The following is a 55,302-nucleotide window of genomic DNA, read 5'->3' on the forward strand; positions in this document are numbered from 1 at the left end:
GGTCACAAGCGAGTGTCAGCGACAAGGGCGGGCCCCTGGCTGGGGACCACGTGGCGTACGTCCCTGACACCGTCGGACTGGGTACAGATAAAGGCGGCCCGGTACGGGTCGTTTCACTAGGTGCCCTCGCGGGCGGAGCTGGAGCGGCGCTTCTTCCTGGAGCGGTACTTCTTCCTGGACGACGCGGACCGGGAGGCGGTGCAGGCCAAGCGCCGGGCCAACAACCGGCTCGGGGCCGAGTATCTGGCCGAGCAGCTGGAAATCGCGGACGCCTCGTGCCTGAAGCTGTACGGCGAGCGGGACAGTACGGCCCGTACCCACGCCGGGGAGATCCAGGAGGCCGGGGGCCGGCGGGACTTCGCCGAGGTCCGCGATGAGCTGGTGGTCTGGCCGGACGCGCGGGCGTGGACGACCGGGGACGGGCCGAAGGCGTTGTTCGATGCGGCGGCGGGCTGGCTGAGGTCTCGGAGCCGGACCGGCTGCGGCGCGGTCCGGTACGGGTGTCGGGTCCGCAGATGAAGTGGTCGCTCCAGCGGGCGGAGGAGATCGCCGCCCTCGGGATGGGGGACCTGGACGTATCGGCGATCCCGCCCCGGCGGCCGGCGGAGCTGTCCCGGTACGGCGTAGATGGCAAGGCGTCGCTGCTGCGTCGCCACGGGGATTCCCGCCGGCCGGCGACGCTGCCGGCCACGACCGTCTACCTGACGACCCGGGCCGTGGACGACGCGCTGGACCTTCTGGAGATGCTGATCGCGACGAAGCTGCCGGCCAAGGCCGAGCGCGAGACGGTCGAGGAGAAGATGAAGACGCTGCCGCGGGTCGAGCGGGCCTCGGCGAAGCTGGCGAGTGCGTTCCCGGTCGTGTCCGACACCACGAACGAGCTGGTCGGCACCGACACCGGCGAGGTCACCGGGCCGGCAGTGGAGTCGTTCGAGGCGATGTGGAGCGGATCAGGGCGTCGTGCCCCGGCACACGATGGTCATGGACGGCGACTGGCGCCAGGAAGTCCGCGCCGAGGTCGTCGAACGCGTCCTGGCCGCGATGGCCGACGCCTGCGGCATGCCGGAGCCGTCGCCGGCCTGGTGGGTGACCTTCCGTGTGATCGACAAAGGCAGCTGGGGTTCACGCGGAGGAGTCCTGTCCGTCCTCTCCCTCCTCGAAAGCGGCGTGTTCACCGAGGAGAAGGCCGAGGCCGTCCGCGCCGCACTCGGCGCGTAAGGACTGCGCGCGGCCGGCGCCCCGTTCTTCGCGCGGGGCGCCGGCCGTTTTGCGGCGAGCCCCCTCGGCGAGGCCCTCAGCGCTTGATCGTGGCGTCGATGAGGGTCTGGAGCTGCGCCGCGGTCCGGTCCAGAGGTTCGGTGCTGCGCTTGGCGCGGCAGAGCGCCACGGTGCCCTCGACGGCCGCGACGATGAGCGTGGCGACCTGCGCCGCCTGCTCGGCGTCGGCTCCGTGTTCGCGCAGGGAGTCGGCGAGCAGGCCCTCCCACTGGTCGAAGACCTCGGCCGCGGCCGCCAGAGCGGGCGGCACCTCGTCGGCCGGGGGTTCCTCAATGGCCACGGCCAGGACGGGGCATCCGGCGTGGAAGCCGGTGTCGACGACGATCCCCCGCCACAGGGCCAGGAAGGCGCGCAGGCCCGCGGCGGGGCCGGCCGCGAGTTCCTTGCGCAGGCTGCGGGCGACCCATTCGCCCGTGTAGCGGACCGCTTCCGTGGCCAGCTGCTGCTTGCCCTCGGGGAAGTAGTGGTACGTCGAGCCGAGCGGCGCCTGGGCGTGCTTGGCCATCTCCCGGATGCTCGTGGCGCTCAGCCCGCGCCGGCTGATCATGTCGGCGGCGCCGGCCACGATCCGCTCGCGGGACGGCGTACCGCTGCTGCTCTTGGCCACCTGTGCATCTCCTCTGGCTATAACGACCGTCATAGTCTAGCGTGACCTCTGATTATGACGACCGTCATAACCAGAGGCTGTCGAAGAACCGAGGAGCTGCCATGCCGATGATCCGGTTGACCGTCCCGACCGGCGCCCTGACCAACCAGGGCCGCGCGACGATCCAGCAAGATCTCGCCGCCGTACTGCTGCGCTGGGAGGGCGCGCCCGACACCGCCTTCTTCCGGGCCCAGGCCTGGAGCTACCTCACCGAGCTGCCCGAGGGCGCGCAGAAGACGGCCGAGGACGACGCGCCCCGCTTCCTGGTGGAGGTGACGGTTCCCCAGGGGGCTCTGTCGGAGCGGCGCAAGGCGGGCCTGGTCGAGGAGGCCACCGGCACCGTGCTCTCGGCCGCCGGCCTGTCCCCGGACCATGCGCTGCGCGTGTGGGTGCTGGTGCACGAGCAGCCCGAGGGCACCTGGGGCGCGGGCGGCTCCGTCGTCCGCTACGCCGACCTGGCCGCCCTGGCGAAGGGGCAGCGGGCCGATGCGTGAACTGACCTACGTCACCCGCCGTACGGCCGAATGGCGCGAGGCACCCGACCCCGAGATCGGGTCCGGCCTGGCGGCGATCGTCGCGCCGGTCGCCGCCACCTCCTGCGACGTGGACTCCTCCATCCTGGCCGGGCACGGCTTCATCGACCCGCCGTTCGCCCTCGGCCACGAATGCGTCGCCCGCGTCACCGACATCGGCGACCAGGTCACCACCGTGGCCCCCGGCGACCTGGTCGTGGTGCCCTGGTCCATCAGCTGCGGCACCTGCGCCCCCTGCCGCGGCGGGCTCACCGCCCACTGCGCATCGGTTCCGCACATGGCGATGTACGGCGCACCGATCGGCGGCAGCTGGGGAGGACTCTTCTCCGACCTGGTCCGCGTTCCCTACGCCGACGCCATGCTGGTCCCGCTGCCGGCCGGCCTCGACCCGATCGCCATGGCCTCGGCCAGCGACAACTGGTCCCTGTCCTGGCGCCTGGTCGCCCCCCACCTCAAGACACGGCCGAGCGCCCGGGTCCTGGTCGTCGCCCGCGGCAGCATCGGCCTGTACGTGTGCGACATCGCCCGCGCCCTCGGCGCCTCCGACGTCCTCTACGTCGACCCAGACGCCGAGCACCGTCGCCTGGCCGAAGGCTTCGGAGCCCGTACCGCCGAGGTGATCGAGCCGATCCAGCACGGCTTCGACCTGGCCGTCGAGGCCACCGGTCGCGTCGATCAGCTCGCGCTCGCCGTCCGGTGCCTCGCCCCGGAAGGCATCTGCGAGTCCGCCGGCAACCACTTCCGGCCCGGCGAACTCCCCCTGCTCGACATGTACCTCACCGGCGTCACCCTGCGCATCGCCCGCGACAACGTCCGCGCACACATCCCCGATGCCCTCGACCTCGCCGCTTCCGGGAAGGTCTCTCCCGACCGCGTCGTCTCCCACGTCCTCGACTGGGAGCAACTGCCCGAAGCGCTGCCGGAAAAGCAGCTGAAGCCCGTCTTCGTACGGGACATCACCCCGGCCCCGGCCCCGAGCTGATCCCCGCCGCCCGGCCGCGGCATGCAGCCCCGCACCCCGGACCGGTGTCTCAGCGGGCCCCGGGGCGTACGAGACCGGTCTCGTACGCGGCGATCGTCGCCTGGACGCGGTCGCGGACGCCGAGTTTGGTGAGGACCACCGCGACATGGTCCTTGACGGTGGCCGGGCTGATGCCGAGTTCGGCGGCGATCTCGGCGTTGGCCAGCCCCCGGGCCACGTACCGCAGGACCTCCGTCTCGCGCGGGGTGAGGCGCCGCAGCCGGGCGGCGTCGGCCGGGACGTCACCGGTGGCATACCGCTCGACCAGCCGCCGCGTCACCACGGGATCGAGCAACGCGCCACCGCGGGCGGCGACGCGCACCGCGTCGACCACCCGCTCCGGCTCCGCGTCCTTGAGCAGGAAACCGACCGCCCCGGCCCGCAGCGCGGCGAACACGTACTCGTCGAGGTCGAAGGTGGTCAGGACGACGACGCGGGTGCCGGGGGCCTCGGCGGTGATCCGGGCGGTGGCGGCCAGTCCCCCGCCGCCCGGCATCCGGATGTCCATCAGGGCGACATCCGGCCGCAGTTCGAGCACACACGCGACAGCCGACTCGCCGTCGGGTGCCTGCCCGATCACGGACAGACCGGGTTCGGCGTCGAGGATCGCCGCGATTCCGGCGCGTACGACCGCCTGGTCGTCGGCGACGGTCACCCTGATCGTGATGGGAACACCTCCGGCAGCCACACACGTACCACGTCGTCGGTCCGGGTGAGCGTACCGCCCACGGCGTCGGCCACCGCCCGAATGTGCCGCCGCGTGCCGGGCGCGGCCGGCACCGGCCCCGACACCTCGACGCCCGCGGCGCCGCGCAGCACGGTCAGAGTGACGCCCTCGGCCAGCAGCACCGCGGCGATCCGGTACGCGGCCACACCCACGACGACGGGCTCCGCGGCGCGCGGTCCCCGGTAGCTGACGGTGGCACCGTAACGGGCGGCGAGCGCGGAGATGCCGGCGAGTGTGGGCGGCGGCGCGGCGACACCGCCGTGACCGTCGGTGTCGTCGTCGCGCAGGTCCGCGAGCAGTTCCCTGAGCGCGGCCAGGCCGGCCCGTGCCTCGGCGAGGACGGTGTCGAGCCGTCCGGCATCGGCGGCGGCGACCACATCGCACGCGTGCCGGTGCGCGGTACGCAGCAGGCCCGCGGCGATCACCCGGCGCTGGTCGCGCACCGCGGCCTCGACGTCCCGTTCGAGCACCTTGCGGCTCCGGGCCGCGACCGCCCTGCGGCGCTCACGCCGCAAAGCGGTGCCAACTCCCAGCCACCACAGCGCGAAAGCGGGAACAGCGAGCAGAACGGCCAGCACCGCCCAGGCCGCCGCCCGGCTGCCGGTGATGCCGCTGCCGCCGGCAAGCGCCAAGGCGCCCGTCGCGGCCACCGCGACAGGGGCCAGGACACCGCGCCGTACCGGCAGATACGCGCCCGCGCTGTACACGAAGGCCAACTCGACCCACCAGTACACGAGGAAGATGTCGCCGACCGGAGGCCGCGTCCAGCCCGCCCGGTCGCAGCCCCACCACAGCACCAGCGCCGACAGCACCACGGCCAGCCCCGCCCCCGGCGCACGCGACCGCCAGCCGAGCGGCACCGCGTGCAGGACAGACAGCACGGCGAAGGGGAGAGCGGACAGCGCACCGTGCAACGAGCCGGGCACATCGTCGGAGAGCAGGCCCGCGCCGAGCGACAGCGCGACGGCGAGCACGACCAGGGACCAGTCGAGAGCGGTAGGCCCCCGCCACAGCGGCCCGGCGGGGCTCACGCCCACCCGCCGACGCGGGCTCACCGGTTCGACAGGACGCGACCGGCTCCAGAAACGGATGAACCCCCCGGCACGGCTCACCCGCGCCCGGCTACGCCAGCCAAAACGGCCGGTGAAGCACGTATCCGCCGAGCTGCGGGTCCCAGCGGGGCGAGCCCCCGGCGTACGGCGCAAGGACGCCATACCGCCCAAGGCCCGCGCACCGCCGGCCACAGGCGCCCCGTCCTTTTCCGGGCCGCACGCCGCACGGCCCCCGCCCGGCACGAAGGGACCCCCGCCCAGCACGGCGGGACCCGCACCCGGCACGGAGGGACCCGCACCCGGCACGGCAAAGGGGCCCGGAGCCGGCCGCCGGGACACGGGCAGCGGGCGTCCGGGCACCACCCAGACACGGGACCACCAGCCCCGGCCCCGGCCGCCCCGCGCCGCCACCCCGCCCGACGCAAGACCCACGCCCCGCCGCCCGCCAGGCACCGGCCCGGACAACGGCTCTTCGGGCAGGGGGAGTTCGGCGTGGACGGTCCAGCCGCCGGACGCCGGCCCGTAGGAGAGCGTGCCGCCCACCGCGCCGACCGTGCCGCGCAGTCCGGTCAGGCCGCGGCCGGTGCCGAGGCCCGGTTCCGCGGTGGTGCCCCCGTCGTCCGTCACGGTGACCGTGAGGAGTCCGGGACGGCTGCCGAGGGCGACGCGTACGGCCGCGCCGCGGGCGTAGCGGGCCGTGTTGGTCAGCGCCTCGCGGACCACCCGGTACGCGACCGCACCCGTCGCGGCGGGAACGGCCGGCCCGGTGCCGGTGGTGTCATGCAGTTCGGCACCGGACTCGGCGGCCAGGGCGGCCACATCGGCGAGCGAGACACCCGCGGCAGGGCCGCCCCCGCCTTCGCCCCGCTCCCCCAGGCGGTCCAGCTCCGCCACGGCCTTGCGGCCCGCGTCCGCCGCATGACGCAGGGCGTCGGCGATCAGGTCCGGGTCGGTGAGATGCCGGGCCGCCGCGGCGGAGACGACGACCGCGGTGAGCCGGTGCGCGGCCACGTCGTGCAGTTCGACAGCCAGCCGGTCCCGCTCGGCGAGCGCGGCGAACCGCGCCATGGCCCCCGCGCCGGCACGGTACGCGGCAAGCGCGGCCCGTTCGGCCCGCCGCCGCCGCTGCGACCTGCCCAGCACCCAGGCCACGGCCGCCACGCCGGCCGCGACCAGCGCCGTACCCACGACATTCCAGGGGCGCAGCCCGGCAGCAGCACCCGCCATGACAGCCGCCGCGACCGCGACAGCCGACCCCGCGACGGCGAGCCCGGCGGTACGCCGCAACGCGAGGACATACAGAACCACGCACACCACCACAGCAGCAGCGGCGACAGCGGCGGTCACGGGCGGGCCCACAGCAGCGCCCCCAGCGCGTACGGACACACACTCCCGCAACGCAGCCGCACCCCGCAGGCGTACACGCACCCGGCGGGTGGCCACACCGCCCACCACGACCCTCCGGGCAGGACCTCCGGCGCCCGATCCCCCACACCCCGCCGCATACCCGCACAATAACCAACCCACCGCCCCGGGTAAGACCGAACACCGGCCCACCCCCGCACGACCCGTAACACACCACAGCCACAGCCACGCGGAACCAGTTGCCGGGGTCCCGCAGGGCGAACCGTCACAGGAGAACGCAAAGACGAGAGGAATGCGATACGCCGTGAAGAGCCAACGGCACCGATACGCTCAGGCCATGCCTGTGCCGATACGCCTCAACTACCCCGCAGCGATACCCGTCGGCCACACGATCGAGGTGACCGAGTTCCTCGACACCCGGCCTGAGAAGAAACGCCGGACCTACACGCGCGGCGAACCGTTCCAGATCCCCGTCATCCACGACCTGGACACCGGGATCCGCTACATGAACCACCGGCACGTCAGCCGCGGAGACAACGGCGGCAACGACTTCGTGCCCAACAACTACCCGTCCGAGCCGCGTTCCGACCTCGTGGTCAGCCGCGTCTACCGGGCCAAGGTGACAGCCTGCACACTGGTGATGGTGGAAGGCCTGGAGAACCAGCACACCACCCTCTTGGTCAACCCCGTCGAGGACGTCACCTCGGGCCCCTGAACCAGGCCACATGGGAGCTGCCGGGTCGGAGAAACCCGGTGCCGTAGCCGCCGGCAGGTGATCACTTTCCTCGCACCGGAAGCAGTCGAGTTCTGGTGTCAGACCGTGCTCCTGCCGGTGGGCCGGGGGGCGGACCGCTGATGGGGCGGCGTGCGGGCGGCGGCTACGGCTGGGCCGCGGGCACCGCTGGCGATTCCCCGAGTCAGCACAGAGGTGCGGCTCGTCCGGTGCGGCACGCGCCGACGCAGGTTCGAGTCAGCCGATGGAGGAGATGCCGCCCTCGCGGGCGTCGCGGGCATCGCGGGCGTCCAGCAGCTCGTCCCAGTGCTCGGTCGCCCATCGGCACGCGGCGGCCAGCGGCTCCAGCAGGCTGCGGCCCAGCGGTGTCAGCGCGTACTCCACCCGCAGTTTCGGGTCGGCGTACACCGTGCGTGACACGAACCCGTTCCGCTCCAAGCCGCGGAGCGACTGGGTGAGCGCCTTCGGGGTGACGCGGCCCAGTGGCACGCGGAGTTCGGAGTATCTGCGCGGGCCGTCGTCCAGGCAGCGGAGGACCATGGGTGCCCATTTGTCACCGAAGCGGAAAGGCAGCAGCGAGGACGGGCACAGCTCGTCGAACAAGTCGAGTGGCAGCGGTGGCCGTTGTGTCATCGAGGATCTCCCGTCTCCGGTCTTGGTATCCAACTGGTGACCGACCTTCTGGATATCTTCCGGAGCATCGACGCAACGGGAGGTATTCCGCCGATGGGCAGGATCGTGGTTTTCGTGGCGGGTGGTCGCCCGCCTGCTCGGCAACACCACCGATCCGCACCCGTCCTCCTGTGGCCGGAAGGCAGCCGGCTCGCCGATGTGCACCTCACCGTCAGCGTCAGGCGACCCATAAAGGTAAGGCAGGACATTATGCGTGCAGCCCGCTTCCATGAATACGGCGCAGCGGAGAGCCTGGTGATCGAGCAGGCCCCAGAACCCCACCCCGGACCTGGTGAGATCCGTGTCCGCGTCGCGGCGGCCAGCGTCAATCCCATCGACTGGAAGCTGCGCGCCGGCGCCCTGCACCAGCTGATTCCCCTGGAGCTACCCGCCATTCCCGGGCGCGACGCCGCCGGCGTGGTCGACGAAATCGGTGACGGAGTGCAGGGGGTGAGCATCGGCGACCGCGTCTTCGGGCTGGGCGGTGTCACCGGCGCAACCGCAGAGCTGGTCATCCTCTCGGCCTGGGCCCACGCCCCCGACACGTGGAACGATGAGCAGGCTGCGGGCGCCGGTCTCGCGTCCGTGACCGCGATGCGTGGCCTGAACGCGCTCGGCTCGCTCGCGGGGCGCACCCTTCTCGTCGAGGGCGCCGCCGGAGGCGTGGGCAGCGCGGCAGTCGAGATCGCTGTGGCACAGGGTGCCACCGTGATCGGGACAGCCGGCGAACGCAACCGCAAGTTCCTCACCTCGCTCGGCGCCGTTCCCACCACCTACGGCCCCGGCCTCGCGCAGCGCCTCTCCGCTCTCGCTCCGCACGGCGCCGACATCGCGCTCGACACCGCGGCCTCCGGATCCCTGGCCGACCTCGTCGCGATCACGGGCGACCCGACGCGCGTCGCTACGGTCGCCGACCACGCAGGCGGGCAGCGCCTGGGCACGCATGTGGTCAACGCGGAGAACGACTCCACCCTCCTGTCCGCGGCCGCGGAACTGGGCCGGCAAGGCCGCTACACACCCCGTATCGAACAGACCTACCCCCTGGAGCGGATCGCCGACGCCCACGCGCACGCCGAGCGCGGACGCACACGCGGAAAGATCGTGATCTGCATCTGAAGCGGGGACATGGCACAGATACGCCGGCCCGCCAAGCGATGATCCGACGCTGACTGCTCAGCGCTGGACGTCTGCCACTGACGGATGCGCGGGTCCGAAGGGAACGCGATACGGGATACCCCGGATCAGCAGTCGAGTCCGGGCCCGAAAGCGTCGGCAAACGACCGCCCGCCGACGCGCTTCTCCACAACGGCGTCGACCGCGACAACATCCACGTCAACGTCGCCGGCGACGCGAAAACCTCCCGCCCCAAGCTCGATCTCGTGTGATCGACCGAGCACCGGATACGGACAGGCCGGCGACAGGGGCTGAAACGATCGGTCCCTCCCCGTGATGTCGGGGAGGGACCGATCGGTCCAACGGAGAGAGGGTGGGTGGTCTGGTTACATGGCGGCCCCGGTGGCGTTACGGCGGCGGCGGATCAGGAGGAAGCCGCCGAGGGCTGCCGCGGCGGCCGCGCCACCGATGGCCGGGTTGATGACCGGGACACCGACGGTGTCGACACAGGAGTCGTTGTTGTCGGGGTTGGGGTCGGGCTCAGCACCCGTGACCTTGGCGCAGTTGGTCAGCACCTCCATCGGCCCGAAGTCGGCGGGCGCGTTGGCCCGGACCGTGATGGTGTGGCTCTCACCGACCGCCAGCGGCCCGCCGGAGCAGGTCAGTTTGCCGGCGGCGATACCGCAGTCCGCGTTGGAGGTGCGGGCGTTGGTGATCCCCTCGGGCAGCGGGTCGGTGACCGTCCAGCGCGTGGCGGTGTTCGGCCCGTTGTTGGTGACGATGATCTGGTACTCCATGTCCCCGCCCGGACCCACCCTGGCCGGACCGACCTTGATCACGGACAGGTCCGCCTGCGGGTTCACGAAGCCGAAGTCGGCGCCGTGGTCGTTCTGTCCTGCGCCCTTCGGGGTGACCTCGACGGCCGGGAAGGGGTTGCCGGACGTCTCACCGCTGGAGTCGATCTGGTCGTTGCCGCCCTGGTTCGGGCGGGTGGGCTTCCAGCCGTCCAGGACGCCACCGGCCTGGTAGTCGCCCGGGTTGTCCATCTTCACGGTGTACGTCTTGCCGTACGGGAAGTCCTCCGGCTTGACGTTCTTGGTCACGGTCGAGTCGAAGTAGTACTCGCCCCGCTCGTTGGTGACCGCCGTACCGATCTTCTTGCCGGCCGCGTCGTACAGGTTCACCGTGGCACCCACCACCGGTTCCTCACCGGGGTCCTGGATACCGTCCTGGTCGATGTCCTTCCAGACCCGGTTGCCGATCTGCAACGGCGCCTGGTCACACAGGATTTCCAGGTCACCCATACCGCGGGCCTTGCCGAAGTCGTCGTTCAGGAAAAGGCCGTCCCCGTTGATGGCGCTGGTGCCGTCGTTGCGGTCCAGCCACCGCACACCGCTGCCCGTCTTCTGGATGGGGTCCATCGCGGTGAGCGGGATCCTGTCCTCCACCGCGGAGAACGCCACACCACCCGAGCTGATCTCCTGGTGGCCACCTGCTTCGGTGCCCATGTAGTCGCCGGGGTAGAACTCCTTGACATTCGGGCCTTCTCCGCCCGAGACGGCGGGGCCGGTGTTGTTGTTCTTGCAGCCGCCGTTGCCGTCCAGGACGAACATGTGGTTCCCGCCACGGCAGGCCCGGTTGATGTCACCGCCGTTGACCGCGGTGGTCGCCGGCCAGGTGGCGGAGGTGTCCGGCAAGCGCCAGCCGCTGCGGTCGGCGAAACGGTCGGCGAAGCCGACGACCATGTCACCGTTGGTCTCGAAGTTGATGTCGGTGAGCTCGGGCTCCGGGTTCTGGATCACGTCACCCGTGCATGCCTTGCCGTCCTGGGTCAGAGGCCGGACATTGGTCCACGGGTACCAGCTCGGGCCACCGCACGCGGATCCTGTCCACCCGCCGCGCGGGAAGTTCAGGGGCTGGTCCATGACCGTGCCGGTGAACTGGCCCGTGACCGGGTCGAAGGCCTGCACGACGGCCCGCATGTCGGCCTTGCTGCCGGTCGACTGCGCCGAGCAGACGCCGCCGACGTACACCTTGCCCTCATGGAGGCCCAGGCCGAAGGGGCGCCAGTCGCCGGGCGCGGCACAGCCCGGGTCCTTGACGGGGTAGGACGCCTTCGGTGCGGCGGCGGTGGGCTGTGTGGCGTCGTAGCGGTAGAGCCTGCGGTCGTGCAGGTTGACGACGTACAGGTCCTTGCCGTCCGCGCTGACGTCCAGGTCGCCCAGCGACTCCCTGCCCACCACAGGACCGAACGCCTCGTCCATCCCGGCATTCATGTTGTGTTGGGTGCTGCCGGGGTTGGGGACCTTGGTGAACACCACGGTCTGCTTGGTGGTCGGGTCGGTCCGGTAGATCGCACCCGCTTGGCCGGGGCCGTACTTGGCCCCTCGCTTGGCGTAGGCGGCGGAGAAGATCTGCTTGGTCACCCGGTTGACGCCGACACCCCAGACCGTGCCCGTCTGCCCGTTGTTCGCCAGGTCAGAGACAAGACCGGGGTTCACCACGGCGTCACCGCGCGTGCCGAAGGCGAACGCCGTCAGCGTGCGCTTGCTGTCCGGGGACGCAGCACCGGGCGGAATAGAGGCGTTCTGACAGGCCGTGACCAGCGTGGCGTTCTTCTGGCAGTAGTCCTCCGGGGACCAGAACGAGGTCGTGACCTCCACGTTCTTGCCACCCGACAGATCCACGAACTCCACGTTCGACGACAGCACCGTCGGATCGATCAGATTGGGCCGCGCCGAGGCGAAGCCAGGGAACAGCACACCCTGGTCGGGGTTCTTCACCTCGATGCGGTACCTGCCGCCGCCCAGGCTGTTGCCCGGCGTCAGCTTCACCGTGCCGTCCGCCTGCGTGGTCCCGGTCACCGACCGCCCCGCGTCATCGGTCAGCACCACCGTGACACCGGCCATACCCGGCTCAAGCGCCTGATCCCACTTGCCGTTCGCGTTCACCTCACGCACGACACGGACGGTCGCGTCGCCATCGCCGGAGTCGGCCGCCGCCGGAGACACCGCCGAGACCACCCCCGTCGCCGCGAGCGAAGCCGATAACGCGGCCGACAAGGCCAAAGACATACCGCCGGACCACCGCCGACGTTCCCGCTGATCCACTACCAGCTCACTTTCGATAGACCGGTGTCTGCCCGTGACGAGCAGCCGCCCAGGGCGTGAAACACCTATAAAGATCACTACCAGCCCTTCACATGACGATCAGATGATCCGGTCGGGTGGATCAGCTGACGGAACGGCTGGGGTTCACCGGCCGGAAGGCCTGAGCGCACGATCCGCCAGGTCGATGGTGTGGCGGGCGGGGGCGATACGGGTGGGCCGGCGGTCTCGCGTATGTCGAGGTGGGCAGCGACGGTTCGGTCCTTCTTCCCGACGAGACATTCGGCCCGTACCTTCCCGAGTGATCGGCTCAAGGTCACCGCAGCCCGAACAACCCTGCTGATCCGCGATGACAATGACTCACAGGAAGGTTCCTCGGCATGGCGACCAAGTACGACGTCAAGCGCGAACTCAAGAGGTGCTATTCGCCCAAGAACACTGACTGGCAGCTCGTCGACATCCCCGAACTCCATTTCCTCGCCATCGACGGGCACGGCGACCCGAACACCACGGTCGCGTACCGCCACGCGGTCGAGGCGCTCTACGCGGTCGCCTACACCGCCAAGTTCGCGAGCAAAGACGGCCTCGGCAAGGACTTTGTCGTGGGCCCGCTTGAGGGACTGTGGTGGGCGGACGACATGGGCGACTTCCTGGCCCGGCTCAAGGACAACTGGCGATGGAGACTGCTCATCAACATCCCCGACTGGATCACTGGCAGCATGATCGAAGACGCCAAGCACACCGCCCTGGCCAAGAAGAACCTTCCGGCCGTTTCGGAGGTTCGACCAGAGACGCTGCACGAGGGCACCAGCGCCCAGGTCCTCCACATCGGTTCTTACGACGACGAGACACCGATCCTGACCAGGCTGCACCACGATTACCTCCCCGCCAACAACTTGCGGGAGGCGGGTTTGCACCACGAGATCTACCTCAGCGACCCACGCAGGACTGACCCCGCCAAGCTCAGGACAATTCTGCGGCAACCCGTAGAAGCGCAGTCCGGTTGAGGAGGTCACGGTGTCAGCGGAGCCCGATGCCCGCGATCGAAGCTGGAGAACAGTACTCGTGGAAAACCAGGCGCAGCGGTCCGCGCCGCATGAGCATGCAACGCCCCGGCCCGACCGGTCTGTGCAGACGGCCGGGCCCGGGCGTCGCGCCCGGGGTTGCGGATCGTGCTGCGCGGGCTCCCGGTCAGTCGACCGGCGAGAGCCTGGGGTCGACCAGCGAGGGCCTGGGCTGACCCAGCCGCCCTCGTGTCGCGATCAGCAGGATCACGGCCGCCGTGGCCGAGACGAGCAGGAAGGCGTGGGACGCGTCGCTGCGCGTCTGGTCGGGGAACATGTCCGACCACGCCATGGAGATGTAGTTGTTGACTCCGCAGTGCAGCAGCATCACGAGCGGCATGCTCTCGCTGGTCTTGTTGAACACCCAGGTCATCACGGCACTGAAAGCGATGGTCGTGGCGATGAACTCCACCGGCTCAATCAGTGCCACATCCGGTCCGCCGCCCCATTCGGTGAGGAACAGCGGCAGGTGCCAGACGCCCCACAGGACACCGACGACGGCGGTGGCAGTCAGGGCGCCGTAGCGGTTCTGCATCCGGGGCATGGCGAACTCACGCCAGCCGGGCTCCTCGGCGAGGCCGGTCGTCAGCAGTTGCATCAGCAGGGCAGGCAGATAGGCGACGAGGATCCCGGCCGACGGCAGTTCGGGCGCGCGGCCGGCCAGTACGGCCGAGCCGAGCATCAGCGCACCCGGCACCGCGAGGACCACCGCCAGATACCAGCGCCAGCCGACCTTGAACTTCGTCATGCGGGTCCGCCAGGTCCGTAGCCCCGCACGGCCTTCGGTGACGGCGATGATGAGGACGGCCGAAGTGATCGGCCCGAGGTAGGCGCCCGGCAGCACACCGAGGAGCTGGGATCCGGCCGCGCCGCCGGGGAAGGTGAAGTCCCAGACGCCGACGCCGTTGTGGGAGAGGATGTAGGGCGTCCACGCCACCCAGCTCAGCCCGTAGGCCAGTGCGAAGAACCAGATCAGCGGGCGGCGGCGGATGCTGCCGCGCAGCCCAGTGAGCTGCTGGGGCGGGGCCGGCGGGGTCGGTGTGATGCCGGGGGTGGCAGGAACGTAGGAGCTCACCGCAGAGCCTTTCGGAGGGGCTGACGTGACGTGCTCAGCTCACCAGTGCGGCACTCGGAGATCACTGCGGTGCATACCCCAACCCCAGGTACAGCAGGCTGTACCTGACAGACTGTCACCGGACGACCCTGCCCTCCCCGACTCGCCGGCGCAGAGTACGAACCCGACAGTCAGGAGATGGCCACAAGCCCGGTCGGTGAGTGCTTGGCGGCCCTCCTTGAGGGTGCGCCAACTGTGCGCTCAGAGTTACTCAGTGAGCGTGAGTACGCGGAGGTCAGCGTCCAGCATGCGGACCAACTCGCCGACCCGTCCGCCGCCGTCCGGCGCCGTCGGAAAGCGTTCGAGCACGTCGACCACGACCGGTGTTGCACGACGTACCGTCCGTTCAAGGTGTTCAGCACCGACACTCCGATCGTCGTCGGCGGCGAGTTCGGCCGCTCTGGCCGCGTAGGCGCCGGCTCCAAGAACGTGCTTGACCTGGGTGGCCTTGGCCAGCGGATGCAGGTAGGCGGCGCCTGCCACAGACATCGCTGCCCACGCTGCCTCGCGCGCAGCCGCAGTGTGCGCGCTCTTGGCTGCCCTGAGGGCCGCCGACGCCGTGTCGCGCAGAGACTTCCCTCGCGCGCCGCCCCGGGCGAATGCCCACGCGGCACCGATGGCATCTCGGGGCCGTGAGTCGTCCGGCTGATCAGCCTCGAATATCTCCAGCACGACCTCCGCGGAAGCCGCGGCGAACGCGGTGACCGCACGAAGACCCTGCTTGCTCAGAACGACCTCGCTCACTTCCCCTGTCATGCCTCCATCCTCGATGATTCAGCGCGGCGGTAAGGCGGTCTCGCCCGCTCATACCGGCTGGCCACCGAAGCAGGGGAGCGTCAAGCCGCGCCAACGGCCGCTGCCGGGAGCCCGGAGTCTTCGGCCGTTGCGTCCAAGAACAGCCGTACCAGTGCGATCGTGGCATCGGGGGCGTCCTCGGGGCTGTAATGGCCGGCGGCCGGAAGCTCGCTGACCAGACCGTGGGAGAAGGCAACGCGGAAGAGCGGCAGGAAGTGCTCGGCGCGCAGTGTTCGGTCCTGTGTTCCCCAGACGGTCAGGGCGGGGAGCTGTGTCACTGCTGCCCGGGACTCGCGTGATGGCGTCTCGAAGCGGTGCTTGCCGAGTGGGAAGCCCTTGGCCCAGCCCAGTGCGCCGAGGGTTTCTTCCCGGGTCGGGAAGGCGGCGGCGTAGGCGCGGATCCAGGCAGGGGTGATCACCGTGTTGTCCTGGAAGCCGTTGAGTTTGAGGGTGCTCAACGCGTTGTAGCCGAGCGAGCCGAGCACATGGTCCAGGGTGCCGTCGGCCTCGGCGCGGGCGATCCAGCGGAACCAGGGCGACTGGGAGGCGTTCGTGGCCAGGATCTGGGCCAGGTCGGATTGACCGAACGGCGTGGGGGCGTTGAGGGCGATGATCCGGGTGACCAGGTCGGGGCGTCGGGCCAGCAGGCCCATCCCGACCGGACCGCCGAAGTCGTGCATGACCAGGGTGATGTCGCGCAGTCCCAGGTCCGTGACGAACGCTTCCAGGTTGTCGACGTGGTCCTGGAGCCAGTACGTCCGGTCTCCGGGCGTCTCGCTCTTGCCGAAGCCCATGTGGTCCGGGACCACGACCCGGTGGGTGCAGGAGAGGCCGGCGATCAGTTTACGGAAGAGGTAGCCCCAGGTGGGCTCGCCATGCAAGCACAGCAGCACCGGGCCGGTGCCTTCGTCGACGAAGTGCATGCGGAAGCCGGGGGCGGAGCTGAAGTGCGGGATGTACGGGAAGGTGCCGTCGAAGGTCTCGTGCGCCGCGATCATCGGAAGGGGAACTCCTCGGAGAGTGGCTGTCGGCGCTCGGGCCGGCGGTTCGTTTGGAGCATAGACATATCTGGTTTTGATTCACAACCAGAGTGGTCCTTATTTGCAACCGAGGTAGTCTTGTGTGGAAACCAGTTGTCAGCCGGAACACGAGTGGAGGGACCGGTGGCCGATCTGGACGGCGAGGGCGGGAACGTCACGGGCGAGACCGTGCCGCCGACCTGCCCGGTGATGCGTACGGCCGACCTGGTCGGCGACCGCTGGACCTTGTTGATCCTGCGTGACGCGTTCACCGGCATCCGACGGTTCAGCCAGTTCCAGCGCAGCCTGGGCATCGCCAAGAACATCCTCAGCGACCGGCTCTCCCGCCTGGTGGCGGCCGGTGTGCTGCGCACCGAGCGCGCCGCGGACGGCACGAGCTATCGCGCCTACGCGCTCACCGACAAAGGTCTGGAGCTCTTCGATCTGATCGTTGCCCTGCGTCAGTGGGGCGAGCGCCACGCCATCGAACCCGGCACCCCCTACCGCCCGCTGATCGACACCCGCACTGGCGAACCGCTGGCCCGCGTCACCTATGTACGCCCCGACGGCGCCCCGCTGCACCACACCGAGACCCGCCTGGGTGACCCGCAGCCGATGGCGGCGGGGGAGCAGCCCGCGGACACCGGGTGAGCGGCTCGATCGCCACCGGGTCTTCCAACGTTCGCCGCATGTGTCCGACCTCGCACTTGCTCGGTTGACCTTCACATCAATGTGAAGGTTCGAGCATGGCTGCCATGCGAACCCGAACCGCGCGGCCGACCAGCGCCGCGGACGAAGCCGGAGATCAGCGGCTCCCCCTGGGGGCCCTGGCTGCGCTGGCCACCGCCGCCTTCATCACCATCATGACCGAGGCACTGCCGGCGGGGGTGCTCCCCTCGATGGGCAGGAGTCTGCGGGTCGGCGAATCTGCGATGGGGCAGTCGGTGACCATCTACGCGATGGGTTCCGCCGTCACGGCGATCCCGCTGTCCGCAGCCACCTCCGGATGGCGGCGCAGGCGGCTGCTGCTGACCGCCGTGGCTGGTTTTGCGCTCGCCAATACCGTCACAGCCGTCTCAGGACACTACGCGCTGACGATGGCCGCTCGGTTCGTCGCCGGAGTGGCCGCCGGTCTGGTCTGGGCGATGCTGACCGGCTACGCGCGGCGCATGGCGTCCGGCCCGCTCCAGGGCAAGGCGACTGCGATCGCGATGGCGGGCGCAACACTCGCCCTCTCGCTGGGCGTGCCCGCAGGAACCCTCCTCGGCCAGGCATTCGGCTGGCGCATCGCGTTCTGGTCCATGACCGTGCTCGCTGTCGTCCTGCTCGCGTGGATCACTCTGGCGGTTCCGGACTATCCCGGGCAGCCCAGACGAGGCCGATCCCCTATCGCACAAACCCTCCGCCTGCCCGGGGTGGCACCAGTTCTGATCGTCACCATGGCCTTCGTCCTGGCCCACAACATCCTGTACACCTACATCGCCACGTTCCTTGACCGGCTCCGTATGGCCGACGCCGTCGACCTCGTGCTGTTCATCTTCGGCCTGGCATCGGTGGTGAGCATCTGGGTGGTGGGCGCCCACATCGACCGTCGCCTACGCGTCCTCACCATCGCCGGCACGGTCCTGTTCGCCCTAGCGGCCACCGTCCTGGCGGTGCTCGCCGACAGCGCTGTCGCGGTCTACGCCGCAGGGACACTGTGGGGACTGGGATTCGGCGGTGCTGCCACCCTGCTGCAAACAGCCGCGGCCGACGCTGCGGGTGCCTCCGCCGACACTGCCCAAGCCGTCCTCGTCACCCTGTGGAACACCGCCATCGCCGCCGGCGGAGTCGCCGGCGGCCTCCTCCTCGACAACCTGGGCCCCGCATCCTTCCCCTGGTCCGTGCTCGTCCTCCTTGCTCCGGCGCTGGTCATCGTGATCACCGGCCGCAGGCACGGCTTCCCCCCAGGCCGCCCGGGCGCAAGCGCATGATCACACACGTCCTGGCCGCCACCTTGGAATCAATGCGGGCCGTCACGGCCGGTTCTTCGTCGTCCTCGCACGCTGATCAAAGGCAGCCGAGGCAGCGATGCCCGGCAGAAGACCTGCAGGTCGGCGTCGTCGAGCACGTCGGCCAGGCCTACTTGGCGTAGGTGACCGCCGCGATCGGCGTGCTCGTGCCGTCCTGACGATCCGTGTCGTCCGGTTCGTACACGGGCTCCTCCGGGTCGTTCGCCAGGAGGACGTTCGCCGCGATGTCGTCGCCGCGTTCCCCGTCGGGCTTCACCGTCACCTGGTACTCGACCGTGTAGGTCTCCCCCGTTTCAGCTGAAGGGAACGGCGTCCGTCGGGGCGGTGTGCCAGTTGGTGACGATCGGGTTCTCGACTGTGATGGTGCCGACCGGCAGGGAAACCGGGTTGGGGTCGCTGTCACCGACGGCGACGATGATGCTGTCCAGTTCCTTGCCACCGTTTCCGTTGATGGTCTTCGGGTTCACCCCGGCGTACGCGGTGGTGCTCCCGCTCAGCTTGATCTGCTGGCCGACGGTCTGCTCCGCGGGCCCCGCCTCGGTGCCGTCGGATCCGAACGCCACGGTCGGCAGCGCGGCCGGCAGGTAGCAGGTGATCCCCGCCTTCGCCTTCGCGATGATCAGGACGTATCCGCCGGCCTGGGTCTCGGACCTGGTGCTCCAGGAGATGTCGTTGGCGCCGCAGCTCTGCTCGACCGGCTCCCGCTCGCCGTTGCCGGTGTCGGCGCCGGAGCCGGCCCCGTCCGCGGTTCCCTTGCCCGTCGCGTGGGAGCCCTTGCCGGTGCCCTGGTCACTGCCCGCGGTCGACGAGCCGGACGGGGTGCCCGCATCGCCGGCCGGAGTGGCGGACGAAGTAGCCTGCCCGGCGCCGGTCTCCGTGGCCGCGTCCGAGTCCTGGCACGCCGTCATCAGCATGGCGCCGCCGACGAGGACCGCGGAGACGAGAAGGGCCTTGCGACGGTTGCCGGACATGAAATCTCCCTGGTGATCAGTGGTTGGGCCGATACGGTTTTCGGCTTCTTGGTGCTTGCTCGATCACTATGAGGGGGCTGTGAGCCGAGGGGATCCCGGCGTCTTCGTTCCAGGACATCGCTGTCGCAGACCGGTGACATGATCACGAAATAGGAGGCCGGGGTCGCTCCAGTGCGCCTCGTTCAGGGGTGTCTACAGGTCGAACTCCACATGTTCGATGTCCGTGAGGCGGACCTCCTCCAGGCTGCCGGCGCGGCGGCCGTTGTCCTGGAAGTAGATTTCCTTGAGCCCTTCGGCGGCGATCTGCCGGAGTTGCTGGTCGCCGGCGCCGGCCTGCTGGGCGTCGAAGAGGCGGGCGGCGTAGCGGGGTGGCAGGGCGACGGTGAGGTGGCGGAGGCGGGCGTCGTCGGTGGTGCCGACCGGGGCGGTGTAGCCGATGCGGGCACGGGTGTCGATGACGATGCCGCCGGTCGTCGCGGCCTGCGCCCGCGCCCTGGCGCGGATCTGCGGCTGCCAGCGCTTCTTCACCTCGCGCTCCATACGGGCGGCGAGGTCCGGGCGGGGCTTCTTGATCTGGTCCTTCACATACCGTTCGACGGTGCGCTGGGAGATCCGCAGGAGTTGGGCGACCGGTCTGGTGCCCTTGAGCTGCTTGACCAGGTACCGCATCTGCGCGCCCGCGCTCTTGGGTGCAGGACGGGTGAACGTCTTCTGCACCGCGGCGTCCAGACCGTCCCCGAACAGGGTCATCGCCCTCTCCTACTCTCCGTTGTCGACGTCGGTGACGGTGCCGTCCTTGATGTAGCGGGCGAGGTTGAGTTCCGGGGCGTCGAACCGCTCGCGGACCTCTTCGCCCCACAGGACGCTCTGGGTGCCCTCGTGCTTGACCAGGCCCGGGTTGATGCCGAGTTTGAAGCCGCCGGGCAGCGGCTTGCCGTCCCGGTAGGGAAGGAAGTCCAGCGGCGTAGTCCCGTCAGCTGCGTACACGACGCAGTCGGACAGGATCGCGACCGGGTACTGGCCGGTGAACGCCGCGTGCTTGACGATTTTGCGGTGCAGGTTGATGCGCGTGCGGGAGATGACCGCTGCGCGGATGTCCGGCCGCCAGGTGGGGCGGGCCAGGGCCCGCCACGGCTCGCCCGGCCGCCAGCCCTCGCCCCGCGGGCGTTCCCGCAGCTTGCCCAGGCCGCCCTTGACCGTCGCCTTGATCGCCGAGACGGTGATCGTCAGCTGAGGATCGCGCTGCTTGTAGCCGTCCATGGCGGCAAGGAAGTCGGCCGGCGGCAGGTCGGCGGTGACGCCGAGGTCGGCCATGGTGGCGAGGTAGGCGTCGCGCAGCCGGTTGTACCAGCCGTCCAGGTAGCGGCCGTTGTCGTAGCGCACCCACGCCTCGGCCGGGCGCACCTCGTAGCCCAGCTCCTGCGCGTAGGCGACGGTGGGCGTCGCGTACCAGGCCGGGCCTTCGGGGCGGTCGCCCTTCGGCGTGAACGGGCTGGGCAGCATCTCGCCGTCCAGGTCCGCCCACCTGTCCTTGGCGATCTTCACCCGGGACAGGTCGACGTGGGACAGGTCCACCAGCCACGAACCGGGCAGTTTCGCGTCGAACACCGGCGCCTTGACGTGCGTCGGCGCGCCGAGGCCGACGACCAGGCCGTTGGCGCCGGCGGCGAAGGCCATGTTGACGTCGATGCCGATCAGGTTGCGGCGCATGCATTCGGCGTCGGTGAGCGGGCGCGCCCAGTCGTACGCCTCCTCGAACAGCTTCTCCGCCGGGCCTCGGACATGGAAGCGCGGCAGATCTTTCAGGAGCGGATGCCCGTCCGGGGCCTCGCACGGCGCGCAGTCCACCGGGTGCGCCCCCAGCGAGCCGGGGTTGTGCTCCGAGTGCCGGCGGCCGTCGGCGTCGGGTTCGGACGCGCGGGTCGGCGGGTGCAGCGCGGTCATCAGCTCAAGGCCGGTGACGGCGGTGGAGCCGCGCGGCGTCATCACCCTGGACGCGTACACGCCCAGCAGGCGGGCGAGTTCGGGCGGCGGCAGCTGGGCGGCCTCGCCCCAGTGCCGGGCGTCGAGCGCATGCCAGGACGGGATGCACAGCTGAATGCAGGCCCGCTCCGAGCCGCGGGCCGGACGGTAGATCCGCGCCCACGGACCGAGCCCGCGCTTGGTCAACTTCCAGTCGGCGCGGGCCAGTTGCTTGACGACCTTGTGGCTCTCCGGGATCCGCCCGGCGAGCCGCTGCTCATCCGTGAGGGCGACGGGCAGGCCGTAGCGCCGCAGCGCGGCCTCGGTGAGCACGAGCAGCGGATCGGCGTCCTTGCCCGGTCCTGACAGCCTCGGCTGCCCGAGCTTCGCCTCGCGCAGTGTCCAGTCCACCAGGGCCGGGAGGGACTTCGCGGGCACGTCCAGGACCAGACCGCCGACACAGTACGCCAGCACCTGGCCGTCGGCGTCGGCGTCGACCACGGCGAGCGGACCGTTCTCGAAGCGCGGGTCCGCGGCCGCGGTGGCGGCGGGCCCGGGGGTGGTCTTGTTCGCCGCCGGCCGCCGGGACGGCGACGACGGTCCGGTGCCGCGCGTCGGCCGCGCTGCGCGGGCCGGGACGGCGGGAGGGCGCTGGATGTCCTGTCCGGTCGGCGTGGGCGCGGCAGCGGGGGCGGTGACAGGGGTGGTGGCGGTGGCGGGGTGTGGGGATACGGTCTGCGGTTCCGGGGCCGGTTCCGGGGCGGGGGCGGTCGCGGACGTCTCGGCCCCTGCCGTGTTCTCGGCGGGCGTCGCGGCATCAGCGTCGGCGTCGGCGTCGGCGTCGGCAGGGTAAAGCTCCGCGAGCTTGTTCAGCAGGCGCGCGTACGCCTCCCGCTCCGGGCCGCGCGGCTCGGTCGGCTTCTTGACGGACTCCCAGCCGGACACCGTGGCCCGGCGCACCTTCAGCGCGGTCGCCACTTCGTCCAGCGTCAGGCCGTGCGCCTGGCGCAGCCGCTTGCGGTCCGCCGGGGACGGCAGCGGGGACCGGGACGCGACCAGCGCGTCGACCCGGTCGAACAGCTCGGACATGCTCACCTCCTGCCTCTCGATCATCCCACGGAACGTACGTTTCACGTACCCATGCCGTACGGATCGCGTACGGCGGCATGACGGGACCGGGCGGAAGAACCTGGTGTTCCGATTCCCGAACCGTCGCGTGGGGTGGCGTCCGATCGGTGGAATGCGGCGCCTCCCCTGTCCCCCGCCCCTCGGGTGAGGGGGAGAAAAGAGACCATGACCGTTACCGCACACATCGACAGCAGCCGCCCGGTAGCAACCCTGATCAATGTCTTCACCGTCCCGCCGGACCGCCAGAGCGAACTCCTCACGCTGCTCGCCCACGCCACCGAGGAGACGATGAAGCACCAGCCCGGCTTCGTCTGCGCCAACTTCCACGCCTCCCAGGACGGCGAGCGTGTCATCAACTACGCCCAGTGGGAGTCCGAGGAGCACTATCGGGCGATGCTCGCCAACCCCGAGGCCCGCGTCCACATGGAGCAGGCGGCGAAGATCGCCACTGATGTGCAGCCTCGGCTGTTCCAGGTGCATTCGACACACGGCAAGTGAGATCCATGTCGGGCCCGCCGCTGGGTGAGGGCGACCGGAGAACCCAGCACCTCACCTCCGGTCGTCTGGTCCAGGGCGGGTCGAGGGAGCCTTCGCCGGGCTGCCGGTAGGCCCGGCCGACGGCATCCGTGGCAGCAGAGCCCGGCCGGGAGGCCAGAGCACTCCCCCGGCGTGTCACGTCCGTCCCCGCACGCCTACCCGACATTCCCCTGGGGGACGGCGCGCCCTGTGCCGCTCACCGGAATCCGATCAGGGCGCGCGGCGGTCACAACGGGAGCGTTATACCGAGCTGCTGCATGGCGCTGGAGGGCGGGCCGCCTTCGGAACGCTCCGTCTTGTAGCCCTTGGTCCGCGGTGCCAGGGTGTGGGGGTCAACCGCTTCAGCGGGGGCGCTCTTCGCGTAGAGCCCGTCCGGCTGGCTGTCGCGGTCGTGCGGCAGGAGCCAGAAGACCCGTCGGCGGAAGGTTCCGGACTGGCGGGACGGCTTCGCGGTCGGGCCGAGGAGGGCGTAGCCGACCATGCGGCCGTCGCGGTGGTAGGACGGCTTGCCCTTGCGGGTGGGCAGCCGGTCCAGGCTCTGACGGACGTAGTCGAGGCTGTCGATGTCCTCCAGCCACACCAGCTCCGTCTCGTGGCTGATCTCGTCCTCGGCGATCAGGGAGCTCATGCCTCGGCGTCCCTTTCCTGGTCGGTGAGCAGGCCGATACCCGGGTAGTGCTTGCGCTGGTTGGACAGGATCATCTCCTTGGGCGAAGCCAGTCCCACGAGTTCGCGCGTGCGGGCGGCGAACGCCCTTGAGGACATGATCGGTGCGCCCTCATTCTGACACCACGTCCTGTAGGCCGCGTAGAGGGCCGTCTGCTCGGCCCGGAGATCGGAGCCCAGCACGCAGCACTCGTCGTAGAAGCGGCCGGTGTGGTCCTCGGTCTCGGCGTAGGCGTTGGTGGCGATGCGTACCCGTTCGGGACCGGTGAGGTCGCGGTCGCTGGCAAGGTAGCGGCGGGCGCCGTCGATGAGCCAGCCGAGGATGCCCGGACCCTCCTCGGTGACGAGGATGTCCGCCAAGTTGTCGATCTTGCGATGGTCGGGAACGACACGCTCGAAAGGGATCAACCGCATACGACGCCAGAACGCGAACCCACCCGTCCCCACCTCCGGCCGATGATTGCCCAGCAACCAGAGCTTGTGAGTCGGCTCAAAACTGAAAAAATCCTGCCGCATCCGACGCGCCTTGATCCGATCCCCACCCGTCAGCAGCTTGACCCGCGCCTCATCGAACTTGTCACCCGGCTTGACCTCCGAACACACGATCACCCGCCGACCATGCAACTCCGCCAGATCCGTCGGATGCCCCTCATAAGGCCGCGCCATCAAAAACCCCGGCGGAGCCGCATCGGCATAATCACCCAGCAGCTTCATCAGGACGTCCAGCAGAACCGACTTGCCATTCTTGCCGGAGCCGAAGAGGAAGGGGAGGATCTGGCCGCCGACGTCGCCGGTGACGGAGTACCCGAGGAGCAGTTGCAGATAGTCGATCATCTCCCGGCCTTCGGAGTCGCCGCCGAAGGTGTCGGTCAGGAACCTCCGCCACCGCGGGGTGGCCACATGCCGCGGCCCGACGGTGGTGGACCGGGAGTGGAAGTCCTTGTTCGGGTCGGGGGTCTTCACCAGTCCCGTGCGCAGATCGACGATGCCGTCGGGCGTGCACAGGGCGTACGGATCGGCGTCCAGCAACGCCGCGTTCAACACCATGCCAGGGGCGGACTTGGCCTGGGCGAGCATGGCGTTGATACCGGTGGTCGACAGCGCGCGGCGGCGGTGCTGCTGCAGCGCTGTGGTCGTGAAGACACCGCGTGAATCATGGCCGGAGATGCTCTCCGCAAGGTCCCCGGCCGCCCACAGCACCGTGTCGTCCTCGTCGATCTGCCAGCGGGTGGTGTCCCACCGGTACCAGCCGATACCGGGGACGTGCCGGTAGTCGTTGGCGTACAGCTGCACGAACAGCTTGGCGTTGCCCCGGTCGGAGAGGGTGTCCGGCAGCAGCCCGTTGGCGGTCACCTCCCCGGCCGGGGCACGGCCGGCTTCGGCCTGCGCGGGACGCGGCACGGCGGTGGCCCCCTGGGCCCTGATCTGGGCGGCGACGGCCTCCGGGTCGAACTCGAAGAGCGTTTCCGGCTTGGGAGACGTCACGGGCGCCTCCCACGGCCGTGCAGAGGCCGCTTCAGACCCGCCGTCAGGCCGCTGTGGACGATCTGCTCGATACGCCGCTCCTGGCCGGGCCGGGCCGCGACCGCCGTGTCCCTGAGGGCCTGCACGGCCTCGTCCTGGAGCAGGCGGCCGGCCGCGACGAGCCCGCCGAGCGTGTAGGCGGCACGGTTGAGGACGTCGGAGAACCCGGCGCCCTCGGCGACCTGCCCGCAGGCCTGCACCGGGGCGAGGACGGCGTCGAGGGTGTCCCTTCCGCGTTCCCGTCCGCCACCGGCGGCGAGAACGGCCTGCCGGGCCCGGGCGGGAACGGGCCGGGGCGCGGGGATGTTCGATGCGGGCAGATGGCCGGTGCGCTCCAGTTCCTGCGCAAGCCAGAAGGGCAGTGCTGCCGGTTCGCGGGCCTCGCCGACAGGCGTGTACGTCCCGTGCTGTGTGGTGGTGCCGGGAGCGATGATGTAGCTGCCGTGAGCGCGGATGTCCACCTGCCAGGCCAGGGCGCGGCCGGGGCTGGAGCCGACGGAGGACTGCCAGCGGCGGCCGTCCGCCCGGTACCAGATGTGCATGCCGCCCGAGGGGGTGCGGACGCGCATCGTGCTCTCGTCGTCCGCAGGGCTTGGCTGGCCTCTCAGGGCGGCCAGGACGGCGAGGGTGTGGAAGCCGTTGGCGAGGCCTGTGAGGTCGATGTGGTCGGCGATGGGGATGCCCGGCAGGATCCGGTCCCGGGTGGGCGGTTCGGCGGGGTGGGCGTCGACGTCGATGACGACCAGGCCTGCCAGGCCGCAGGCGACGCCGATGCCGAACTCCGGGTTCGCTCCCCACCACTGCTGGATGCGGTCCTGGTCGAGGGTGGCTGCGTGGAAGCCGTGGCACCAACGGCCTGCAGGCAGGCAGGGGCAGCCTGCGGGCGGGTGGGGATTCCTGCGGCAGTCGGGGCAGTTCGCGGCCGGGGTCTTACGGCCCTTGGCCAGGGGGTGGACGGGCCAGCCTCGGCGGGCACACCAGCGGGCGGTGGCCAGTGACAGCTCAGCGACTGAAGGGCCGTCGGCGGCGTGCGTTGAGTCGCTCAGAGAAAACCGCAGATCAGCTGGCATCTGCACTCCCTATCAGCGACCGAAGCGACTCAACGACGGACACAGACTAGCGAATGAGGCTGCTGAGGTCGTGGACCACATGCCCCCTCGGAGGGATCCAGCGACTGAAGGAAGAGGGCAGCGACTGAACGCTCTTCGGTAGCTACTCAGCAGCCAAGAGAAAACCGCAGGTCAAGCGATTCTCAACACCAAAACAGCGACTGAAGCGACTGAAGGCGTCTATATATCACGCACACGCGCACACTCTAACTTACTCATATATACGGGCCTTGAGTCGCTTCAGTCGCTGTCTCTGCAACGGCAACGCCCTGACCTGGGCTTTTACCCTCCTCAAGGGCAGCGACTGAACAGTCGCTGAGTCGCTGAGCTTCAGTCGCTGTGCCTTTTCGGGCCTCCTGGAGGGCAGCGACTCAGCGACTCAGCGACTCAAGCGACCGAAGCGACCGAGCACGGAACAAGCCCCCGCCTTCTCCCCCGGCAGGCCCCTACGAACTCTCCTCACCCCGGCCCCTCTCCAAGCCCGCGGTCGCCCTGTCGGACCGCACCCCGGATGCCGCCCGCGCCTGCAGGCGTCTTTTTCCTTGGCTTGGTTGGAGCGGACCGTCCCGCCCCCGGGAAGCAGGCGAACGTGCTCCCGCTCCCCCGGGCCTCCCCTCCGCTGGCTTCTGTGGCCGTAACCACTCCCGGCGTGGTTCGTTGGAGCGTGTGTGCCTGAGCCCACGGAACCTGCCACTGTGTCAGAAGGGCAGGCCCTGAAGGTCCACGCCGGTGGTGGGCTGAGGCAGTTCGGTCAGGTCGTACGTCATGGTGGTCAGCGAGCAGAGTCGGGTGCCGGTTGGCTGCCGGAAGGTGACCGGCGCCGCCAGCTGGCGCCATCCGAGCTGTGTGTAGAGCGGGACCAGTTCGGGGCGGCAGAGCAGCATCACCGTTTCGGCCCCGGCCACCCGCGCGTGCTCGACCGCGACGCTGATCATGGTCCTGGCGATGCCCCCGTCCCGATGAGCCGGGTGTACGAGTACGCTGCTGAGCCCGGCGACACGGCGCGGCGCCCCGTCGAACGCCATCTCCCGCAGCAGCCACCCCAGAGCGGCCACCAGGTTGCCGCCGTACGTCGCTGTGAGCGTGTGCTCGTTGTCGGCGCGGACCAGACCGTCTGGAAGAGCGGTGGTGTCTTCCAGGTCACCGAGGCCGGGCGCATGGTGCAGTCGGAGGGTTGCATCACTGTCATCGCGGTCGTTGAGCGCATGGCTCGTCGCGGCCGGGTCGGCGGCGGGGTCGAACCGGAAACGCAGACAGTGCAGACCGCTGGACTGGACGGTCCCGGTCGGCTGAGCACCCAGGCGGCGCAGCAACGCGATCGAGGCCGTATTGCCGGGCAGGACGAACGCGAAGATGACCGGGAGCGCGAGTCCATGGAACGCCAACTCCAAGCAGGCACGGCCTGCCTCCCCTGCGATGCCGCGGCCCTGCGCCCGTGGATGCAGGGCGAAGCCGAGGTCGACTCCGTACCGGGCGCGGTTGCGCAGTCCCACGCGGCCGAGGAAGGCATGGGTTGTTGCGTCCCTGACCGCGAAGTCGCCGTAGCCATGCCTGGCCCAGTGTGCGACGTGAGCGTCGCACATGGCCTCGGCCGCAGAGCGGCTGTCCGCCCGGCCGGTCGCCAGCCAGCGCATCACGCTGTCCTGACTGACCACGGCATCAAACAGATCGTCACTGTCCGCACGACGGATCGGCTCCAGCACCAGCCTCTGAGTACGCAGCACAGGTCCATGTAACCAAGCCACGCGCAACTCCCCTCAGCCCAAGTGGTTTCGATCCCGTGCATGGCCTGGAGCACCTCGCGTTCGTCCGCCTTGGCCGGTAGAGCTTTACCGCCAGCGTTCCGGCGGCCGGTGCCCTGCGTCCGCTGCGCGACCCGGCCGCGCCGGAGTTGGACGACGACGGCCACGAGGACTGAGTAGACGCCCCCGGCCCGGGACGCACTGTGTCGGGCCGCCTGTTGCTGCGCGCGGAGGTGAGAATCACGCGTCCTGTTCGGCGTCGGTCATCAGGGCGAGCAGGCTGTGGGGCGCATGGTCGTCGATCATGGTCGTGTAGAAGCCGTCGTCGTCTGCTTCCACGGCGGCGGCGCGGGCGAACATGGCTTGTTCGTGCGCGCAGAGGGCGGTCTCCGCATCGCCGGGGTGCGCGGCGAGGGCCCGGCCGAGTTCGGCGCCGTCCAGCATGGCTAGGTTGGCGCCTTCGCCGTTCGGTGCCCGGAGGTGGGCGGCATCGCCGAGCAGGGTCACTCCCGGTACGCGGTCCCAGCGGTGTCCGGCCGGCAGTGTGAAGATGGGGCGCAGGGCCGGCGGGGTGTTGCTGTCGGTGATCAGGGCGGTGAGTGCGGGAGCCCACCCGTCGAACTCCTTCGCCACCCGTGCCGTGAGGGCTGCGGCATCGGTGGCGTCGAAGTCGGTGAACCAGTCCTGGGGCTTCTTCAGCTGCGCGTAGGTATGCAGGGTTCCGCCGCCTTCACGGTGGGCCAGCAGTCCCCTGCCCGGTGCGAGCGCGAACAGCGAGCCGGCTCCGACCGCCTTCGCGGAGGCGGGGTGGAGGGTTTCGGCGTCGAAGAGGAACGTCTCCACGCTGCAGACGCCGAAGTACTCCGGAGTGGCTTGCGAGAGCACCGGTCGTACGCGTGACCAGGCGCCGTCGGCGCCGATGAGCAGGTCCGCGACCACGGTGGTGTTGTCGGCGAAGCTCACCTGGTGGCGGCCGTCGCCGAGGGCCTGCACGGCGGTGACCTTGCGGCCCCAGTGGACGGTTCCGGCGGGCAGGGAGTCGAGCAGCATCTGCCGCAGTGCGCCGCGCGGTACCTCCGGGCGTTGGCCGGTTCCGTCGTCAGGCAGGTCGAGCAGCACGTTCCCCGCCTGGTCCATGACCCGGTACGCCTCGCGGCCCGGCAGGATCAGCTTGTGGAACTCCTCGATCAGGCCGGCCGCTTCCAGTGCGGCCTGCCCGCTGTGGGGGTGGAGGTCGAGCAGTCCGCCCTGGCGGCGGGCGTTCGGCGCGGGCTCCGCCTCGTAGACCGTGGCCGGGATGCCGTGCACGTGCAGCACACGGGCCAGCGTCAGGCCGCCCAGACCTGCTCCGATGATCGTGACAGGTGTCGTCATGGTTTCCTCCCTAGCCCCTTGTGGGGTTGCCGTGACGCCCCCTTTGGATTGCCACTCCAATCACGCTAACACGAGTTTGGAGTGGCGCTCCATTCGTGCGATGCTGAGGTCATGGCGAAGAGAACAGCGAAGGGATCTGCGCGGGCCCCGCGGCGGACGGACAGCCTGTCGAGGGAGCTGATCATCCAGACCGCGATCGAGATGCTGGACAGCGGTGGCGAGCAGGCGCTGACGCTGCGCGCGCTCACCGTGCGCCTGAGCACCGGCTACGGGGCGATCTACCACCACGTCGCTGACAAGAGCGATCTGCTCGCGGCGGCTGCTGACGACGTCATTACCGGCGTGCTGTCCGGCGCGGTCGCCGATGCGGACGCGCGCACCGCTCTGCGCCGCCTCGCCCTCGGCCTGTTCGATGCGATCGATGCCCACCCCTGGGTCGGGGCAGAATTCTCCCGCCAGCCGTGGCGGCCCGCGCTGCTGGACTTCTACGAGAGCATCGGCCGCCTGCTGGACGCCCTCGACGTTCCGGACAACGCGCGCTTCGACGCGGCCGGCACGCTCGTGAACTATGTCCTGGGCGTCGCCGCGCGGAACGCCGCGAACGCACGGCTCCGCACAGGCAGCGACACGGACCGAGAGACCTTCCTGGAGAACGCCGCCACGCAATGGGCGCAGATCGACCCCGGCCGGTACCCGTTCGTGCACGCGGCGGCGACTCAGCTGGGCGAGCACGACGACCGCGAGCAGTTCCTCTTCGGGGTCGACATCTTCCTCACCGGTATCTCAACCCTGCGCTAGGTGTACTCGGTCATGACAGCGGCGGTCAGCAGGGCCGATGTCGAAGAACCGGGCCGCTCGGAACCCCCGCGGCGCGGCCGGGGAGAGCGGCTCCGTCATATCGATCACCAATGTCGGACCGAGACGTGCGTCCCGTCGTAGTTCCGGGTCGGGACCCGCTGCCGGGTGATTACGGCGTAATCACCCGGCGGGGCAGTCTGGTCAGGAACGTGGTCAGCTTCCACAGGCCGTCGACCATGCGTTGTCAGAGGTGCCTGGCACAGCGCCGCTGTGGACATAGAGGCGTTCGGGATTGGGCGATTCACAGAATGTGAATCTTGATTTTCTGGGCACACTGGTTCGCATGGCTCGTCGTGTGCGTAAGTCCCTCTCCCCCACAACGCCGCTGGTCAAGCAGCCACTGCGGATTGGTGCGTTGGACGCGGTGGGCGTCGTCGGGGAGTTGCGTCAGCTGCATGAGGACGCGGAGGATCCCAGCGTTGAGCGTATGCCGGCGGACGACGAGGTCTACGGCGCCCTGCTGTACGCCGAGAAGCACGCCGGGGCGCTGGGCAGGCTGTCGGCCGAGCGGCAGAAGGCGGCTGCCCTGAAGCGCGTTGTGCTCTGGGAGTATCTGCGCGAGCGCGCCGAGGTTCATCAGGCCCGAGCCGTGGCGGATGCGCGCGGCACCGGTGCCGAGTGGGCGGAGCTGGCTCCGGTGCTCGCCGTGAAGGCGCCGAGTGCCGCCTACAACAAGGCCAAGCGGCTGCGGGCGGCGGCCCTCGCCGACGAGGCGCCGCGCGACGCCGAGCCGCTGCGTCGCACACCCGAGGCCGTCATCGCGGCCGAGAACCGGATCGCCCGTCAGAGGCAGGCCGAGCAACGAGCCCAGGAGGCGGTCAGGCGGCGCCATCACCTGCTGGTTCCGGTGGCGCAGCGGCTACTGGCGCAGCGTGCGGGGCTGGTCCTGGATGACGATGCCGAGTACTGGCTCGATGAGATGGCCGAGGTGCTGCCCAGTTGCACCACCGCGACCCAGATGATGAGCCTCAGCCGCTATCTGGGTGCCGCGGTCCGCGCGTTGAGCAGACGGGAGCAGCGCACCACCCTGCCGGTCGCGACGACTGAGGAGGCACGCCTCGCGCTTGCCGCCGCGGTGGCCTGTGTGGCGGAGGAGATGTGATGGCCGGTCAGCCGCCGGTGGCCGACGCAGCCATGGGGCAGGCCCGCGACACGCGGACGGAGTAACGGCGAGGTGATTACGTCGTAATCGCTCCGTCGTTACCTTGGTGGAGCGACTCGTCGGCCATGGACTATCCATAACTAACGCGTCGGCCCTTCTAAGGATCATCGACGTTAGTATGGTGTCTAACATGAGCTCACCAGCAACCAGCGACCGGGAAAAGGTCGTCAGCAAGCTGCCCGGCTGGCTCCGTCAGAATCTGAAGATCAGAGCCGCCCAGCACGGCGTCGAGATCCAGGCTGCGGTCGAGCAGGGCATCAGGGATTGGTGCAATCTGGCCTCCGCCACCACGGCCGTCGACACCTCCGGCGCTGACTCCTTCTCCACCTTCCTGCCTCCGGGACAGTGGGAGGACTTGCGGCAGATCGCCACCGACCGACGGGTGTCCCTGATCCAGGGGCTCGCCCAGTCCGTACAGCTGTGGCTCGACACCAACCCTGCGCCCGACGTCTCCCGCCCCGAGATCACGCGCCGCATCGTCGTGTGCAACCAAAAGGGCGGGGTCGGCAAGACGGCCATCACCGCCGGCCTCGGGGAAGCGCTCGCCGAGGACCCCAATTCACTCCACCCCGTACGAGTCGCCAAGGCCCTGACCCAGGCGCTGCGGCAGAGCGACACACACGCCGACGACTCGGCGCCGGACGAGAATCCGCTCGACATCGAGAACCTGCCGGGCCCCGGCCAGCGTGTGCTCCTCGTGGACTTCGACCCGCAGTGCCACCTCACCAACCAACTGGGCGCCACTCCCCTGCCCATGGATGGCGACAGCCTCACCAATCACATGGCCGGCGACTCCAAGGGCGATATTCGGGACCTCATCGTCCCGATCGACGAGGAGACGTTCAACGGCAGGCTCCACCTTCTCCCGGCCTGTCACGACGCCTTTCTTCTCGACGTACGCCTCTCGGCGGTGCGTGCGCGTGAAGCCGGACTTGAGCGGGCCCTCGCGCCCCTCGAAGCTGATTACGACGTAATCATCGTCGACTGCCCGCCCAGCCTCGGCCTCAGCATGGACGCGGCTGCCTACTACGGTCGCCGGCGCGAGGGCGAACGCCCCGGCAACTCGGGTGCGCTGATCGTCGTCCAGGCCGAGGACAGCTCCGCGGACGCCTACGACCTGCTCACCACACAGATCGACGACCTGCGTGGCGACCTCCAGGTCGACATCGACTATCTCGGCATCGTCGTCAACCTCTATGACTCCCGCCGCGGTTACATCGCGACCTCGTCCCTTCAGGGGTGGGTGGACATAAAGGATCCCCGGGTCGTCGGGCTCATCGGCGACCTCAAGGAACAGAAGGAAGCCGTCCGGGTGAAACAGCCCCTGCTGTCGTACGCTCCCAAGTCGCAGCAGTCGATCGGTATGCGCGCCCTGGCCAGGGAGGTGCTGTGAGCAAGGCCGACCAACTGGGTGCAGGGCGATTCGGCGGGGGAGTGCGCTCCGTCAGCGCGCGCCGCCAGGCCGTGGCCGCGGCCACCGGTGTCCCCACCGAAGGCGTCGCCCCGCCGACGGAACTGCCCCCGAACCGCATCAGCCTCAACCCGGACAACCCGCGTTCCGCGCTCGGAGATCTCACCGACCTCGCGGGCAGCCTGAAGACCCATGGCCAGAAGCAGGCCATCACGATCATGAACCGTGATGCCTATGTGAAGGCCAACCCGGACCGGCAAGCCGACATCGAGCCGGACGCCGCGTATGTCGTCATCGACGGCAGCAGCCGGCTCGCCGCCGCCCGTGAGGCCGGACTTGCCGCGGTCAAGGTGATGGTCAGCGATGAGCAGGGCGCCACCTCCGAGGAACTTCTCGAATCCGCCCTCGTCGCCAATATCCATCGGCAGGACCTCGAAGAGCTGGACGAGGCCCGTGCCCTGCAACGACTGCTGGCCATCCACGGCAGTCAGCGCGCGCTGGCCAAGCGGCTGCATCGCTCGCAGGGGTGGGTGTCGCAGCGGCTGTCCCTGCTTAATCTCACCCCCGAGCTTCAGGCGCGCATCCGCGAGGAACCCATTGAGCTGCTGCGTGCGGTCGGGAACCGGCCGCACGAGGAGCAGGCCGCGGCGCTGGAGGAGCTCAAGGCCGAACGGGCGCGTAAGGAGGCGGAGAAGGCGGCTCCCAAGGTCCAGGCCGTCACTGCGTCGGCGGCGCCGTCGGCTCCCGCCGAGCCCGAGCCGTGGAGCCAGCCGGGTGATTACGTCGTAATCACCCAGGAGTCTTCAGCAGCGCCGGTCGATGCCGCACCAGTCGATGCCGCGCCGGTTGATGCCGCACCGCGTCCCCAGCAGGAAGCGGCTCCCCGGACGGACATGGTTCCCGAGCCGCGCGGTGACGCCCAGCCCACCTCCGCACGGCGCCCCGCGGGTAGCCCGCCCAAACTGCCCTACGACGACGGCACCTTCATCGCCATGCATCTCATCAAGAGGATGGGGGACACCGAGTTCGACAAGATGCTGCACATCCTCAACGAACACCAACGGAAAAGGGACGCTGAGGCCGCGGCGGGGGAGTGGGGTGACAACTCGCGCGAATAGGCGCGAGTTGGGGGAGGAGAGTGCTCATGGTTCCGACGTTGAGGATCGAGGCGTTCGTGCCCGCCAGCGTGCCGATCACCACCCCGGTCACCAAGTTCGGAGGCCAGCCGGTGTGGCTTTCCGAGCCGCAGTGGCCGGTCAACGACGCATGGGATGAGCCGATGCGGTTCATCTGCCAAATCGAGCTGGGGGCGGTGCTCGGTGACGCAGGGCGAGGCAAGCTGGCGTACGTCTTCGTGACTCACGCCGAGCACGGAGACGAGACGTTCTTCGATCCCGACATCATCTTTCCCGACGAGGGCGCGAACGCGGTCATCGTGCAGCCGGGTGGTGTCTACGGCGGTTCAACGCTCCCGATGGCCACCGGGCCCGGTCTGTACCACATCGAGGATGGGTCCGACGCCGAGTACACCGTCCGGCTCCAGCCGGACAAGGACCCCGACTTCCGCCCTCAGCACGACCGCGGGAGACAGCCGCCCGACGATCACGATCAATACTGGGAGCAGATCAGCGGCGACAAGATCGGCGGAACGCCCGCGTTCTTCCAAGGTGATGACTGGCCTCGTGGGGGCCCCTGGAAGCTGGCGTTGCAGCTGAACCCGGACTTCCAGCCGTTCCATCTCAATCTCGGCGCTGCGCCTACAGCGTTCGCGTTCGTCTCGCCGGACGCCAAGCAGGGACGGTTGCTCGTACAGGACTCCTGACCGAGGTCAGGCAGCCATGTCTCGTTCCCCCGTGGGCCCGGCTCGCCGACTCCCGGATGCCGTGCCTTCCAGCGACCGAAGCGACTGAAGCGACTGTTCTTCGACTATGGGCGGGCGTACCCGCCATGTGGTTGGGCGCCTGCCGCGAGAAGCGCGGCGATGGTGTCGGGGTAGGGACCGGTCATCGCCCATTCGAGCGGAGAACGGCCCGTGCCATGGTCTTCGCGGAGACCGTGGTCGGCGCCATGGGGAGCGTTGATCTGGGCGCTGTCCCCGAACGCCGCCGCCGCGACGAGACGCTTGGCCAGCTTCCTAATCGCGTTCTGGTAGCCGGAGTCCGTCCTGGGGGAGCGGGGGTGCGATGGACCACAGGACCTCGCTCTCCTCGGCCCCGGGGTTGTCCCACGCATGAGCCGAACGGGCCGGGAAGGTCTGGCTGTCTCCCGTTCGCAGCAGCATTTCCTGGCCGTCCACCACCAGGCGCAGTGAGCCGCGTACGACGACGACGAAGATGGTCTCGGAGTCCAGACGGTAGGCGCCGCCCGATCCGCCTCCGGGGTCCAGGACGGTCCGCATCACCTGGACGAAGCGTTCGCTGGCCGGAGTGAGCAGGAACTCGTGGATGCCCGTGCCGCCCATTTCCAGCGGTGCGCCCTCGCCCTTCCGCACCACCGCAGCGTCGGGGTAGTCGAACAGGGATCCCACGGAGATGCCCAGCGCCGTACAGACCTCAAGCAGGTTCGGCACCGAGATGGCCGTGCGTCCGCGCTCGACGAGGCTGAGGAATCCCTTCGTCACGCCCGCACGAGTGGCGACGTCCTCCAGGGTCAGCCGCTTCCTCTGCCGGGCGGCCCGCAGCTTGGGGCCCAGCCGTGACATCCGGGCGTCGGTGTCGGGCGCCGGTGCCGCGGGTTCCGGGATGGGTTCGGCAGCCTGCTCAGGGACTGTCATCTGGACGTCTCGTCTCCTTCGGGGTCGGCCACGGGAACGTCACGCGGTCGGTTCGACCGACGGGCGGGGTCTTCCCACCGGAAGTTTAGTCGTGTAAAACCGATGGGGAAACCGAGGTTTAACCCCACTAAACCTCGCCGCGGTGTCACGCGCCCTGCCGGCCTGTGCCGTCGGCCATCGCGCACCGCCTCTCTGCCTCGATCCCGGAGAACATCGTGAACAGTCCCCTGCATCCGCACGATCCCGACCCCGGGCACACCGTGCGTGCCGCAGTCTTCAGCACACCCGGTGTGCCCGTCGAGATCACCGACGTGGGCCTCGCTGCGCCCGGGCCGGGCGAGGTCGAGGTCACCCTCGCCGCGGCCGGAGTGTGCCACTCCGACCTCCATGTGACACGCGGCGAGTGGGAGGTGCCGCTGCCCGTCGTCCTGGGGCACGAGGGATCCGGTGTCGTCAGTGCGCTGGGGGAGGGGGTGACCGGACTGACGGTCGGGGACCACGTCGTCCTTTCCTGGGTCCCGGGGTGTGGGAAGTGCCGGCAGTGTCGTCTCGACCGTCCCTGGCAGTGCGAACTGGTGGCTGAGGTTGTCGCTCCGCACGGTGTGCTGTTCGACGGGACCAGTCGCTTCAGCCGCCACGGGCAGACCGTTCATCACTACCTGGGTGTCTCCTCGTACGCTCAACGCACCGTGGTTCCCGCCTCGGGCGCGATCCGCGTCCGCAAGGACGCCCCGCTCGACGTGGTGGCGATCATCGGCTGCGCGGTGGCCACCGGTGTCGGTGCCGTCCGCAACACGGCGCAGGTGGAACGGGGCGCCACGGTGGCGGTGATCGGCTGCGGTGGGGTCGGCCTGTCGTGCGTCCAGGGTGCCCGGCTGGCGGGAGCTTCCCGCATCGTCGCCGTGGACATCGACGCCAAGAAGCTGGAGACCGCCCGCCGTCTCGGCGCGAGCGACACCATCGACTCCTCCGAGCGGGACGCCGTGACGGCCTTGCGTGAGGCCGTCCCCGGGGGCCTGGACTACGTCTTCGACGCGATCGGCAAGATCGTCACGACCGAGCAGGCCATCGCCGCGCTGGGTCAGGGCGGCGCCGCGGTGATCGTGGGGCTGCCGCCGACCGGAACGAAGGCCACCTTCGATCCACTGGTGCTCGCCGAGGCCAATCAGCGCATCCTCGGCTCCAACTACGGCTCCGTCGACCCCCAGCGCGACATTCCGGAGCTGGTCGACCTCTACCTGGACGGGCAGCTGGATCTCGACGCGATGATCTCCGGCCGCCGCCCTCTTGAGGAGGCCCAGGACGCACTTGACGACCTTGCTGCCGGGCGCACCCTGCGCACCCTGCTGATCACGAGAGGCGGGCATCCGAGGTGACTTCCACGACCAACACCACCCCGTCCAAAGAACGGGAACAGTCCCTGGCCGGCCGCAGCGTCAGCAGCTTCGAGGTCGGGGCGCAGAGCGTCGCGAACGTCGCGCCGAGCGCGGTCATCGCCTTCGCACCGGCGTCCATGGCGGCATCCGCAGGCAGCGGGGCATGGTTCTCCTTCGCCATCGCCATGATCGGTGTCCTCGCCATCGCCTACTGCGTGTGCGTGTTCGCCCGGCGCCGGGCCGGAGCGAGTTCGCTGTACGCGTTCACCCGGCTGTCGCTCGGTCCGGGTGGCGCGTTCGTCACCGGCTGGGCGCTGTTGATCGGTGCGGTGGCGATCGCGGCCGGATCCCTGGCCGGTGCCGGCTACTACCTCGGCCGGGTGCTGCACTCCGCGCACGTCACCGCGTTCGACGGCATCCCCGGACAGGTCGTCCTCGATCTGGCGCTGGCCGCGCTCGCGGCATGGCTGACCATCGCGGGCGTGCGCATCGCCGCCCGGGTGTCGTCCGCACTGGAAGTGCTGTCGATCGTACTGATCGTCGTCGTGCTCATCGCCGTCTTCGCGCGCAGCGGCAACATCATCGACACCGACCAGCTCACGCTGAACGGCGCCACCGCGGACGGCCTGGTCTTCGCCGTCGTGCTGGCCGTCCTGGGCTTCGTCGGATTCGAGGGCGCGGCCTCACTCGGCGCGGAGGCCGCCGACCCCTTCCGGGCCATCCCGCGCGCCGTCATGGGCAGCGCCGTCCTGGCCGGCCTGCTCTATATCTTCGCCACCTATGCACAGGTCGCCGGCTTCGGCGGGGCCGACAAGCTCGCCGCGAGCACCGACCCGATGGACGACCTCGCCCACCGCAGCGGGCTGGGCTTCCTCGGCCCGTTCCTGAGCCTCGGCTTCGCCGCCTCCTTCCTCGCCGTCGTCATGGCCTGTGTGACGGTGGCCGCGCGCCTGCTGTTCGGCATGGGCAAGGAGGGGGTACTGCCGCGGTTCTTCGCACGCACTCATCCCCGCCACCGCACACCTGCCGCCGCCACATGGACCGTCACTCCCGTCATCGCCGTGACCACGGTGCTGGTCGTCGGTGCCGGAACCGCCCCGCTGCTCGCCACGACCTATATCGACACCGTCGGCACCTTCGGCTACATGCTCAGCTACGTCCTCGTCTGCGTCGGCGCACCCCTGTTCGTGCGCCGGACCTCCTCGGGGCGTACGGCGCTGACCGTGTTGTGCGGTATCGCGGGGGCGGCGGTGATGGCGTACGTCTTCTACCGCAACCTGGTCCCCGTCCCCGCTTCCCCCTTGAACCTGCTGCCGTACGTGTTCGTGGGCTGTATGGCCGTGGGCCTCGCCGGATACGCCGCACTGCGCTTCCGAAACCCACAGGCCGCGACCAACGCGGGCACCTACGCCGAAGACGCCCAGTGACCTCAGGGGCCCCTGGAACGGGAGTTGGAGCGCGGTCCGCTCGGCCGCTTCGATTGTCAGTGCCGTGTGGCACTGTCGGGGCCTGTGATGACCATCGTCAAGTGGACCAGTCGGGGGTGGCCCAGTGTCGGCTGCTGAGGAGACCGCGAAGGCTTCTGCGGCAGCCCGGGACTTGCGGGGGCAGGGCCGGCTGCCTCGGTCCTATGTGCTCTGGCTCGTCGGCATCTTGGTGTCGCTCGCGGGCAACGCGGTCTTCTACTTCGCTCTCGGCTGGGCCGCCAGCGAGTACGGCGGGAGCATCGCGGGTTTGGTGCTGAGTGCGATCACGCTTCCCCGGGTTCTGCTCCTGCTCGTCGGGGGAGCGGTGAGCGACCGGGTCAGCGCGCGCCGTGTGCTGATCAGCGGTGATGCGGCGATGCTGGTCTTCTCGCTCGGTCTCGCGGTCGCTGCCTACTACTTGGGGACCCCGCCTCTGTTGCTCATTGCCACAGGGGTTGCGGTCGGTGTCGTCGATGCCTTTTATCTGCCGGCCTCGGGGTCCATGCCGCGTCGGCTGGTGGTCAAGGCGCAGCTACCCCGTGCGTTGTCGCTGCGGCAGGCCGGTGGCCAGGTGATCAACATGGGCGGCGGTCCCCTGGGCGGTGTGCTGGTCGGGCTGGCGGGGTTCGCGGGTGCGGCCGTGGTCGATGCCGTCACCTTCGCGTTCACCCTCGTTGTCCTGATGGTCGTCCGCCCACGGCACGATCTGCCTTCGGCCCCGAGGACGGCCATCCTCAAGGAAGCCGCGGACGGCTTGCGGGTGGCCTTCTCCCATGCGGTGCTACGCCCGAGTCTGTGGCTCACAGGAGCAGCGGCCGGCTTCCTGCTGCCCGTGCTGTCCCTGCTGGTTCCCCTGCTCGCACGACAGGAGGAGTGGGGCGCGGGAGCCGCGGGGCTCGTGATCGGAGCGCAGGGCGTGGGCATGGTGGCGATCACCCTGGTGGTCGTGAAGAACGGGCCGCTGGGACGGCCTGGTCTGCTGTCGGCAAGCGCGATCGTCCTGGCGGGTGTGGGTGTACTCGTGCTCGGACTCTCAGCCAGCGTGACAGGAGCAATCGTCGGCGGCCTGATCATCGGTGTCGGTAACGGGATCTTCTCCGCGCATATCGCGCCGCTGGTTCTCGCATCAGCGCCCGAAACCCACTTGTCCCGCATCCAGGCGGTGCTTGTGCTGGTGCAGAGCCTGGCCTTGCTGTTCATGAACAGCGTGCTCGGCACGCTCGTCGATCTCACGGGAGCCACAGCCGTCGTCGTCATCTGCGCCGTCATGCTCGTCGGTGTCGGATTGTGGGGTCTGGCCTCCGGCCCGCTCCGTAACGACCGGACGGGACTGGCGTCCCACTGATCCCGACTCAAGCGGCGACGGGGTGCCCTCCCCGCAAGCGTCGGTCATGCACCCCAGACAAAAGAGCGGGTGCCGTGTTTTCCATGGGTTCTGCGCGGCTTAAAGTCTGGGTTTTGCCTCTGAGGCAACTCTGTGTGGATCAACGGTAGCGGAGCGTGAGGAGTCCGTAACTCGGGCTTATTCCGGATGACTTGGTTCCGTAATCGCCGCTGGCTGAAGTGGTGGGCACACGCAGCGGCGGGGTGTGACGGCCTCGGCCCCAGGCATGGAGGATGGCATGCCCGAGATGTATTTCGATGTGCGCTGGCCCGACGGTGCGACCCAGCGCTGTTATTCGCCCTCCACGGTGATCGAGGACTATTTCACGGCCGGTGTGACGTATGAACTGGCCGACTTCCTGGAGCGCAGTAGGACGGCGCTCGGCATCGCCGGTTTGCGGGTGCGGGAGAAGTTCGGTTTCCACTGCACCGGCGCGTCCGGTCAGTTGGAGCAGATCGAGGAGACGGCGCGGGTCCGTGCCTTTCCGGCCGACAGCAAGGTCGTGGTCGAGGCGCTCCTCGATGCAGAAGGGGGCCCGCGGTGACGTCCGTACCCCGGCTCGCCGGGGCCCACTACGCGGTGGCCGTGATCGGCGGTGGTCAGGCGGGTCTGTCGGTCAGCCACGGTCTGCGCGCCCGCGGCGTCGACCATGTGGTGGTCGAGGCCCACCGGGTGGGGCACGAGTGGCGGGAGCGCCGCTGGGACTCCTTCTGCCTGGTGACCCCCAACTGGCAGTGCAGGCTGCCCGGTCACCCCTACCGCGGCGATGACCCCGACGGTTTCATGGTCCGTGACGAGATCGTGCGGTATCTGGAGGAGTACGTCGCCGCGTTCCGGCCGCCGCTGGTGGAGGGGGTGGCCGTGACCCGGCTGCGCCGCTCGCCGAGCGGTGTCTTCGATGTCACCACCACGGTGGGGGAGTTCACCGCCGACCAGGTCGTCGTGGCGACCGGCCCCTATCACACCCCGAAGCTGCCCCGGATGGCCGAGCGGCTGCCCGCGGCCGTGGAGCAGGTGCACTCCTCCGGCTACCGCAACCCGGGCCGGCTCCCGGACGGCGCCGTCCTCGTGGTGGGCACGGGCCAGTCCGGCTGCCAGATAGCCGAGGACCTTCATCTCGCCGGCCGGCAGGTGCATCTCGCGGTCGGCAGCGCGCCCCGCGTCGCCCGTTTCTACCGCGGCAGGGACTGCGTGGCCTGGCTCGATGACATGGGCCACTACACCAAGAGCATCGACGGCTTCGACGACGCCGACGCGGTGCGGCTGCGGGTCAACCACTATGTCACCGGGCGTGACGGCGGCCGCGACATCGATCTGCGGGCCTTCGCCCGGGACGGGATGCGGCTGTACGGGCGTCTGACGGGGATCGCGGGGCCGGTACTGGAGTTCGCCGACGACCTCGCCGCCCACCTGGACCACGCCGACGCGGTGGCCGAGAGCATCAAGGACGCGATCGACGCGCACATCGAGGCCGGTGGCATCGAGGCGCCCGAGGAGGCCCGCTACCGGCCGGTGTGGCAGCCGGACGGGCAGCCCCGCACCCTTGACCTGGCCGAAGCCGGCATCACGTCCGTCGTCTGGGCGACCGGCTTCGCCCGTGACCACCGGTGGATCGAGGTCCCCGCCTTCGACGGACGCGGTTATCCGATGCACTGGCGGGGTGTCAGCAGCGTGCCCGGCCTGTACTTCCTGGGCCTGCCCTGGCAGTACACCTGGGGCTCGGGCCGGTTCGAGGCGGTGGGCCGGGACGCCGAGTTCCTGACCGGTCACATCGACGCCTCGCGCCGCCTGGCCGACGTGTGCGGCACCCTGACCGGCGCGCCCGGCGCGCTTGCCTCCGCCCTCCCGATCGGCTGACGCCATGGTTCACGACGCGCACCGCCACCTCGGTGTCCTGCCCGCCCACCCGTTCTACGGCGGCCCGCCCGTCCGCCCGGACACGACGGCCCGCGCCACCATCAGGCACCTGGTCGCCGACCTGGACGCGGAGGGCACCGAACGCGCCCTGGTCATCCCCAACTACGGCGTACCCGACCCGGATGTCGCCTTCTCCTTCAACGAGTTGGTGATCGAGGCGGCCCAGACGGACGACCGGATCCGGGCCGGACTGTGGGTGTCGCCGCGCCCCGAGGACGCGGAACGCACCGCCCGCGCCCTGTCCCTGGCCGACGAACCAGGCGTCAGGGCACTGAAGTTGAGCTTCCTGCTCGGCGGACGGCCCACGGATCCGGCCTGCCGTCCGCTGCTCGACCGGATCTTCGCCACCGCGGCCCGTCACCGGCTGGTGGTCCACGTCCACACCTCGCCCGGTGCCGCCTCCGACATCGACGAGGTCGGCCGTCTCGTCGACTGGTACGCCGACCAAGTCCCCGTGCATCTGGTCCACTTCGGCGGCGGGATGAGCGGCCACATCAAGCTCGCCGGCGCCCGGTTCTTCGACTGGATCGCCGCCGGCAAACGCGTCTACACCGACCTCTCCTGGGCCATCGGCTTCCTGCCGTACTGGCTGGCCCGGGAGATCGAGCACCGCGGCATCGGCCACGACCGCGTGCTCTTCGCCAGCGACCAGCCGTGGGGCGACTTCACCGGCGAGCACGCCCGGATGAACGCCGCGACCGGCGGCGGCGAACTGGCCGACCTCGTCTTCCGTGACACCTTCGCCGCCCTCTACGACTGACCGGACCCCCCAACCACCGCCTCGCGCAAGGAGACAGACATGTCGACAACCGCCCAGCTCAGCGACGTCGAGAAGAAGTCCCTCAACGAGATCCCGCACCCCTCCCTGCCGGAGGGCTCCAGCATCTACGGCTCCACCAAGGTCTTCCCCGACTACCGGGCCGAGAACGGTGAGAGCTACTTCACCCTCGTCCACGGCATCGCCCACGAGTCCTCGGTGTCCTTCGTCGCCGTCCTGCAGGCCACCCGCGCGCTGCGCAAGGGCTTCGAGACCGCCCTCTACTTCTACGGGCCCGGCTCCCTCAACTGCCTGGCCACCCGGGGCTTCCCGACCACCGGCAACTCCGCCTTCCCTGGTGAGCACAACATCAACAACCAGCTCAAGACGTTCATCGCCGAGGGCGGCAAGGTCTACTGCTGCCGTTTCGGTCTCTCCCTGCACGGCGCCCGCGAGGAGGACCTCATCGAGGGCGTCATCCCCACCCATCCCCTCGACGTCCAGGACGCGTTGATCCACTACACGCGCAAGGGCGCCATCATCAACTCGACCTACCAGCTGTAAGGGGGCCGCCGTGAGCGTTGGCACCGGTACCAGCAGTACGGCGGTGGCAGTGCGGATCATGACTCGCGCTGAACTCGCCCTGCACGGCGTGGCGTTGCACGCGCCCGTGCGTCGGCCGGACGGCGCGGGCCCGAGCGATGACGGCCATGTCCTCGTCGACGGCGCCAACGCCGCCCTGCCCACCAACCCGGCGAGCCCCTACCGGGTGCGCGACGGCCGGGTGTGGCTCGGCGAGCAGGACACCGGCCTCACCCTCACCGCCGTACGCCGCCCCCGGTTCTACGACCTCGCCACGGCCGACGGCGTCCCCTACGAGCACATCGCCCGGCTGCACGGCGCGGATGTGCTGGCCACCACCGTCGTGCAGACCTGCGTCCGCTACGCCGAGTCCGACCGCTGCCGGTTCTGCACCATCGAGGAGTCCCTGCGCTCCGGTGCCACGGTGGCCGCCAAGACGCCGGCCCAGCTCGCGGAGGTCGCCGAGGCGGCGGTGCGGCTCGACGGCGTACGGCAGATGGTCATGACCACCGGCACGACCACCGGCACGGACCGGGGCGCCCGTCATCTCGTGCGCTCCGTCCGGGCGGTGGTGCGGGCCGTACCGGACCTGCCGATCCAGGTGCAGTGCGAACCGCCCGGCGACCTCGCCTGGATCCGCGCCCTGCGCGACGCCGGAGCGACGTCGATCGGCATCCATGCCGAATCCCTCGACGAGGAGGTGCGCCGCCGCTGGATGCCCGGCAAGTCGACGGTCTCCCTGGCCGAGTACGCGGCGGCGTGGGACGAGGCGGTGCGCGTCTTCGGACCGAACCGCGTCTCCACCTACCTGCTCGTCGGCCTCGGTGAGGACCCCGACGAACTCATCGCGGGAGCGGGCGAGTTGATCGAACGCGGGGTGTATCCGTTCGTCGTACCCTTCCGGCCCATGCGGGGCACGCTCGCCGCCCGTGACGGTGTCCCGGCGCCGAGCGCGCAACTGCTGCGGTACGTCACCGAGGGCGTCGCCGCCAAGCTGCGGGCGGCCGGGATGCGCGGCGCCGACCAGAAGGCCGGGTGCGCCGCCTGCGGGGCGTGCGGCGTGCTGTCGACGGCGGGCGGGTGAGGAGCGTGCTGCTCGACGGATCCCCGGCACCGCAGGCGACGGGAACGCGGGGGCTGCCGGCGACGGAGCGGCCGTACGACATCCTCGCCCTGCTGGGCGACCGGAGCACCCTCGCGCGCGAGACCCCGTTCCGTATCGAGGAGGCGTGCGGGCGCGGTGAACGGGCGGCGTACCGGCGGCTGCGCCGGGAGGTGTTCGTGTACGAACAGAACCTCTTCTCCGGCCACGACCTGGACGACCGGGACGCCGATCCGCGCACACTGGTCCTGGTCGCCAAGGACGCCACGGGCACGGTCGTCGGCGGGGTGCGGCTCGGGCCGGTCGCCGACGGACCCGACCTCGGGTGGTGGGCGGGCGGCCGGCTGGTCGTCGCATCCCGCGCCCGCGGGGCCCAGGGCATCGGCGCGGCACTGGTGCGGGCGGCGTGTGCGCGGGCCGAGGCCGAGGGCGTGCTGCGCTTCGACGCGACCGTCCAGGCGCGCAACGAGCCTCTGTTCCGGCGGCTCGGCTGGCACTGCGTGCGGCCGGTGGCGGTCGCGAACACGCCACATCTGCTGATGCGTTGGCCCATCGGCCGGATCGCGGACCAGACGGCCGTGAAGTCCGCCCTCGGCCCGCTGCTCGGCGGGCTCCTCGAACCGGCGGCCCGCGGCGCCACCTGGGACCCGGTCGGCGGGGCCCCTGGCAGGGCGTCGCGGGCCGTCCTCGGCGGCGCGGGATTCGTCGGCGACGACGGCGCGCCCCTGCCCGGCACCGACGTGATCGCCGCTTGTGACGCGATCATGCCGTCCATGGTCGAGCGCGACCCGGACTGGGCGGGCTGGTGCGCCGTCCTGGTGAACGTCAACGACCTTGCCGCGATGGGTGCTTCACCCCTCGGTCTGCTCGACGCGGTCGGCGCCCGGGACGCCGCGCACGCGGCCCGGGTGCTGGCGGGTCTGGACCGTGCCGCGCGGGCCTACGGCGTGCCGGTACTCGGCGGGCACACCCAGCTCGGCGTCCCCGGCGCGCTGTCCGTCACCGCGCTGGGCCGCGCCCCGCATCCCGTACCCGGGGGCGGCGGCAGGCCCGGCCACGCCGTCCGGCTCACCGCCGACCTCGGCGGCAGCTGGCGACGCGGATACCGGGGCCGCCAGTGGGACTCCACGAGCCACCGCCGCACCGACGAACTGCGCGCCATGACCGGCGCGGTGGCCGCCGCCCGGCCGACGGCCGCCAAGGACGTCTCGATGGCCGGGATCGCCGGCAGCCTCGGCATGCTCGCCGAGGCGAGCGGCTGCCGGGCGGTCCTCGACGTGGCCGCCGTGCCCCGCCCTCGGACCGCGGCCATGGGGGACTGGCTGACCTGCTTCCCGGGCTTCGCGATGCTCACCACCGACCCGCCTGGGACCGCACCGCTGCCCGCCGGCCCCGCGACGGACGCCGTGTGCGGCGAGCTGACCGGGGGAGAAGGCGTCGGGCTGCGCTGGCCCGACGGCGAGATCACCGAAGCGGTCGCCTCGACGGTGACCGGGATGGGAGCCGCATGACCGCCCTGCGCATGGCGGCCGTGGCCGCCGAGTTCGGCCGCGACCTGGAAGAGGACTTCGCGATCGCCGAGCAGCTGATCGGTCGGGCCCGCAGGCAGGGCGTACGACTGCTCGCGCTGCCCGAAGCATGTCTCGGCGGATATCTGCTGAGCCTCGACGACGACACCGCGCTCGACGAGGGGCCGCCCGCGCTCGCCCTCGACGGCCCCGAGATCCGCCGACTGGCGTCCCTGGCCGGGGAGATGACGGTCGTCGCCGGCTATTGCGAGGCCGCCGGCGACGCCCGCTACAACAGCGTCGTCTGCGTCAGCGGGGACGGCGTCCTCGGCAATCACCGCAAGGTCCACCAACCGCTCGGCGAGGACGCCTCGTACGCCTCCGGTGACCGCTTCCACGCCTTCGACACCCCGGTCGGCCGGATCGGCATGATGATCTGCTACGACAAGGCGTTCCCGGAGTCGGCGCGGGCGCTGGCGCTGGACGGCGCCGAGATCGGGGTGTGCGTGTCCGCCTGGCCGGGCGCGCGCACCAGTCCCGCCGCGGATCTCGCACAGGACCGCTGGAAGCGCCGCTTCGATCTGTTCGACCGGGCCCGCGCCCTGGAGAACCAGATCGTGTGGCTGTCGGCCAACCAGGCGGGCACGTTCGGCTCGCTGCGCTTCGTCGGCAGCGCCAAGGTCGTCGACCCGGGCGGCGAGATCCTCGCCGACACGGGGGTGGCAGCCGGTGTCGCCGTCGCCGAACTCGACGTCGTCCAGGCCTTGGAGACCGCCCGCCGCTCCATGGGGCACCTGCGCGACCGGCGGCCCGACACCTACACGTACGCAGGAGCGGTCACCGCATGAGCTCGATCCGGATCGCGGCCGCGGCCGCCCACTTCGGCCGCGACCTGGAGTTCGACCTGGCCCGCATCGCCAAACTGATCGACGACGCACGGGCGTTGGGCGCGCGGCTGCTCGTGCTGCCCGACGCCGCGCTCGGTGGCTACCTCGCCGATCTGCGCCATCCCGACCCCGAGGCGCTGCCCCCGGCCCTCAGGCCGGACGACCCGCTGATCCGCCATGTCGCCCGGCTGGCCGCCGAGATGGTGGTGTGCGTCGGCTACTGCGAGGACGGCGGCGGCGTGCGCTACAACGCGGCCGTGTGCGTCAGCGGCGACGGCGTCCTCGGCCGCCACCGCAAGGTCCATCTGCCGGCCGGCGAGGTCGCCGCCTACTGCGCCGGCGACCGCTTCGAGGCCTTCGACACCCCCGTCGGCCGCCTCGGCATGCTCATCGACTACGACAAGACGTTCCCCGAGTCCGCCCGCTCCCTGGCCCTGGACGGCGCGGAGGTCCTGGCCTGTCTGTCGGCCTGGCCCACCAGCATCACCAACCGCGCCCCGCGCCTGGCCCAGGACCGGCAGGCCAAGCTCTTCGACCTGTACGACCAGGCCCGCGCCGCCGAGAACCAGGTCGTCCTCGCCTCCTCCAACCAGACCGGCGCCATGGGCGGCATGCGCTTCCTCGGCCAGGCCAAGGTCGTCGGCCCCGGCGGTGACATCCTCGCCCGCACCTGGTCAAAGGCCGGCCTCGCCGTCGCCGAGACCGACGTGGCCGCGGAGATCTACCGCGCCCGCCGGGTCCTGCGCCACCTCGGTGAACGTCGCCCCGCCGCCTACCGGGACACCCCGTCGCCCACCAGCCTCCGGGAGCACCCCTCGTGAAGATCGCCCTGCTCAGCTACTCCACCAAGCCACGCGGCGGCGTCGTGCACACCTTGGCCCTCGCCGAAGCCCTCGCCGTGCTGGGCGAGGACGTCACCGTGTGGACCCTGGGCCGGGGCGGCGACGCGGGCTTCTTCCGCCCGGTCGACCCCGCCGTACGGCTGCGGATCGTGCCCTTCGCCGACGGGCCCGCCGACGAGACGGTCGGCGCCCGCGTCCTGCGCTCCATCGCCACCCTCCGCGCCGCCTTCGACCCCACGCCCTACGACATCGTCCACGCCCAGGACTGCATCAGCGCCAACGCCGTCGACGCGGCCTGTATCCGCACCGTCCACCACATCGACCACTTCACCACCCCCGAACTGGCCGCCTGCCACGAACGGGCCATCGTCGAGCCGTACGCGCACGTGTGCGTGTCGACGGCCGTGGCCGTCGAACTCGCGGACGGCTGGGGCATCGAGGCCGCCGTCATCCCCAACGGGGTGGCCTACGCCCGTTTCGCCGGCACCGACCCGGCGGCGAGGGCGCGTTGGCGCTCCCGCCTGGGCCGCTACCTCCTCACCGTCGGCGGCATCGAACCCCGCAAGGGCTCGATGGACCTGCTGGAGGCGTACGCCCTGCTGCGCGCCGGACACCCCGGAGTACGGCTGGTCATCGCCGGCGGCGAGACCCTTTTCGACTACCGCGACTACCGGAGCCGCTGGGAGCGGCGGGCGGCCGAACTCGGCGTCGAGCCGGTCCTGTTGGGGGCGGTACCGGACGACGATCTGCCGCCCCTGGTGGCAGCGGCCGACGCGTTCGCCTTCCCGTCCCTGAAGGAAGGCTTCGGACTGGCCGCCATGGAGGCACTGGCGGCGGGCGTTCCCCTGGTCGTCCGCGAACTCCCGGTGCTGCGCGAGGTGTTCGGCCCTGCGGCCCGCTTCGCCACAACGGCCGGGGACCTGGCCCGCGAACTGGCCGCGGCGCTCACGGACGACGACCAGGACCGCCGGACGGCCGGACGGGAACTCGCCGCCCGCCACACCTGGACGGAGACGGCCCAACGCCATGTGGCCCTGTACCGCAGCCTGGCCAGTGACCGGTCCCGTCTCAGCGCACGGTGATGACCAGCTTGCCCGTGGTGCGGCCCGTCTCGCCCAGGACGTGGGCACGGGCGCCCTCGGCGAGGGGGAAGGTGCCGGAGACGTGGGCGCGGAGCCTGCCCCGGTCGACGAGTTCGGCGATGGCGCGCATCCCCGCCTGGTCGTGCTCGACGAGCAGGCCGACGGCGCGGACCTGTGCCTTCTTTGCCGCGGCCGGGGTGTCCTCGGCCTGCGGCACCAGGGAAATGAGCACGCCGCCGGGGCGGAGCACGCCCACGGAACGGGTGGCGGTCTCCCCGCCGAGCGTGTCGAGGACGACGTCGTAGCGCTCCTCGGTGTCGGTGAAGTCCTCGCAGCGGTGGTCGACGCAGACGTCCGCGCCGAGTTCGCGCAGGAAGGCGTGCTTGGGGGCGCTGGCCGTCCCGGTGACGTGCGCGCCGCGCTCCTTGGCGATCTGTACGGCGAGATGACCGACACCGCCGGCCGCGGCGTGGATCAGCACGCGCTGCCCGGCCCGCAGGCCCGCGGTCTCGACGAGGGCCTGCCAGGCGGTGAGCGCGGCCAGCGGCAGAGCGGCCGCCTGGACATGGTCGATCCCGGCGGGCTTGGCGGCGAAGGCGCGGGTGGGGCCGGTCACGTACTCGGCGTGGGAGCCGGCCCCGTACGGGTAGGGCAGCATGCCGAACACCTCGTCACCGGGTCGGAAGAGGGTGACGCCGAAGCCGGTCTCCACCACGGTGCCGGAGACGTCCCAGCCGAGGGTCAGCGGCGGGGGCGGCAGGAAAATGCTCATGGCGCGGTGCTTGAAGTCCGTGGGGTTGAGTCCGGCCGCGTGCACGGCGACGAGGATCTCCCCGGGGCCGGGCGCGGGCCGCGGAAGCTCGGTCAGCCGCAGGACCTCTGGGCCGCCGAGGGCCGTCTGGTGCAGGGCGAGCATCACGGGGGCGCCGTCCGCGGCGGCGCGGTCTGCGGCGGCGCGGTCGGTGGAGTCCGTGGCGGCCGCCGGGTCCGGGGAGTCGGGGTTCACAGGGGTGTTCGTCGAAGTCATGCCTCGATCCTGGCCGTACGGTCCGGCCCCGGGCGATGGCAAGAAGGTCAGCCTCCGATACATTCCTGCCATGCATATCGACCCTGTTGCCCGCCGCGCTTCCGGCGCCCACAAGGTCGTCGTCCTCGCCCTCGACGGCGTCTATCCCTTCGAACTCGGTATCCCGCACCGGGTTCTGGGGTCCGCCGGCGGCCGCTACGAGGTGCTGTCCGCGAGCGTGGACGGGCAGCCCGTGCGTACCGACTCGGACCTGACCGTCACCCCCGGGCACGGTCCCGAGGTGCTGGCCGAGGCGGACACCGTGGTCATCCCTCCGTACGCGGTCTCCCGGGCCTCGGCCGCCGCCCCGGACCCACGGGCCCTCGCCGCCCTGTCTCGCGTCCGCCCCGGCACCCGGCTGGTGTCCATCTGCACCGGTGCCTTCCTGCTGGCCGCCGCCGGTCTCCTGGACGGGCGCAGGGCCACCACCCACTGGGCGCTCGCCGACCACTTCCGGGAGCTGTTCCCCCGGGTCGAGCTGGACGCCGGTGTGCTCTTCGTCGACCACGGTGACGTGCTGACCTCCGCGGGGGCGGCGAGCGGTGTCGACGTCTGTCTGCACCTGGTGCGCCAGGACCACGGCAGCGAGGTGGCCAACCAGGTCGCCCGCTGCTGTGTCGTGCCGCCGTACCGGGACGGCGGGCAGGCGCAGTACATCGAACGGCCGCTGCCGCCGGCGAGCGGAACCGGCACAGGACCGACCCGCGACTGGGCGCTGCGGCGACTGGAACTGCCGCTGTCGCTGGACGAGTTGGCCGCGCACGCGGCGATGAGCACCCGCACCTTCGCCCGGCGCTTCCGGGAGGAGACCGGGATGAGCCCCGGCCGCTGGCTGACCCAGCAGCGGCTGCGGCGGGCGCGGCACCTGCTGGAGTCCAGCGATCTGCCGGTGGAACGGGTCGCCCACGAGGTCGGCTTCGCCACCGCCACCTCGCTGCGGCGGCACCTGGCGGCGGAGGCGGGGGTCGCCCCGTCGGCGTACCGGCGCACCTTCCGTGCCTCGGGCCCGGCCGCGGGCGACGCCGGGGAAGCATCGGCCTCGACCGCGCCCCAGCCTGCGGGGCTGCTCACCGGGGGTGGGGGCCGTCAGGGCGGTAGCGGGCTCTGATGTGGACGCGCTCCCCCTGCGGGCCGAGGATGCTGAGGAATTCCACGGAGCGTTCGTCGGCGTTGCCGAACCAGTGGGGGAGATGGGTGTCGAATTCGGCGACTTCGCCGTCGGTGAGGACGACGTCCTTGCCGCCGAGGACGACGCGGAGCGCGCGGAGGTCCTCGCTCCGCTCGGCCTTGCGCCGAGCCCGCATCCGAGCGGGCTCGGCGCGTACATCGCCGCCGACCCGACCGGTCTCACCCCGGTACCGGGCGTGTGGGTCGCGGGCAACCTCGCCGACCCGAACGCGAACGTCCTCGGCTCGGCCGCCTCCGGCTCGACGGCCGCGGGAGCGATCAACGCCGACCTCATCGCCGAGGACATCCGTCACGCGGTGCAGGCCCACAACGACCCCTTCTCGCCCGGATCCGAGGCCCGCGTCTGCGAAAAAGTCATGGGCGACCGGCGTCACGGACTGGACCCGATCGTCGGGCAGAGCACCGGATGAGCACCACCCCGAAGCACCCACCGGCACCCGGGCAACCGAGCACGGCCCACCGGCCGCCGTGCGCGCCGCCTCCGCCTGCGAGGACGACGCCTGCGGTGACACCCGGGTAGGGCGCGGCAGTACGCTGTGGCGATGACGGAATGCCTGCCGCCCGGCGGCGTTGTGCTGGACGCGGACGAACTGGACGCCCGATGGACGGACGCCTGGCGACCGGAACAGGTCGCGGAGCGGTTGGGCGGGGTCGGTGCGCCCTGGTGCATCGCGGCGGGGTGGGCGCTGGATCTGTTCCGCGGCGGGCCGTCACGGCCGCACGGCGACCTGGAGATCGCCGTGCCCACGGCGGGCTTCCGGGAGATCCGGGACCGCTTCCCCGAGTACGTGTTCGACGCGGTGGGTTCGGGACGGGTCTGGCCGGGGGCGGGAGCCGAGGCGCTGTCGGCCACGCACCAGACCTGGCTACGGGATCCGGCGAGCGGTCAGTTCCTGTTCGACGTCTTCCGCGAGCCGCATGAGGGCGGGACGTGGATCTGTCGACGCGACGACGGACTGCGGCTGCCCTACGACGCGATCATCGAGCGGACGGCGGACGGGATCCCGTACCTGGTGCCGGAGTTGGTACTGCTCTTCAAAGCCAAAGCGCCACGGCCCAAGGACCAGGCGGACTTCGACGGGGTGTTGCCGCTGCTGGGCCGGGCACGGCGCGGCCTCCTCGGCGAATGGCTGGAGCGCGTGCATCCCGGGCATCCGTGGCTCGCGGAGCTGGCGGGGCAGGTACACGGACCGTGACGTTCGGTGCGTGAGTGTGCTGTGCGGGTGTGATCGCTCGAATGAGTGGTCCGACGGGGAACCGGGCTTGGGCGCGGCGGCGTGGACCTACGCTCAAGGCGTGTGCGCTACTCAGGCCAGGACCGCTGACGAGAAGCCCGTCCGAACGGGCACTGCACAGCTGGCCGAGGTGCCCTCGGTGATGCTGATGCAGCCGACGACGCTGTGCAATCTCGACTGTACGTACTGTTATCTGCCGGACCGGAAGATGTCGCGGCGGATGAGTACAGAGGTCGCGCAGGCAGTGGCGGCAGGCGTCAGGGAATGGTCCAGGCAGCGCCCGGTTGCCGTCGTGTGGCACGGCGGCGAACCACTCGCGGCGGGCCCGGCCTACTTCCGGTCCCTCACGGAGCCCTTCGGGACGGGCGAGGCACATCCGGTGGTGCACGCCGTGCAGACCAATGCCACGCTCATCGACGAGGCATGGTGCGAGGTGTTCGCCGCCCTTCCCGTCCGTGTCACCGTCAGCCTCGACGGCCCGGGGGAAGCGAACGCCTCACGCGTGGACTGGGCGGGCGGGCCGAGCACCCAGCGGGCGATGGGCGGCATCGCCATGCTGCGGCAGGCCGGCATCGGTTTCGGCATGATCGCGGTGGTGGCCGATGTGTCCCCGGGAGCCGCCACCGACCTCTACCGGTTCGCCTGCGAGCTGGGCTGCGACGACCTCGGCGTCAACCTTGCCGAGAAGAAGGGCGTATACGCGGGCGGACAGGACCCCGAGCACTCGGTCGTGGCGTTCTGGGAGGAACTCGCCGCCTGCTGGCAGGCCGACCCCCGGATCCAGGTCAGAGAGCTGGACCATGCCTACACCTACATCCGCGAGGAACTGTCCGGTGCGGCGGCACTTCGCGCCGACCGCCCCGTCATGCCGCTGCCCATGGTCACCTGGGACGGCGACTTCCTTCCGCTCGGTGCCGAGCTGGCAGGCTTCCGCTCCGACCGGCACGGCCCCTTCACCGCGGGAAACGTCCTCGACACCCCCCTGACCGTGCTGGCCGCCCGGGCCGCGGAAGTGCCCTGGGTCGCCGAGGCCCTGGCGGGCGTGACCAACTGCCGTGAGCACTGCGACTACTTCGCCTACTGCCGCGGTGGCCAGGTGGCCAACAAGTACTTCGAGACCGGCCGCCTGGACAGCACCGAAACCGACTACTGCCGAACCAGCAAGATCAGTCTCATGGAAGGAATCCTCCGCTATGCCGAACGTACACGTCTCTGAAAAGTCCGCACCGGCCACGAGCCCGCTCGCCCAACGGATCACCGCCTGCCGCGACCAGCTCGCCCGGTCGACCGCGCACGCCGGCGAACTCCACGACACCGCCAGCATCTTCGGCTGGGCCTACCTGCGCCCCCGGGTCTGACCCCGGCCGGATCGGTCCACTTGGCGGCGCGCCTGCGGCACGGAACCGAGCAGCGACACCAACGCACCACCGTGTCGCACGGCGTCCGCCGTCCCAGCGGCCAGGTCGGCTGATATCAGCGGCGTGCCGCGGCCGCGTAACGCGGCACGTCAGCTCTTCCTGGGACCCCGAAGTCAGGGCGCGATACGTGAACGGGGAGGCGATCGCCGCTGAGACCGTCACCTCCCTGCTGCGCCCGTCGACCGAGCGCCGGCCCGACGACGGAGGCTTACGCGGTCAGCCGCTCGGGTGTGGTGTGAGCAGAGGTGGCCGGTGTGGCGTCATGCTCGGGCCGGCTGATCTCGGCCCACACCGCATCGAGCGAGAGGCCGAGGACATCGGCGATCGCCGCGATGGTTGGGAAGGCAGGGGTGGCCACGCGCCCCGACTCGATCTTCCGGAGGGTCTCCGGTGAGACATGTGCGTCGAGCGCGATGTCGAGCATCGAGCGTTCCCCCCTGGCCCGGCGTAGGAGGGCGCCGAGGCGCTGTCCGCGTTCGACCTCTGCGGGAGTGAGCGGCAGTCTGACCATGACTCCGATTCTAGTACCGGTATAGTATGGCCGGTATAGTTATTGGTCGCGTGAGAAGGACGCCGCATGATCGAGATCCTGAACCCCACCCTGCTGGTCCGAGCAAAAGACACAGGCGCCCTGGTCGCTGACATCCTCCAGACGCTGAAGAGCCGCAGCACGGTCGGCACGAACCTTCTGGACATCGACCGGTGGGCCAAGGCCATGATCGTTGAGGCGGGAGCGCTGTCCTGCTACGTCGACTACGCGCCCTCCTTCGGCCGCGGCCCGTTCGGCCACTACATCTGCACGGCCGTCAACGACGCCGTGCTCCATGGACGGCCGTACGACTACACGCTCGCCGACGGCGATCTGCTGACACTCGACCTCGCCGTCTCCAGAGGCGGAGTCGCTGCGGACGCCGCCATCAGCTTCATCGTCGGCGACGCGAAGCCCCCGGAGAGCGTCGCGATGATCAGCACTACCGAACGCGCACTGGCCGCAGGGATCGCCGCCGCCGGGCCCGGGGCTCGCATCGGAGACATCTCCCATGCCATCGGCACGGTCCTCAGCGAGGCGGGGTACCAGATCAACACAGAGTTCGGAGGTCATGGCATCGGATCGACGATGCATCAGGACCCGCACGTTGCGAACACCGGGCGGCCCGGCCGTGGATACAAACTGCGCCCCGGGCTGCTGCTGGCGCTGGAGCCGTGGGTCATGGCGGACACCGCCAAACTCGTCACCGACGCCGACGGGTGGACGCTGCGCAGCGCGACGGGCTGCCGGACGGCGCACAGTGAGCACACGATCGCCATCACCGACGACGGAGCCGACATCCTCACCTTGCCGAAGCAGGCACGGCCGTGAGGTCGGAGCCGTAGCAGCCCGCGCTGGCAAGAGCAGCCCGCCAGTAGGCCGTCGCACACTATCGTTTGGTCGATGCGCGCCCACCGTATTGACCGCCCAGCCGATCTCGACGTGGTCCGTGAGTCCTATGACCGCGTGGCCGACAACTACGCCCACATGGTGGTGACGACGGGATTCGGCGACATCCGTAGCCATCCATGGCTCAAGGCATCGATCGACGCCTTCGCCGACACCGTGAGCGGACTCGGACCCGTCCTCGACGTCGGCTGCGGACCCGGAACGGTGACCGCCTACCTCGCCGAACGCGGACTCGACGTGTCCGGGGTCGACCTCTCCCCGCGCATGATCGAGAACGCGCGCCGCCTTCATCCGCAATGCCGCTTCAGCGTCGCCTCTGCCACCGACCTCGACCTCGGCGAAGCGTCCCTTGGCGGCGTGCTCGGCTGGTGGTCACTGTTCAACCTCCCCCGTGACGTCCTTCCTCAGGTTCTCGCCCTGTTCGCGCGCGCCCTGAAGCCAGGCGGACAGTTCATCACCGCGACACACGTCGGCGACGAGGACGCGGTGCGCACCGAGGCCTACGGAGGTGTACCCGTTCGCTGGACGACACACAAATGGCGGCCGGAACACCTCGTGGACCTGATCGAGCAGGCCGGACTGCGCC

The 55,302-nt window shown here is 70.4% G+C and carries 53 protein-coding genes and 2 pseudogenes (1 of these 55 only partly in view); 34 read left to right on the forward strand and 21 right to left on the reverse strand.

The features are described from left to right. Nucleotides 1-120 precede the first annotated feature (120 nt). Both ACFYTE_RS33080 and ACFYTE_RS33085 read left to right on the forward strand, forming a co-directional pair. Nucleotides 121-977 (forward strand): annotated as a pseudogene (locus tag ACFYTE_RS33080) (DUF4158 domain-containing protein); the annotation flags it as partial. Next, the gene (locus ACFYTE_RS33085) at nt 961-1,218 is read left to right on the forward strand and encodes a hypothetical protein (protein WP_388718628.1); all 258 of its coding nucleotides are present in this window, start codon (nt 961-963) and stop codon (nt 1,216-1,218) included. The pseudogene ACFYTE_RS33080 and the gene ACFYTE_RS33085, both read left to right, overlap by 17 nt. A gap of 76 nt (nt 1,219-1,294) precedes the next feature. Here ACFYTE_RS33085 and ACFYTE_RS33090 read toward each other — a convergent pair whose 3' ends face one another. Continuing rightward, a complete protein-coding gene (locus tag ACFYTE_RS33090; protein WP_388718630.1) occupies nt 1,295-1,885 on the reverse strand; it encodes a TetR/AcrR family transcriptional regulator in 591 nt (196 codons plus the stop codon). Nucleotides 1,886-1,986: 101 nt separating this feature from the next. Here ACFYTE_RS33090 and ACFYTE_RS33095 point away from each other — a divergent pair, with 101 nt between their 5' ends. Then, nucleotides 1,987-2,418 carry a 4-oxalocrotonate tautomerase family protein gene (locus tag ACFYTE_RS33095; RefSeq protein WP_388718632.1) on the forward strand — a complete coding sequence of 144 codons (432 nt, stop codon included), beginning with the start codon at nt 1,987-1,989 and terminating at the stop codon, nt 2,416-2,418. Then, entirely contained in the window at nt 2,411-3,439 is a 1,029-nt protein-coding gene (locus ACFYTE_RS33100) for a zinc-binding dehydrogenase (RefSeq protein WP_388718634.1), read from the forward strand. Before ACFYTE_RS33095 ends, ACFYTE_RS33100 begins: the two co-directional genes overlap by 8 nt. A gap of 49 nt (nt 3,440-3,488) precedes the next feature. On the opposite strand, the gene ACFYTE_RS33105 is transcribed toward ACFYTE_RS33100, so the two are convergent. Beyond that, complete coding sequence (locus ACFYTE_RS33105) at nt 3,489-4,133, reverse strand: response regulator (RefSeq protein WP_388718636.1); 645 nt, start codon at nt 4,131-4,133, stop codon at nt 3,489-3,491. Beyond that, complete coding sequence (locus tag ACFYTE_RS33110) at nt 4,130-6,565, reverse strand: histidine kinase (RefSeq protein ID WP_388718638.1); 2,436 nt, start codon at nt 6,563-6,565, stop codon at nt 4,130-4,132. Before ACFYTE_RS33110 ends, ACFYTE_RS33105 begins: the two co-directional genes overlap by 4 nt. Nucleotides 6,566-6,959: 394 nt before the next feature. Between ACFYTE_RS33110 and ACFYTE_RS33115 the strand changes: the two genes are divergently transcribed. Then, nucleotides 6,960-7,337 carry a hypothetical protein gene (locus tag ACFYTE_RS33115; RefSeq protein WP_388718640.1) on the forward strand — a complete coding sequence of 126 codons (378 nt, stop codon included), beginning with the start codon at nt 6,960-6,962 and terminating at the stop codon, nt 7,335-7,337. 255 nt (nt 7,338-7,592) lie between these two features. Here ACFYTE_RS33115 and ACFYTE_RS33120 read toward each other — a convergent pair whose 3' ends face one another. Next, entirely contained in the window at nt 7,593-7,988 is a 396-nt protein-coding gene (locus ACFYTE_RS33120) for a winged helix-turn-helix transcriptional regulator (protein WP_388718642.1), read from the reverse strand. A gap of 249 nt (nt 7,989-8,237) precedes the next feature. On the opposite strand from ACFYTE_RS33120, the gene ACFYTE_RS33125 reads away from it, so the two are divergent. Next, nucleotides 8,238-9,143 (forward strand): NADP-dependent oxidoreductase, encoded by a 906-nt coding sequence (locus ACFYTE_RS33125; protein WP_388718821.1) that lies wholly within the window; start codon nt 8,238-8,240, stop codon nt 9,141-9,143. Nucleotides 9,144-9,526: 383 nt separating this feature from the next. Here the strand turns inward: ACFYTE_RS33125 and ACFYTE_RS33130 are convergent, their stop codons facing one another. Further along, the gene (locus ACFYTE_RS33130; protein WP_388718644.1) at nt 9,527-12,100 is read right to left on the reverse strand and encodes an SdrD B-like domain-containing protein; all 2,574 of its coding nucleotides are present in this window, start codon (nt 12,098-12,100) and stop codon (nt 9,527-9,529) included. 527 nt (nt 12,101-12,627) lie between these two features. Here ACFYTE_RS33130 and ACFYTE_RS33135 point away from each other — a divergent pair. Next, entirely contained in the window at nt 12,628-13,254 is a 627-nt protein-coding gene (locus ACFYTE_RS33135) for a GyrI-like domain-containing protein (protein WP_388718646.1), read from the forward strand. Between the two features lie 184 nt (nt 13,255-13,438). Here ACFYTE_RS33135 and ACFYTE_RS33140 read toward each other — a convergent pair whose 3' ends face one another. The 3 genes from ACFYTE_RS33140 to ACFYTE_RS33150 form a co-directional block, all read right to left on the reverse strand. Next, nucleotides 13,439-14,386, reverse strand: a complete 948-nt coding sequence (locus tag ACFYTE_RS33140) for a CPBP family intramembrane glutamic endopeptidase (RefSeq protein WP_388718648.1) — start codon at nt 14,384-14,386, stop codon at nt 13,439-13,441. Between the two features lie 246 nt (nt 14,387-14,632). Next, the gene (locus tag ACFYTE_RS33145; RefSeq protein WP_388718650.1) at nt 14,633-15,181 is read right to left on the reverse strand and encodes a putative immunity protein; all 549 of its coding nucleotides are present in this window, start codon (nt 15,179-15,181) and stop codon (nt 14,633-14,635) included. Between the two features lie 80 nt (nt 15,182-15,261). Then, nucleotides 15,262-16,218: an alpha/beta fold hydrolase gene (locus ACFYTE_RS33150; protein WP_388718652.1), complete on the reverse strand. Its 957-nt coding sequence runs from the start codon at nt 16,216-16,218 to the stop codon at nt 15,262-15,264. 165 nt (nt 16,219-16,383) lie between these two features. Here ACFYTE_RS33150 and ACFYTE_RS33155 point away from each other — a divergent pair, with 165 nt between their 5' ends. Both ACFYTE_RS33155 and ACFYTE_RS33160 read left to right on the forward strand, forming a co-directional pair. Further along, nucleotides 16,384-16,890, forward strand: a complete 507-nt coding sequence (locus ACFYTE_RS33155) for a winged helix-turn-helix transcriptional regulator (protein WP_388718654.1) — start codon at nt 16,384-16,386, stop codon at nt 16,888-16,890. Nucleotides 16,891-16,994: 104 nt separating this feature from the next. Then, nucleotides 16,995-18,212, forward strand: coding sequence for an MFS transporter (locus ACFYTE_RS33160; protein ID WP_388718656.1), 1,218 nt, complete (start codon nt 16,995-16,997; stop codon nt 18,210-18,212). A gap of 148 nt (nt 18,213-18,360) precedes the next feature. On the opposite strand, the gene ACFYTE_RS33165 is transcribed toward ACFYTE_RS33160, so the two are convergent. The 4 genes from ACFYTE_RS33165 to tap form a co-directional block, all read right to left on the reverse strand. Further along, nucleotides 18,361-18,507, reverse strand: coding sequence for a hypothetical protein (locus ACFYTE_RS33165; RefSeq protein ID WP_388718658.1), 147 nt, complete (start codon nt 18,505-18,507; stop codon nt 18,361-18,363). Nucleotides 18,508-18,544: 37 nt separating this feature from the next. After that, complete coding sequence (locus ACFYTE_RS33170; RefSeq protein WP_388718660.1) at nt 18,545-19,222, reverse strand: hypothetical protein; 678 nt, start codon at nt 19,220-19,222, stop codon at nt 18,545-18,547. A 192-nt stretch (nt 19,223-19,414) separates the two neighbouring features. Continuing rightward, nucleotides 19,415-19,972 (reverse strand): telomere-protecting terminal protein Tpg, encoded by a 558-nt coding sequence (tpg, locus tag ACFYTE_RS33175; protein ID WP_388718662.1) that lies wholly within the window; start codon nt 19,970-19,972, stop codon nt 19,415-19,417. Between the two features lie 9 nt (nt 19,973-19,981). Beyond that, nucleotides 19,982-22,273, reverse strand: coding sequence for a telomere-associated protein Tap (gene tap, locus ACFYTE_RS33180; protein WP_388718822.1), 2,292 nt, complete (start codon nt 22,271-22,273; stop codon nt 19,982-19,984). A 204-nt stretch (nt 22,274-22,477) separates the two neighbouring features. On the opposite strand from tap, the gene ACFYTE_RS33185 reads away from it, so the two are divergent. Next, a complete protein-coding gene (locus ACFYTE_RS33185) occupies nt 22,478-22,810 on the forward strand; it encodes an antibiotic biosynthesis monooxygenase family protein (protein ID WP_388718664.1) in 333 nt (110 codons plus the stop codon). 265 nt (nt 22,811-23,075) lie between these two features. Here the strand turns inward: ACFYTE_RS33185 and ACFYTE_RS33190 are convergent, their stop codons facing one another. The 5 genes from ACFYTE_RS33190 to ACFYTE_RS33210 form a co-directional block, all read right to left on the reverse strand. Continuing rightward, nucleotides 23,076-23,477 (reverse strand): DUF6009 family protein, encoded by a 402-nt coding sequence (locus tag ACFYTE_RS33190; RefSeq protein ID WP_388718666.1) that lies wholly within the window; start codon nt 23,475-23,477, stop codon nt 23,076-23,078. Continuing rightward, nucleotides 23,474-25,000, reverse strand: coding sequence for a phage/plasmid primase, P4 family (locus ACFYTE_RS33195; protein WP_388718668.1), 1,527 nt, complete (start codon nt 24,998-25,000; stop codon nt 23,474-23,476). Before ACFYTE_RS33195 ends, ACFYTE_RS33190 begins: the two co-directional genes overlap by 4 nt. Further along, the gene (locus ACFYTE_RS33200) at nt 24,997-26,109 is read right to left on the reverse strand and encodes a bifunctional DNA primase/polymerase (protein WP_388718670.1); all 1,113 of its coding nucleotides are present in this window, start codon (nt 26,107-26,109) and stop codon (nt 24,997-24,999) included. Before ACFYTE_RS33200 ends, ACFYTE_RS33195 begins: the two co-directional genes overlap by 4 nt. A gap of 737 nt (nt 26,110-26,846) precedes the next feature. Beyond that, entirely contained in the window at nt 26,847-27,872 is a 1,026-nt protein-coding gene (locus tag ACFYTE_RS33205; protein ID WP_388718672.1) for a GNAT family N-acetyltransferase, read from the reverse strand. A gap of 258 nt (nt 27,873-28,130) precedes the next feature. After that, complete coding sequence (locus tag ACFYTE_RS33210) at nt 28,131-29,264, reverse strand: FAD-dependent oxidoreductase (RefSeq protein ID WP_388718674.1); 1,134 nt, start codon at nt 29,262-29,264, stop codon at nt 28,131-28,133. 111 nt (nt 29,265-29,375) lie between these two features. Between ACFYTE_RS33210 and ACFYTE_RS33215 the strand changes: the two genes are divergently transcribed. The 5 genes from ACFYTE_RS33215 (at nt 29,376) to ACFYTE_RS33235 (ending at nt 34,517) form a co-directional block, all read left to right on the forward strand. Continuing rightward, nucleotides 29,376-30,062, forward strand: coding sequence for a TetR/AcrR family transcriptional regulator (locus ACFYTE_RS33215; protein ID WP_388718676.1), 687 nt, complete (start codon nt 29,376-29,378; stop codon nt 30,060-30,062). 343 nt (nt 30,063-30,405) lie between these two features. Continuing rightward, a complete protein-coding gene (locus ACFYTE_RS33220) occupies nt 30,406-31,224 on the forward strand; it encodes a hypothetical protein (RefSeq protein WP_388718678.1) in 819 nt (272 codons plus the stop codon). Between the two features lie 190 nt (nt 31,225-31,414). Then, complete coding sequence (locus tag ACFYTE_RS33225; RefSeq protein ID WP_388718680.1) at nt 31,415-32,677, forward strand: ParA family protein; 1,263 nt, start codon at nt 31,415-31,417, stop codon at nt 32,675-32,677. Further along, nucleotides 32,674-33,813 (forward strand): ParB/RepB/Spo0J family partition protein, encoded by a 1,140-nt coding sequence (locus tag ACFYTE_RS33230; protein WP_388718682.1) that lies wholly within the window; start codon nt 32,674-32,676, stop codon nt 33,811-33,813. The genes ACFYTE_RS33225 and ACFYTE_RS33230 overlap by 4 nt, the downstream gene beginning before the upstream one ends. A gap of 38 nt (nt 33,814-33,851) precedes the next feature. After that, nucleotides 33,852-34,517 carry a hypothetical protein gene (locus ACFYTE_RS33235; RefSeq protein WP_388718684.1) on the forward strand — a complete coding sequence of 222 codons (666 nt, stop codon included), beginning with the start codon at nt 33,852-33,854 and terminating at the stop codon, nt 34,515-34,517. Between the two features lie 312 nt (nt 34,518-34,829). Here the strand turns inward: ACFYTE_RS33235 and ACFYTE_RS33240 are convergent, their stop codons facing one another. Next, nucleotides 34,830-35,468 (reverse strand): helix-turn-helix domain-containing protein, encoded by a 639-nt coding sequence (locus ACFYTE_RS33240; RefSeq protein ID WP_388718686.1) that lies wholly within the window; start codon nt 35,466-35,468, stop codon nt 34,830-34,832. Nucleotides 35,469-35,683: 215 nt separating this feature from the next. On the opposite strand from ACFYTE_RS33240, the gene ACFYTE_RS33245 reads away from it, so the two are divergent. The 12 genes from ACFYTE_RS33245 (at nt 35,684) to ACFYTE_RS33300 (ending at nt 48,371) form a co-directional block, all read left to right on the forward strand. Next, nucleotides 35,684-36,844: a Zn-dependent alcohol dehydrogenase gene (locus ACFYTE_RS33245; RefSeq protein ID WP_388718688.1), complete on the forward strand. Its 1,161-nt coding sequence runs from the start codon at nt 35,684-35,686 to the stop codon at nt 36,842-36,844. Further along, nucleotides 36,841-38,271, forward strand: coding sequence for an APC family permease (locus ACFYTE_RS33250; protein WP_388718690.1), 1,431 nt, complete (start codon nt 36,841-36,843; stop codon nt 38,269-38,271). The genes ACFYTE_RS33245 and ACFYTE_RS33250 overlap by 4 nt, the downstream gene beginning before the upstream one ends. Before the next feature lie 205 nt (nt 38,272-38,476). Then, on the forward strand, nt 38,477-39,655 hold the full coding sequence (locus ACFYTE_RS33255; protein ID WP_388718692.1) for an MFS transporter: 1,179 nt from the start codon (nt 38,477-38,479) through the stop codon (nt 39,653-39,655). Nucleotides 39,656-39,932: 277 nt separating this feature from the next. Next, the gene (locus ACFYTE_RS33260) at nt 39,933-40,238 is read left to right on the forward strand and encodes an MSMEG_0570 family nitrogen starvation response protein (RefSeq protein WP_388718694.1); all 306 of its coding nucleotides are present in this window, start codon (nt 39,933-39,935) and stop codon (nt 40,236-40,238) included. After that, entirely contained in the window at nt 40,235-41,551 is a 1,317-nt protein-coding gene (locus ACFYTE_RS33265) for an MSMEG_0569 family flavin-dependent oxidoreductase (protein WP_388718696.1), read from the forward strand. Before ACFYTE_RS33260 ends, ACFYTE_RS33265 begins: the two co-directional genes overlap by 4 nt. Before the next feature lie 4 nt (nt 41,552-41,555). Next, entirely contained in the window at nt 41,556-42,371 is an 816-nt protein-coding gene (locus ACFYTE_RS33270) for an amidohydrolase family protein (RefSeq protein ID WP_388718698.1), read from the forward strand. A gap of 39 nt (nt 42,372-42,410) precedes the next feature. Continuing rightward, entirely contained in the window at nt 42,411-42,932 is a 522-nt protein-coding gene (locus ACFYTE_RS33275) for an MSMEG_0572/Sll0783 family nitrogen starvation response protein (protein ID WP_388718700.1), read from the forward strand. A 10-nt stretch (nt 42,933-42,942) separates the two neighbouring features. After that, entirely contained in the window at nt 42,943-44,034 is a 1,092-nt protein-coding gene (locus tag ACFYTE_RS33280; protein WP_388718702.1) for an MSMEG_0568 family radical SAM protein, read from the forward strand. Nucleotides 44,035-44,039: 5 nt separating this feature from the next. Beyond that, nucleotides 44,040-45,563, forward strand: a complete 1,524-nt coding sequence (locus ACFYTE_RS33285; RefSeq protein WP_388718704.1) for an MSMEG_0567/sll0787 family protein — start codon at nt 44,040-44,042, stop codon at nt 45,561-45,563. Then, nucleotides 45,560-46,408, forward strand: a complete 849-nt coding sequence (locus tag ACFYTE_RS33290; RefSeq protein ID WP_388718706.1) for a carbon-nitrogen hydrolase family protein — start codon at nt 45,560-45,562, stop codon at nt 46,406-46,408. The genes ACFYTE_RS33285 and ACFYTE_RS33290 overlap by 4 nt, the downstream gene beginning before the upstream one ends. Next, complete coding sequence (locus ACFYTE_RS33295) at nt 46,405-47,268, forward strand: carbon-nitrogen hydrolase family protein (RefSeq protein WP_388718707.1); 864 nt, start codon at nt 46,405-46,407, stop codon at nt 47,266-47,268. Before ACFYTE_RS33290 ends, ACFYTE_RS33295 begins: the two co-directional genes overlap by 4 nt. Then, the gene (locus ACFYTE_RS33300) at nt 47,265-48,371 is read left to right on the forward strand and encodes an MSMEG_0565 family glycosyltransferase (protein WP_388718709.1); all 1,107 of its coding nucleotides are present in this window, start codon (nt 47,265-47,267) and stop codon (nt 48,369-48,371) included. Before ACFYTE_RS33295 ends, ACFYTE_RS33300 begins: the two co-directional genes overlap by 4 nt. On the opposite strand, the gene ACFYTE_RS33305 is transcribed toward ACFYTE_RS33300, so the two are convergent. Next, entirely contained in the window at nt 48,358-49,398 is a 1,041-nt protein-coding gene (locus tag ACFYTE_RS33305) for an NADP-dependent oxidoreductase (protein ID WP_388718711.1), read from the reverse strand. The genes ACFYTE_RS33300 and ACFYTE_RS33305 overlap by 14 nt on opposite strands. Before the next feature lie 70 nt (nt 49,399-49,468). On the opposite strand from ACFYTE_RS33305, the gene ACFYTE_RS33310 reads away from it, so the two are divergent. Beyond that, nucleotides 49,469-50,545, forward strand: coding sequence for a GlxA family transcriptional regulator (locus ACFYTE_RS33310; protein ID WP_388718713.1), 1,077 nt, complete (start codon nt 49,469-49,471; stop codon nt 50,543-50,545). Here ACFYTE_RS33310 and ACFYTE_RS33315 read toward each other — a convergent pair. After that, a pseudogene (locus ACFYTE_RS33315) lies at nt 50,505-50,696 on the reverse strand (cupin domain-containing protein); the annotation flags it as partial. The gene ACFYTE_RS33310 and the pseudogene ACFYTE_RS33315 sit on opposite strands and share 41 nt — an antisense overlap. On the opposite strand from ACFYTE_RS33315, the gene ACFYTE_RS33320 reads away from it, so the two are divergent. The 4 genes from ACFYTE_RS33320 to ACFYTE_RS33335 all read left to right on the forward strand — a co-directional run bounded on the left by ACFYTE_RS33320 (nt 50,628) and on the right by ACFYTE_RS33335 (nt 53,218). Beyond that, nucleotides 50,628-51,035: a hypothetical protein gene (locus ACFYTE_RS33320; protein WP_388718828.1), complete on the forward strand. Its 408-nt coding sequence runs from the start codon at nt 50,628-50,630 to the stop codon at nt 51,033-51,035. The pseudogene ACFYTE_RS33315 and the gene ACFYTE_RS33320 overlap by 69 nt on opposite strands. Before the next feature lie 132 nt (nt 51,036-51,167). Next, on the forward strand, nt 51,168-51,821 hold the full coding sequence (locus ACFYTE_RS33325) for a nucleotidyltransferase domain-containing protein (RefSeq protein ID WP_388718715.1): 654 nt from the start codon (nt 51,168-51,170) through the stop codon (nt 51,819-51,821). Nucleotides 51,822-51,921: 100 nt separating this feature from the next. Further along, a complete protein-coding gene (amcB, locus tag ACFYTE_RS33330) occupies nt 51,922-53,076 on the forward strand; it encodes a cyclophane-forming radical SAM peptide maturase AmcB (RefSeq protein WP_388718717.1) in 1,155 nt (384 codons plus the stop codon). Next, nucleotides 53,054-53,218, forward strand: coding sequence for a hypothetical protein (locus ACFYTE_RS33335; RefSeq protein ID WP_388718719.1), 165 nt, complete (start codon nt 53,054-53,056; stop codon nt 53,216-53,218). The genes amcB and ACFYTE_RS33335 overlap by 23 nt, the downstream gene beginning before the upstream one ends. Nucleotides 53,219-53,486: 268 nt before the next feature. Here ACFYTE_RS33335 and ACFYTE_RS33340 read toward each other — a convergent pair whose 3' ends face one another. After that, on the reverse strand, nt 53,487-53,789 hold the full coding sequence (locus ACFYTE_RS33340) for a helix-turn-helix domain-containing protein (RefSeq protein ID WP_388718721.1): 303 nt from the start codon (nt 53,787-53,789) through the stop codon (nt 53,487-53,489). 66 nt (nt 53,790-53,855) lie between these two features. On the opposite strand from ACFYTE_RS33340, the gene map reads away from it, so the two are divergent. Beyond that, nucleotides 53,856-54,638, forward strand: coding sequence for a type I methionyl aminopeptidase (gene map, locus ACFYTE_RS33345; RefSeq protein WP_388718723.1), 783 nt, complete (start codon nt 53,856-53,858; stop codon nt 54,636-54,638). 72 nt (nt 54,639-54,710) lie between these two features. Then, nucleotides 54,711-55,302, forward strand: partial view of a methyltransferase domain-containing protein gene (locus ACFYTE_RS33350; protein ID WP_388718725.1) — the 5' portion only. The gene runs 77 nt beyond the window's last position; 592 of the gene's 669 nt are visible here — the first part of the coding sequence; the start codon lies at nt 54,711-54,713; the stop codon falls past the right edge of the window.

The organism is Streptomyces sp. NPDC004629, from assembly GCF_042873595.1.
In the GTDB taxonomy this organism is placed as follows: Bacteria; Actinomycetota; Actinomycetes; order Streptomycetales; family Streptomycetaceae; genus Streptomyces.

What these genes read in the sequence shown, in the direction of transcription:
- ACFYTE_RS33095 (WP_388718632.1), top strand. Translation starts at nt 1,987, where the DNA reads ATGCCGATGATCCGGTTGACCGTCCCGACCGGCGCCCTGACCAACCAG.
- ACFYTE_RS33100 (WP_388718634.1), top strand. Translation starts at nt 2,411, where the DNA reads ATGCGTGAACTGACCTACGTCACCCGCCGTACGGCCGAATGGCGCGAG.
- ACFYTE_RS33115 (WP_388718640.1), top strand. Translation starts at nt 6,960, where the DNA reads ATGCCTGTGCCGATACGCCTCAACTACCCCGCAGCGATACCCGTCGGC.
- ACFYTE_RS33120 (WP_388718642.1), bottom strand. Translation starts at nt 7,988, where the DNA reads ATGACACAACGGCCACCGCTGCCACTCGACTTGTTCGACGAGCTGTGC.
- ACFYTE_RS33125 (WP_388718821.1), top strand. Translation starts at nt 8,238, where the DNA reads ATGCGTGCAGCCCGCTTCCATGAATACGGCGCAGCGGAGAGCCTGGTG.
- ACFYTE_RS33135 (WP_388718646.1), top strand. Translation starts at nt 12,628, where the DNA reads ATGGCGACCAAGTACGACGTCAAGCGCGAACTCAAGAGGTGCTATTCG.
- ACFYTE_RS33145 (WP_388718650.1), bottom strand. Translation starts at nt 15,181, where the DNA reads ATGACAGGGGAAGTGAGCGAGGTCGTTCTGAGCAAGCAGGGTCTTCGT.
- ACFYTE_RS33150 (WP_388718652.1), bottom strand. Translation starts at nt 16,218, where the DNA reads ATGATCGCGGCGCACGAGACCTTCGACGGCACCTTCCCGTACATCCCG.
- ACFYTE_RS33160 (WP_388718656.1), top strand. Translation starts at nt 16,995, where the DNA reads ATGCGAACCCGAACCGCGCGGCCGACCAGCGCCGCGGACGAAGCCGGA.
- ACFYTE_RS33170 (WP_388718660.1), bottom strand. Translation starts at nt 19,222, where the DNA reads ATGTCCGGCAACCGTCGCAAGGCCCTTCTCGTCTCCGCGGTCCTCGTC.
- tpg (WP_388718662.1), bottom strand. Translation starts at nt 19,972, where the DNA reads ATGACCCTGTTCGGGGACGGTCTGGACGCCGCGGTGCAGAAGACGTTC.
- tap (WP_388718822.1), bottom strand. Translation starts at nt 22,273, where the DNA reads ATGTCCGAGCTGTTCGACCGGGTCGACGCGCTGGTCGCGTCCCGGTCC.
- ACFYTE_RS33185 (WP_388718664.1), top strand. Translation starts at nt 22,478, where the DNA reads ATGACCGTTACCGCACACATCGACAGCAGCCGCCCGGTAGCAACCCTG.
- ACFYTE_RS33190 (WP_388718666.1), bottom strand. Translation starts at nt 23,477, where the DNA reads ATGAGCTCCCTGATCGCCGAGGACGAGATCAGCCACGAGACGGAGCTG.
- ACFYTE_RS33200 (WP_388718670.1), bottom strand. Translation starts at nt 26,109, where the DNA reads ATGCCAGCTGATCTGCGGTTTTCTCTGAGCGACTCAACGCACGCCGCC.
- ACFYTE_RS33210 (WP_388718674.1), bottom strand. Translation starts at nt 29,264, where the DNA reads ATGACGACACCTGTCACGATCATCGGAGCAGGTCTGGGCGGCCTGACG.
- ACFYTE_RS33215 (WP_388718676.1), top strand. Translation starts at nt 29,376, where the DNA reads ATGGCGAAGAGAACAGCGAAGGGATCTGCGCGGGCCCCGCGGCGGACG.
- ACFYTE_RS33220 (WP_388718678.1), top strand. Translation starts at nt 30,406, where the DNA reads ATGGCTCGTCGTGTGCGTAAGTCCCTCTCCCCCACAACGCCGCTGGTC.
- ACFYTE_RS33225 (WP_388718680.1), top strand. Translation starts at nt 31,415, where the DNA reads ATGAGCTCACCAGCAACCAGCGACCGGGAAAAGGTCGTCAGCAAGCTG.
- ACFYTE_RS33240 (WP_388718686.1), bottom strand. Translation starts at nt 35,468, where the DNA reads ATGACAGTCCCTGAGCAGGCTGCCGAACCCATCCCGGAACCCGCGGCA.
- ACFYTE_RS33260 (WP_388718694.1), top strand. Translation starts at nt 39,933, where the DNA reads ATGCCCGAGATGTATTTCGATGTGCGCTGGCCCGACGGTGCGACCCAG.
- ACFYTE_RS33270 (WP_388718698.1), top strand. Translation starts at nt 41,556, where the DNA reads ATGGTTCACGACGCGCACCGCCACCTCGGTGTCCTGCCCGCCCACCCG.
- ACFYTE_RS33275 (WP_388718700.1), top strand. Translation starts at nt 42,411, where the DNA reads ATGTCGACAACCGCCCAGCTCAGCGACGTCGAGAAGAAGTCCCTCAAC.
- ACFYTE_RS33290 (WP_388718706.1), top strand. Translation starts at nt 45,560, where the DNA reads ATGACCGCCCTGCGCATGGCGGCCGTGGCCGCCGAGTTCGGCCGCGAC.
- ACFYTE_RS33295 (WP_388718707.1), top strand. Translation starts at nt 46,405, where the DNA reads ATGAGCTCGATCCGGATCGCGGCCGCGGCCGCCCACTTCGGCCGCGAC.
- ACFYTE_RS33305 (WP_388718711.1), bottom strand. Translation starts at nt 49,398, where the DNA reads ATGACTTCGACGAACACCCCTGTGAACCCCGACTCCCCGGACCCGGCG.
- ACFYTE_RS33310 (WP_388718713.1), top strand. Translation starts at nt 49,469, where the DNA reads ATGCATATCGACCCTGTTGCCCGCCGCGCTTCCGGCGCCCACAAGGTC.
- ACFYTE_RS33320 (WP_388718828.1), top strand. Translation starts at nt 50,628, where the DNA reads ATGGGTGTCGAATTCGGCGACTTCGCCGTCGGTGAGGACGACGTCCTT.
- ACFYTE_RS33325 (WP_388718715.1), top strand. Translation starts at nt 51,168, where the DNA reads ATGACGGAATGCCTGCCGCCCGGCGGCGTTGTGCTGGACGCGGACGAA.
- ACFYTE_RS33335 (WP_388718719.1), top strand. Translation starts at nt 53,054, where the DNA reads ATGCCGAACGTACACGTCTCTGAAAAGTCCGCACCGGCCACGAGCCCG.
- ACFYTE_RS33340 (WP_388718721.1), bottom strand. Translation starts at nt 53,789, where the DNA reads ATGGTCAGACTGCCGCTCACTCCCGCAGAGGTCGAACGCGGACAGCGC.
- map (WP_388718723.1), top strand. Translation starts at nt 53,856, where the DNA reads ATGATCGAGATCCTGAACCCCACCCTGCTGGTCCGAGCAAAAGACACA.